This window comes from Ensifer sp. Root127 (assembly GCF_001425225.1).
In the GTDB taxonomy this organism is placed as follows: domain Bacteria; phylum Pseudomonadota; class Alphaproteobacteria; order Rhizobiales; family Rhizobiaceae; genus Ensifer; species Ensifer canadensis.
In genome coordinates, this window is the sequence record NZ_LMDX01000054.1 from 344,480 (window position 1) to 402,150 (window position 57,671).

General features: G+C 62.6%; 48 protein-coding genes, 1 pseudogene and 2 riboswitches (2 of these 51 running past the window's edge). Of the genes and pseudogenes, 28 read left to right on the forward strand and 21 right to left on the reverse strand.

Annotation, left to right across the window (positions count from 1 at the left end):
• From ASD03_RS36755 to ASD03_RS36770, 4 genes are all read right to left on the reverse strand, one after another.
• Window positions 1–126: the 5' portion of an ABC transporter permease gene (locus tag ASD03_RS36755; protein WP_057219151.1), read on the reverse strand. Its footprint begins 831 nt before the window's first position; the window shows 126 of its 957 coding nt (coding positions 1–126); its start codon is at window positions 124–126; its stop codon lies off the left edge, out of view.
• The gene (locus ASD03_RS36760) at window positions 123–1,115 is read right to left on the reverse strand and encodes an ABC transporter permease (RefSeq protein ID WP_057219153.1); all 993 of its coding nucleotides are present in this window, start codon (window positions 1,113–1,115) and stop codon (window positions 123–125) included. Before ASD03_RS36760 ends, ASD03_RS36755 begins: the two co-directional genes overlap by 4 nt.
• Entirely contained in the window at window positions 1,115–2,620 is a 1,506-nt protein-coding gene (locus ASD03_RS36765; protein ID WP_025429273.1) for a sugar ABC transporter ATP-binding protein, read from the reverse strand. Before ASD03_RS36765 ends, ASD03_RS36760 begins: the two co-directional genes overlap by 1 nt.
• Before the next feature lie 67 nt (window positions 2,621–2,687).
• Window positions 2,688–3,713, reverse strand: a complete 1,026-nt coding sequence (locus tag ASD03_RS36770; protein WP_025429274.1) for an ABC transporter substrate-binding protein — start codon at window positions 3,711–3,713, stop codon at window positions 2,688–2,690.
• 464 nt (window positions 3,714–4,177) lie between these two features.
• On the opposite strand from ASD03_RS36770, the gene ASD03_RS36775 reads away from it, so the two are divergent.
• The 5 genes from ASD03_RS36775 to ASD03_RS36795 all read left to right on the forward strand — a co-directional run bounded on the left by ASD03_RS36775 (window position 4,178) and on the right by ASD03_RS36795 (window position 8,159).
• Window positions 4,178–4,993, forward strand: coding sequence for a DUF3100 domain-containing protein (locus ASD03_RS36775; RefSeq protein ID WP_057219155.1), 816 nt, complete (start codon window positions 4,178–4,180; stop codon window positions 4,991–4,993).
• Window positions 4,994–5,010: 17 nt separating this feature from the next.
• Window positions 5,011–5,526 carry a hypothetical protein gene (locus ASD03_RS36780; protein ID WP_025429276.1) on the forward strand — a complete coding sequence of 172 codons (516 nt, stop codon included), beginning with the start codon at window positions 5,011–5,013 and terminating at the stop codon, window positions 5,524–5,526.
• A gap of 62 nt (window positions 5,527–5,588) precedes the next feature.
• Window positions 5,589–6,746: a M20 aminoacylase family protein gene (locus ASD03_RS36785; protein ID WP_057219287.1), complete on the forward strand. Its 1,158-nt coding sequence runs from the start codon at window positions 5,589–5,591 to the stop codon at window positions 6,744–6,746.
• A 22-nt stretch (window positions 6,747–6,768) separates the two neighbouring features.
• Window positions 6,769–7,686: a LysR family transcriptional regulator gene (locus ASD03_RS36790; protein WP_225906260.1), complete on the forward strand. Its 918-nt coding sequence runs from the start codon at window positions 6,769–6,771 to the stop codon at window positions 7,684–7,686.
• Window positions 7,687–7,793: 107 nt separating this feature from the next.
• Window positions 7,794–8,159 (forward strand): VOC family protein, encoded by a 366-nt coding sequence (locus tag ASD03_RS36795; RefSeq protein ID WP_057219157.1) that lies wholly within the window; start codon window positions 7,794–7,796, stop codon window positions 8,157–8,159.
• Window positions 8,160–8,318: 159 nt separating this feature from the next.
• Here the strand turns inward: ASD03_RS36795 and ASD03_RS36800 are convergent, their stop codons facing one another.
• Window positions 8,319–9,218 (reverse strand): LysR family transcriptional regulator, encoded by a 900-nt coding sequence (locus ASD03_RS36800; RefSeq protein ID WP_057219160.1) that lies wholly within the window; start codon window positions 9,216–9,218, stop codon window positions 8,319–8,321.
• Between the two features lie 104 nt (window positions 9,219–9,322).
• On the opposite strand from ASD03_RS36800, the gene ASD03_RS36805 reads away from it, so the two are divergent.
• The 3 genes from ASD03_RS36805 to ASD03_RS36815 all read left to right on the forward strand — a co-directional run bounded on the left by ASD03_RS36805 (window position 9,323) and on the right by ASD03_RS36815 (window position 13,003).
• A complete protein-coding gene (locus ASD03_RS36805) occupies window positions 9,323–10,312 on the forward strand; it encodes a zinc-dependent alcohol dehydrogenase family protein (protein WP_057219162.1) in 990 nt (329 codons plus the stop codon).
• 243 nt (window positions 10,313–10,555) lie between these two features.
• Window positions 10,556–11,440: an NAD(P)-dependent oxidoreductase gene (locus tag ASD03_RS36810; protein WP_057219165.1), complete on the forward strand. Its 885-nt coding sequence runs from the start codon at window positions 10,556–10,558 to the stop codon at window positions 11,438–11,440.
• 18 nt (window positions 11,441–11,458) lie between these two features.
• On the forward strand, window positions 11,459–13,003 hold the full coding sequence (locus ASD03_RS36815) for an aldehyde dehydrogenase family protein (RefSeq protein WP_057219167.1): 1,545 nt from the start codon (window positions 11,459–11,461) through the stop codon (window positions 13,001–13,003).
• Between the two features lie 71 nt (window positions 13,004–13,074).
• Here the strand turns inward: ASD03_RS36815 and ASD03_RS36820 are convergent, their stop codons facing one another.
• Both ASD03_RS36820 and ASD03_RS36825 read right to left on the reverse strand, forming a co-directional pair.
• Window positions 13,075–14,976, reverse strand: coding sequence for a methyl-accepting chemotaxis protein (locus ASD03_RS36820; protein ID WP_057219169.1), 1,902 nt, complete (start codon window positions 14,974–14,976; stop codon window positions 13,075–13,077).
• Window positions 14,977–15,259: 283 nt separating this feature from the next.
• Window positions 15,260–18,880, reverse strand: coding sequence for a hydantoinase B/oxoprolinase family protein (locus ASD03_RS36825; RefSeq protein ID WP_057219171.1), 3,621 nt, complete (start codon window positions 18,878–18,880; stop codon window positions 15,260–15,262).
• 121 nt (window positions 18,881–19,001) lie between these two features.
• On the opposite strand from ASD03_RS36825, the gene ASD03_RS36830 reads away from it, so the two are divergent.
• The 9 genes from ASD03_RS36830 (at window position 19,002) to ASD03_RS36870 (ending at window position 29,913) form a co-directional block, all read left to right on the forward strand.
• Entirely contained in the window at window positions 19,002–19,586 is a 585-nt protein-coding gene (locus ASD03_RS36830) for a winged helix DNA-binding protein (RefSeq protein WP_057219173.1), read from the forward strand.
• Between the two features lie 13 nt (window positions 19,587–19,599).
• A complete protein-coding gene (locus ASD03_RS36835; RefSeq protein WP_057219175.1) occupies window positions 19,600–21,432 on the forward strand; it encodes an ABC transporter ATP-binding protein in 1,833 nt (610 codons plus the stop codon).
• 51 nt (window positions 21,433–21,483) lie between these two features.
• On the forward strand, window positions 21,484–23,016 hold the full coding sequence (locus ASD03_RS36840; protein WP_057219177.1) for an ABC transporter substrate-binding protein: 1,533 nt from the start codon (window positions 21,484–21,486) through the stop codon (window positions 23,014–23,016).
• A gap of 61 nt (window positions 23,017–23,077) precedes the next feature.
• Window positions 23,078–24,001, forward strand: a complete 924-nt coding sequence (locus ASD03_RS36845) for an ABC transporter permease (RefSeq protein WP_025429288.1) — start codon at window positions 23,078–23,080, stop codon at window positions 23,999–24,001.
• Between the two features lie 4 nt (window positions 24,002–24,005).
• Window positions 24,006–24,860, forward strand: a complete 855-nt coding sequence (locus ASD03_RS36850; protein ID WP_057219179.1) for an ABC transporter permease — start codon at window positions 24,006–24,008, stop codon at window positions 24,858–24,860.
• Window positions 24,857–26,596, forward strand: coding sequence for a M14 family metallopeptidase (locus ASD03_RS36855; protein WP_057219181.1), 1,740 nt, complete (start codon window positions 24,857–24,859; stop codon window positions 26,594–26,596). Before ASD03_RS36850 ends, ASD03_RS36855 begins: the two co-directional genes overlap by 4 nt.
• Window positions 26,597–27,044: 448 nt before the next feature.
• Window positions 27,045–27,719: a response regulator transcription factor gene (locus tag ASD03_RS36860; protein WP_025429291.1), complete on the forward strand. Its 675-nt coding sequence runs from the start codon at window positions 27,045–27,047 to the stop codon at window positions 27,717–27,719.
• Window positions 27,716–29,053 (forward strand): HAMP domain-containing sensor histidine kinase, encoded by a 1,338-nt coding sequence (locus tag ASD03_RS36865; protein ID WP_057219183.1) that lies wholly within the window; start codon window positions 27,716–27,718, stop codon window positions 29,051–29,053. Before ASD03_RS36860 ends, ASD03_RS36865 begins: the two co-directional genes overlap by 4 nt.
• A gap of 221 nt (window positions 29,054–29,274) precedes the next feature.
• Complete coding sequence (locus ASD03_RS36870) at window positions 29,275–29,913, forward strand: outer membrane protein (RefSeq protein WP_025429293.1); 639 nt, start codon at window positions 29,275–29,277, stop codon at window positions 29,911–29,913.
• Window positions 29,914–30,141: 228 nt separating this feature from the next.
• Here ASD03_RS36870 and ASD03_RS36875 read toward each other — a convergent pair whose 3' ends face one another.
• From ASD03_RS36875 to ASD03_RS36910, 8 genes are all read right to left on the reverse strand, one after another.
• Entirely contained in the window at window positions 30,142–31,674 is a 1,533-nt protein-coding gene (locus tag ASD03_RS36875) for an FGGY-family carbohydrate kinase (protein WP_057219185.1), read from the reverse strand.
• Between the two features lie 34 nt (window positions 31,675–31,708).
• A complete protein-coding gene (locus ASD03_RS36880) occupies window positions 31,709–32,551 on the reverse strand; it encodes a class I fructose-bisphosphate aldolase (RefSeq protein WP_057219187.1) in 843 nt (280 codons plus the stop codon).
• A complete protein-coding gene (locus ASD03_RS36885; protein ID WP_057219190.1) occupies window positions 32,524–34,272 on the reverse strand; it encodes a glycerol-3-phosphate dehydrogenase/oxidase in 1,749 nt (582 codons plus the stop codon). The genes ASD03_RS36880 and ASD03_RS36885 overlap by 28 nt, the downstream gene beginning before the upstream one ends.
• Before the next feature lie 11 nt (window positions 34,273–34,283).
• Window positions 34,284–35,279 carry an aldo/keto reductase gene (locus tag ASD03_RS36890; protein WP_057219192.1) on the reverse strand — a complete coding sequence of 332 codons (996 nt, stop codon included), beginning with the start codon at window positions 35,277–35,279 and terminating at the stop codon, window positions 34,284–34,286.
• Complete coding sequence (locus ASD03_RS36895; RefSeq protein WP_057209872.1) at window positions 35,276–36,286, reverse strand: sugar-binding transcriptional regulator; 1,011 nt, start codon at window positions 36,284–36,286, stop codon at window positions 35,276–35,278. The genes ASD03_RS36890 and ASD03_RS36895 overlap by 4 nt, the downstream gene beginning before the upstream one ends.
• Window positions 36,287–36,288: 2 nt before the next feature.
• Window positions 36,289–37,278 (reverse strand): ABC transporter permease, encoded by a 990-nt coding sequence (locus tag ASD03_RS36900; protein ID WP_025429299.1) that lies wholly within the window; start codon window positions 37,276–37,278, stop codon window positions 36,289–36,291.
• A 28-nt stretch (window positions 37,279–37,306) separates the two neighbouring features.
• Window positions 37,307–38,854, reverse strand: coding sequence for a sugar ABC transporter ATP-binding protein (locus tag ASD03_RS36905; protein WP_057219194.1), 1,548 nt, complete (start codon window positions 38,852–38,854; stop codon window positions 37,307–37,309).
• 66 nt (window positions 38,855–38,920) lie between these two features.
• Entirely contained in the window at window positions 38,921–39,949 is a 1,029-nt protein-coding gene (locus ASD03_RS36910) for a substrate-binding domain-containing protein (RefSeq protein WP_057219195.1), read from the reverse strand.
• 233 nt (window positions 39,950–40,182) lie between these two features.
• Here ASD03_RS36910 and ASD03_RS36915 point away from each other — a divergent pair, with 233 nt between their 5' ends.
• Window positions 40,183–41,169, forward strand: a complete 987-nt coding sequence (locus tag ASD03_RS36915) for a substrate-binding domain-containing protein (protein WP_057219197.1) — start codon at window positions 40,183–40,185, stop codon at window positions 41,167–41,169.
• Between the two features lie 79 nt (window positions 41,170–41,248).
• On the opposite strand, the gene ASD03_RS36920 is transcribed toward ASD03_RS36915, so the two are convergent.
• Genes ASD03_RS36920 through ASD03_RS36940 form a run of 5 tightly spaced genes read right to left on the reverse strand, consistent with a single transcriptional unit; the run spans window position 41,249 to window position 46,273 of the window.
• On the reverse strand, window positions 41,249–42,514 hold the full coding sequence (locus ASD03_RS36920; protein ID WP_057219199.1) for an ABC transporter substrate-binding protein: 1,266 nt from the start codon (window positions 42,512–42,514) through the stop codon (window positions 41,249–41,251).
• Window positions 42,515–42,536: 22 nt separating this feature from the next.
• Window positions 42,537–43,373, reverse strand: a complete 837-nt coding sequence (locus ASD03_RS36925) for a carbohydrate ABC transporter permease (RefSeq protein WP_057219202.1) — start codon at window positions 43,371–43,373, stop codon at window positions 42,537–42,539.
• Window positions 43,370–44,284 carry a sugar ABC transporter permease gene (locus ASD03_RS36930; protein WP_057219204.1) on the reverse strand — a complete coding sequence of 305 codons (915 nt, stop codon included), beginning with the start codon at window positions 44,282–44,284 and terminating at the stop codon, window positions 43,370–43,372. Before ASD03_RS36930 ends, ASD03_RS36925 begins: the two co-directional genes overlap by 4 nt.
• Window positions 44,277–45,440, reverse strand: coding sequence for an ABC transporter ATP-binding protein (locus ASD03_RS36935; RefSeq protein WP_057219205.1), 1,164 nt, complete (start codon window positions 45,438–45,440; stop codon window positions 44,277–44,279). Before ASD03_RS36935 ends, ASD03_RS36930 begins: the two co-directional genes overlap by 8 nt.
• On the reverse strand, window positions 45,437–46,273 hold the full coding sequence (locus ASD03_RS36940) for a metallophosphoesterase (protein WP_057219289.1): 837 nt from the start codon (window positions 46,271–46,273) through the stop codon (window positions 45,437–45,439). The genes ASD03_RS36935 and ASD03_RS36940 overlap by 4 nt, the downstream gene beginning before the upstream one ends.
• Before the next feature lie 433 nt (window positions 46,274–46,706).
• Here ASD03_RS36940 and ASD03_RS36945 point away from each other — a divergent pair, with 433 nt between their 5' ends.
• From ASD03_RS36945 to ASD03_RS36965, 5 genes and pseudogenes are all read left to right on the forward strand, one after another.
• Window positions 46,707–47,795, forward strand: a complete 1,089-nt coding sequence (locus tag ASD03_RS36945) for an ABC transporter ATP-binding protein (RefSeq protein WP_057219207.1) — start codon at window positions 46,707–46,709, stop codon at window positions 47,793–47,795.
• 32 nt (window positions 47,796–47,827) lie between these two features.
• Window positions 47,828–49,126, forward strand: a complete 1,299-nt coding sequence (locus ASD03_RS36950) for a PotD/PotF family extracellular solute-binding protein (RefSeq protein ID WP_057219209.1) — start codon at window positions 47,828–47,830, stop codon at window positions 49,124–49,126.
• A gap of 173 nt (window positions 49,127–49,299) precedes the next feature.
• A pseudogene (locus ASD03_RS36955) lies at window positions 49,300–50,130 on the forward strand (ABC transporter permease); the annotation flags it as partial.
• Between the two features lies 1 nt (window position 50,131).
• Window positions 50,132–50,953, forward strand: coding sequence for an ABC transporter permease (locus tag ASD03_RS36960; protein ID WP_025429311.1), 822 nt, complete (start codon window positions 50,132–50,134; stop codon window positions 50,951–50,953).
• A 5-nt stretch (window positions 50,954–50,958) separates the two neighbouring features.
• Window positions 50,959–51,696 carry an aspartate/glutamate racemase family protein gene (locus ASD03_RS36965; RefSeq protein WP_057219212.1) on the forward strand — a complete coding sequence of 246 codons (738 nt, stop codon included), beginning with the start codon at window positions 50,959–50,961 and terminating at the stop codon, window positions 51,694–51,696.
• Here the strand turns inward: ASD03_RS36965 and ASD03_RS36970 are convergent.
• A complete protein-coding gene (locus ASD03_RS36970) occupies window positions 51,654–52,598 on the reverse strand; it encodes a LysR substrate-binding domain-containing protein (RefSeq protein WP_057219214.1) in 945 nt (314 codons plus the stop codon). The genes ASD03_RS36965 and ASD03_RS36970 overlap by 43 nt on opposite strands.
• A 130-nt stretch (window positions 52,599–52,728) precedes the next feature.
• On the opposite strand from ASD03_RS36970, the gene ASD03_RS36975 reads away from it, so the two are divergent.
• The 5 genes from ASD03_RS36975 to nrdI form a co-directional block, all read left to right on the forward strand.
• Window positions 52,729–53,022 carry a hypothetical protein gene (locus ASD03_RS36975; protein ID WP_057209887.1) on the forward strand — a complete coding sequence of 98 codons (294 nt, stop codon included), beginning with the start codon at window positions 52,729–52,731 and terminating at the stop codon, window positions 53,020–53,022.
• A gap of 38 nt (window positions 53,023–53,060) precedes the next feature.
• Window positions 53,061–53,281: riboswitch (cobalamin riboswitch) on the forward strand.
• 97 nt (window positions 53,282–53,378) lie between these two features.
• The gene (gene metE / locus ASD03_RS36980) at window positions 53,379–55,733 is read left to right on the forward strand and encodes a 5-methyltetrahydropteroyltriglutamate--homocysteine S-methyltransferase (RefSeq protein WP_057219216.1); all 2,355 of its coding nucleotides are present in this window, start codon (window positions 53,379–53,381) and stop codon (window positions 55,731–55,733) included.
• The gene (locus ASD03_RS36985) at window positions 55,730–56,530 is read left to right on the forward strand and encodes a hotdog domain-containing protein (RefSeq protein ID WP_057219218.1); all 801 of its coding nucleotides are present in this window, start codon (window positions 55,730–55,732) and stop codon (window positions 56,528–56,530) included. Before metE ends, ASD03_RS36985 begins: the two co-directional genes overlap by 4 nt.
• Window positions 56,531–56,681: 151 nt before the next feature.
• Window positions 56,682–56,908, forward strand: a riboswitch (cobalamin riboswitch).
• 301 nt (window positions 56,909–57,209) lie between these two features.
• Window positions 57,210–57,431 carry a glutaredoxin-like protein NrdH gene (nrdH, locus tag ASD03_RS36990; RefSeq protein ID WP_025429316.1) on the forward strand — a complete coding sequence of 74 codons (222 nt, stop codon included), beginning with the start codon at window positions 57,210–57,212 and terminating at the stop codon, window positions 57,429–57,431.
• Between the two features lie 17 nt (window positions 57,432–57,448).
• Window positions 57,449–57,671 carry the 5' portion of a class Ib ribonucleoside-diphosphate reductase assembly flavoprotein NrdI gene (gene nrdI, locus ASD03_RS36995; protein ID WP_057209889.1) on the forward strand. The gene runs 194 nt beyond the window's last position, so only the first 223 of its 417 coding nucleotides appear in the window; its start codon is at window positions 57,449–57,451; the stop codon falls past the right edge of the window.

Here is a 57,671-nt window from a genome sequence, read left to right on the forward strand (position 1 = left end):
CAGGCGCAGGATCTGGTCGGCCGAGGCAAAGCCCGGTGACAGGCTTTCGCCAAGATAGAGAAGTGCCACGATCAAAAGCAGCGCGATGACCAGCGGCTTCTTGAGGAAGGAAATAACGGCGTTCATGCGCGTGCCCTCCGGCCGGCAAGCACGCCTGCCATCAAGACGAGGAGGATGGCGAGACCTTGAACGAAGTTCTGCCACTCCGACGGCGTGCCCATGAAGAAGACGAGCGAGTTGACGAGACCGATCGTCAGCGCGCCGAGCAGAGAACCGACCACGGTCGTCCAGCCGCCGGCAAGCGCGCTGCCCCCGAGCACGACGGCCGCGACGCTATAGAGCGTCATCTTGCCACCGACGAGCGGATCGCCGCTGGCGGTGTCGCCGGTCAGGCAGAACGCTGCGAGCGCCGAAAACAGGCCGCAGAGCGCATAACCCTTGATGCGGACCAGGACCACGGGAAGACCGGTCTGGTAGGCCGCCTGCTGGTCGTCACCGACGGCCAGAAGCTGGGTGACGAGGCGGGTGCGCGACAAAAGGAAGAGCAGAACAGCGAGTGCTGCAAGCACATAGAAGACGAAGGGAAGACCGAGCAACCGCCCGCCATAGGTCCGCCAGAACAGCGCCGGCGCCGGCGTGCCGGCCACTGGCATGACATAGAGCGCAACGCCGGTGAAGAAGATACTGGTCGCAAAGGTAGCGACGATCGCCTGCAGCCTGAGCGCTGCAACGACGATGCCGTTGATAACCCCACAGACGAGCCCGAGCAGAACGCCACAGATCAAGGCACCGATGACGGCGCCGGCGCCACCACCCCATTTTTCCATCAAAACGACAATGGCGACATTGACGAGTGACAGCGTCGCACCGGCCGACAGGTCAATATCCCCTGCGGAAACGACATAGGTCTGGGCGATCGCCAGCATGATCAGCGCCATATAGGTGCTGAGCAGCCCCGTCAGCGAGCGGTAGCTCAAGCTGTTGGGCGAGAACACGCCGTTCAACGCCAGAAGCGCGACGACAATGACCAGCGCCGGCAGGAACGGATAGCGCTCGAGCCAGAGTTTTAGCCCACCCGCGCGGGAAGGTCGAATTTCTGTCGTGGTCGGTGTCATCACGCGGCCTCGTATGCAGCCTGGTAAAGATTGTAGCGGGTGCGATCCTCGCCGGTGAGCTCGCGCGTGACCGACCCGCCGTTGAAGACGAGGATGCGGTTGGCATTCCCGAGCAATTCGGCGTCCTCCGAGGAATAGAGCAGGATGCCGAGCCCCTCGCCTGCCAGTTGGCGAATGAGGGCAAAGAGATCGGCCTTGGCCGAGAGGTCGATGCCCTTGGTGGGGTCGTCCAGCAGCAGCACATCCGGCCGATCGATCAGCCAGCGGGCGATGATCACCTTTTGCTGGTTGCCGCCGGAAAGCGAGTTGATCGGATGCAGGAGACTCGCGAACTTCGTATGCATCGCCTCAAGCGCCGGCATCGCCTTTTCCTTGAGCGTTGACGGACGTGCAATCATCAGCCGATCACGCAGGTAATGGATGGGCGTCACATTCTCGATGATCGGTCTGCCGGCAATGACGCCGTCGCGACCGCGGTCACCCGAGACATAGGCGCAACCGCGCCGGATGGCGTCGCGCGGGCTTCTCGCATCGAGACGATCGCCGCCGATGCGGATTTCGCCCGCAGTTGTGGAGCCGGCGCCGAAAATCGCCCGCAACACCGCCGATTGCCCCTGGCCGTGAAGCCCGCCGAGACCGAGGATCTCACCCTTGGCGACCTCGAAGCTGACATTGCGGAAACCGGCACCCGACAGCTTGTCGACGGTCATGGCGTCGCCGGCCGAAAAGCTTGCCACGGCAGGCACTGAGGACTGCGAGGCCGGCATGTCGCCGGCGCCGCCGACCATCAGCCGGATGACCGCGGCAGGATCGGTCTCGTTCAGATTGAGCGTCTTGATCGTCTCACCGTCGCGAATGATCGTCACCCGATCACCGATCGCGGTGATCTCGTCCATGCGGTGCGAAATGAAGATGATGCCGCGGCCGTCGCGCTTTAGCCCGCGCAGGATATCGAAGAAGCGGTCGACCTGTGCCCTGTCGAGTGCCGAGGTTGGCTCGTCGAAGATCAGGATCGGGGCTTCACTTGCCAGTGCCTTCATGATCTCGACAAGCTGTCGCTGATCGGCGCGCAGATTGCCGACGAGCGTCTCGGCCGCAAAACCATCACCGGAAACGCCGGAGAAAAGATCGATGTAGCGCGCCGCGCGCGCCTTCAGGGCGGCACGGTCGATAAAGATTCCGGCTTTGACCGGCAGCATGGCAAGGCAGATATTCTCCTCGACCGAGCGGTTTCCGGCAAGGCTGAGCTCCTGGTAGAAGATGCCGATGCCCTGCGCCCTGGCCGATTGCGGCCCTGATATCGTGACCGGCCGACCGTCGATGAGGATCTCTCCGCCATCGGGGCGCACGCTGCCGGCAATGATCTTGCACAATGTGCTCTTGCCCGAGCCGTTCGAGCCCATGAGCACATGGACTTCGCCGGCGGCGATCTCAAGGTCGCCGCGGCGCAAAGCCAGGGTGGCGCCGTAAGCCTTGCTTACGCCGTTCATCTTAAGTTTCGACATGAGGATCGTCCGTATGATCGGGTCAGAAGCGCCGGGCGGACCACGAGATCCGCCCGGTCTTGAGCGCTTACTTGAAGAGCGCTTCAGCGTCTTCGATTGAAAGGGCGCTGGTGTAGGAGTAGTAGCCCGGCTTGCCGTCGACCTGCTTGGCGGCATCCGCCAGGTTCTTGGAGTCGATGAACGGGATCGGCAGGTACATGGCGTTCTTGTACTGGCCAGCCGTTGCCGGTTCCTTCAGTTCCTTGCCCTGCAGCATGAGGACGGCGACATTGAGCGCGCTTGCCATGACGCCGGGCGGGTTGACGGTCGCGCCGGAGTTCAGCTTATCCTTGCTCCACAGATCGATGAAGTCCTTGCGGATCTCGCCGGTGGCCGCGATCTGGCTTGCCTTGCCGGCGTCCATGATCGACTTCCAGGCGCCGGCAGCCATGCCGTCCTGCACGACGACGCCGTTGACGTCAGGATAGGTCGCCAGGATGTTCTGCATGGCCTGTTGGCCCTGCGCCTGATCCCAGTTGGCGTTGACCTCGTTGACGACTTGGATATCCGGGTAGTCCTTGAAGACGCTCTTATAGCCGGCGACGCGCATCTCGTTTGCCGGGTGGCCTGCGACGCCGTTGATCGCCACGACCTTGCCCTTACCACCGAGCGTTTCGGCCAGCCACTTGGCACCGGCCGCACCCCATGCCGTCTGGTCGATGCCGACATAGGTGGCATCCGGCGAAGAGACTTCGGCATCAGTGGCGATCACCAGAATGCCCGCTTCCTTCGCCTGCGCGAAGATCGGGTCGAAGGCCGTCGGGCTGTTGGGGTTGATGATGATGGCGTTGACGCCCTCGGCAATGAAATTGCGCACATGGGCGATCTGCCCGGGCACGTCGACATTGGCGCTCTGGACGCTGACTTCGACGTCGACGCCCTTTTCCTTCCATTTTTCCGCGGCCGCCTTGGCCTCGTCGATCATCTGCGTGCGCCACTCGCTGCCGACCCAACCATTGGACAGACCAATCTTGAAGGTCTCGGCATTGGCGAGCGAGGCGGAGATGGCAATGGATGCGACGGTGCCGAGTGCTACGGCGATAAGCTTCTTCATAAGATCCTCCCAAAATCTTGCGAGAACCATGAAGCCAGAAAATGTAATCGATTTCAATGGGGGTTTTCAGCGATTTTTGATGGGTTTTTCGAATTTCTGTCGTGAACCTGCGCAAGGTGTTGATCTGGCCGGGCCAATCGCCCGGATTGCTGGGGAAAGTTGGCGCTTTCCGTGCCGCTCGTCCCCACTTGGCCGTATGTGTCCTTGGCCATCGAGGCGGCACATGCAAAAGCAAGGCAAGGCGAAAGCTCGATTCGCATCCGCACTCGGCCAAAGCAGGACCGCGACCATGAAATGACAGAAGCGATGAGCGGTTTTGCAGAAGCCGCCTTCAACCCAGCGACCTGTTGCTGGAACTGCAACACTTCGTTGCTCGCCGACCGGCTAGCCGGCATTTGCCCTCAGCCAATAGTGTTAAGTTTGGGCAAAGAACAACAACTGGTCCCCAACCAGAGGAGAACATCATGACCGGAAAACCCGGAGCCGCCGCAGGCGGGCTCTATCTGCACATCCTTGTGCTCGCGATCGTCATCGTCTCCGAGCTGATCGGCATTCAACGCCTGTCGATCGGCCTCGGCACCGTGATCTTCCTGCCGATCCTTTATGCCTTCGCACTCGGCATCATGCTCAATCCCGCCATTTTCAAGGCGAGCGCCAAGTTCATTTCCAAGGATGCGGTCAAGCTGTCCGGCGCCATGATCACCGTTGCGATCATGCCTTTCATTGCCAAGTTCGGCACAACAGTCGGACCACAGATCTCCAAGATCATCGAGGCCGGACCGGCACTCGTGCTCCAGGAACTCGGCAATCTCGGCACGATCCTCATCGCCTTCCCGGTCGCCGTGTTCCTGCTGAAGATGGGCCGCGAAGCCGTCGGCGCCACCTATTCGATCGATCGCGAGCCCAACATCGCGCTGATCGCCGACAAATACGGCCTCAACTCGCCGGAAGGCGCCGGCGCCATGGGCGTCTATGCCACCGGCACACTCATCGGCACATTCGTCTTCGCGATCATGCCGCCGCTCGTCCACGGCCTCGGCATCTTCGACGTGCGCGCTCTTGCCATGTCCTGCGGCGTCGGCTCCGGCTCGATGCTTGCGGCCTGCACCGGCGGTCTCGTCGCCGTCGTTCCGGACCAGAAGGACATCATCCTGGCGCTGGCAGCGGCCAGCAACATCCTGACCTACGCGACCGGCCTTTATGTCGGCATGTTCGTCGCCCTGCCGCTGACGGAATGGCTTTACAACAAAGCCCGCCCGTCCGAACGCGCAACAGCCTGATCGGGGAGACAGGAACAATGGCCAACCAAACCAACACCACCGCCAATCTTGCCGACGACCTGCCGCTGAATGCGGAGGATGAGCGCAAGATCGATGTCGTCAAACACTCCGGGCTGCTGCTGATCGCCTGCGCCATCGGCCTGATCGCCAACTGGGTCGGAACGGGCACGTCGCCGCTCATCGCCCTGCCGGGCATGGCGGTGCTCTATGTCGCCTGCATCATCGGCCTCGGCTTTGCCCGCTTCGTACCCTTTTACCTGCCTGGTGTCGCCTGGGTATCGCTGATCGCGATCCTGATCACCATTCCCGGCGTCCCGGGGGCTGCCTGGGTCAGCGAACAGGTCGAGCATCTGAATTTCCTGGCGCTCGCCACGCCGGCGCTTGCCTATGGCGGCCTGGCGCTGACAGCGAGCGAATTCGCCATCGCCCGTCGTTCGGGCTGGAAGATCGTCATCGTGGCGATCTGCGTGATGATCGGAACCTATATGGGCTCCGTCGTCGTCGCCGATCTGTTCCTGAGATTGGGCCAGTAGGATAGAACTGTGGCCGGCCGCTTTGCGGCCGGCCTTCAATTTGCAGATACAGGATGAACGAGATGAGCCGCCACGACATCAGCCCTGACCGCATCGCGGAAACGATCGCGTGGCGCCATCACCTGCACGCCCACCCCGAACTTGCCTTCGAGGAACGGGAAACGTCGGCCTTCATTGCAAGCAAGCTCTCGGAGTGGGGCATTGCCGTCAAAGGCGGCTATGGCGGCACCGGCCTTGTCGGCACGCTGTCGCGCGGCACCTCGTCGCGCACCATCGCCATCCGCGCCGACATGGACGCGCTGCCGATCGTCGAAGCCAGCGGCGTTGCCTACGCGTCGAAAACATCCGGCAAGATGCATGCCTGCGGCCATGACGGTCACGTCTCGATGCTGCTCGCCGCGGCGCGACAAGCCTCCGAGATGGATTTCGACGGTACCGTACACTTCATTTTCCAGCCGGCGGAAGAAGCGGAAGGTGGCGCCCGCGCCATGGTCGCCGACGGCCTCTTCCGTGATTTTCCGGCTGACGCAGTCTATGCCCTGCACAATTGGCCGGCGCTTAACGTCGGCACCTGCGTTGCCCGCGACGACGCGATGATGGCCGCCTTCGGCGTGTTCGAAATCCGCATCACCGGCAGAGGCGCCCACGGGGCGATGCCGCATGAGGGCGCCGACCCGCTGGTTGCCGCAGCCCAGATCGTCTCCGCGCTGCAGACGATTGCCAGCCGCAACGTCTCGCCGCTCGACGCAGCCGTCGTCTCCGTGACCCAGATCCACGGCGGCGATGCCTGGAATGTCATCCCGCAGGAAGCTGTCATCCGCGGCACGACACGCTGGTTTGCGAAAGAAGTCGGAGAAATCCTCGAAAAGCGCATGCGGACGCTGACGGCGGCCATCGCCGAGGGCCTCGGCTGCAGCGCCGATCTCGACTATCAGTACCGCTATCCCGCCACGATCAACGATGCTGCATCGGCCGCCTTCGTGCGCTCGGTCGCAGCAAAGGACAGTGCCCTTTCGGTCGTCGATGCCGCCCCCAGCATGGCTGCGGAAGATTTCGCCTTCATGCTGGAGCAACGCCCCGGCTGTTACCTCTGGCTCGGCGCACGCCGCGAAGGCGCCAACCCCGGCCTGCATTCACCGCACTACGATTTCAACGATGCGATCGTTCCGCAGGGCGTCGACCTCTGGACAAGGCTGATCGCCACATCTCTTGGTCGTTGACCTCAAACCGTTTCCGTCGCACATGACCACCATGGACGTGCTCGACGCGAAAGCGCTCAAGATTTTTATGGCCGTTGCCCGCATCGGATCGATCCGGGGTGCGGCCGAACACATGGGGCTGGCGCCGTCGGTCGTCAGCCGCCAGATCGCCGACACCGAACGCGAGATCGGCCTTGCGCTGTTCGAACGAACAGCACGCGGCACAGTGCTGACGGATGCCGGCGAACTCGTTCTCGAACACGGCAAGCGTGTTCTTGAAGACAACGGCCTGCTCGCCGAACAGCTCGACCAGATCCGCGGCGTCCAGCAGACGCGCATCCGCATTCGCTGCGGCGAAGGTTTCATGGCGGACCTTGTCGAACACGGGCTGTCGTCATTCTCGAGGGCGCATTCATACGTCCGCTATATCGTCGAACTCGGCAGCACCGAGGACGTGGTCGATGCCATCGCCAACAGCGACGCGGATATCGGCATCGCCTACACACCGCTGACGGACCCGCGCATCCGGGCGCTGGCAATCGCCCGCCAGCCGCTTTGCGTCATTGCTCCGATCGGGCATGCCCTCGCCAGCCGCACCGGTCTAAAACTGGCGGACTGTCTGACCTCGCCCTGCGCCATGCTCGGCAAAGGCAACGGCGTCACCCAGATCGTTGCCCGCGTCGCCGCCGACGCCGGCATGGCACTGGCGCCGTTGCTCGAAACCCATTCGATCGAAGTGTTGCGCCGTTTCGTCGCCTCCGGTCTCGGCGTCACCTTCCTGCCGAGGACCGCCGTCTCCGGCGAAATCGACCGCGGCGTCATGCAGGCGGTCGACCTTGAAGATCCGCTGCTGCGCGAGGCGAGCGCTCACCTGATGGTGCGTGCGCATCGCCGCCTGCCGCTCTCGGTAGAAAAACTCGGCCAGCATCTCGCGCAGGAAATGCAGTCCTTCAAAGCCTGAGGCTTACCGAACCGGCATCCGGACGGCCCGTTCTGCACTCAGTTCCACCGACAGGAAACCTTTACGCGAGTTGACCGTTGTAGCTCCAGGACAGAGGAGAAGGTTGAATGGCATCCGTCCGATACATCGTCGCGGACGTCGACGAGGCGGTCGCGTTTTATCGAGACAATCTCGAATTCAAGATCGACAAGCACAACCCGGGCAAGTTCGCCGCGCTGCTGCGCGACGACCTGACGCTGTATCTCAGCGCCCCAGGTGCCGGGAGCGGTGGTCAGGCCGGCGGTGATCCGAAGCCGGGCGGGTGGAACCGATTTATGATCATTACAAACGAGGTCGATGTCCTCATTGAGCGGTTGCGCCGCGTTGATGCAAGATTCCGCGGTGAAATCAGCGACGGCGGTGCCGGCCGCGCCATCCTACTCGAAGATCCGTCGGGCAACGTCATCGAGCTATTCGAGTTCAAGAAGGACTGAACCTGACGTAAAGCTGATGGCGGCGGGCGGTTGCCTTCGATACGTCGTCTGCTCATGGTCATGGCGCGTTCCGCCACCGACGTCAGGTTCCCGTCTTTGACCAAACGGACGGGCCGGAATCCACGCCCATCTCAGTCGTCCGGTTGATGGGTTCACGGCTTAGATCATCGCCGTGGGCAAAGCGGCCACCAGCGCATCGACCGCAAGACGGACTTTCAGCGGCAAGTGCGGCGTGCGCAACCAAAGGGCATAGTTGTCGAACACATATCCCGGCTCGCCTTGCAACACTTCGACAAGGACGCCGGACTTGATGCGGTGGCGAACGAGCCACGACGGCAACCAGGCCAGCCCCATTCCGGCAGCCGCAGCATCGGCGATGGCCTCGAGATCGTCCAGCCGCAAGCGATTGGCGGGCGTCACTTCCAAAACCTGCTGCCCGTCGCGCGGGAAAAGCCAGGGATGCACCCATCCAGGTCGATTATATGTCACCGCATGATGGCGGCCCAGATCGTCGATCTGTCTCGGGGCGCCATGGCGCTCGACATAGGACGGCGATGCGCACACAACCATGCTGTGGCTGGCAAGCCGACGGGCGATCAGCCCGGACCTGTCCTCCAGAGTGCCGGTGCGGATGGCAAGATCGTAACCGTCCTCGGCGAGATCGGCGATGCGATCGCCGAAGGAGAGCTCAAGCTCGAGCCTTGGATATTTCCGGGCAAACTCCATGAGAATGGGCGCGACGCACCGCCGGCCGAGCAGCGCCGGCATGGTGACGCGCAACCGACCGCGCGGCTCGGAAAGCTGATCGGCCGCAAGTGCGTCCGCCGCTTCGGCCTCCGCAAGGATGACACGACAGCGATCATAGTAGGCGCGGCCGAATTCGGTCAGGCTCTGTCGACGCGTGGTGCGGTTGATCAGACGCACGCCGAGCCGCTCTTCGAGAAACCGAACATGCTTGCCGACCATCGGCCCGGAAAGGTCGAGCGCTTCCGAGGCGGCCGCAAACGAGCCGAGATCCACGGCTTTGACGAACACCGCCATGCTCGTAAGGCGATCCATATTCGAAACTCCTGGTTTCTACTGCTCTGCCAAATCCGACATTTATCGAATTCCAGCCGACGCGCATAGCTTATTCAGTTCAATCATTACGGAGTTTATGGCTGATGGCACGCGTCGTTCGTTTTCATGAGCATGGTGGTCCGGAGGTTCTGCGCATTGAGGATCACGATGTTGCCGGACCCGGTACCGGCGAGGTCCAGATTCGCGTCAAGGCCCTTGGCCTCAATCGCGCCGAGGCGCTGCTGCGCTCGGGCCGGTACATCGAGACGCCGACATTGCCGTCCGGTCTTGGCCTCGAGGCTGCGGGGGTGATCGAAACGATTGGCGGCGGGGTCGACGGTTTCGCGCCAGGCGACGCCGTCAGCATCATTCCGCCGATATCGATGGTCCGCTGGCCCGCCTATGGTGAGCTGGTCACCGTCCCTGCCGCGCAGGTGGTCAAGCATCCGCCGTCGCTCAACTGGGAAGCGGCAGCAGCCGTCTGGATGCAATATCTCACGGCCTATGGCGCCCTGATCGACATCGCCAAGCTCGGCAGGCAAGATTTGGTCGTGATCACCGCCGCCTCGAGCAGTGTCGGATTGGCGGCCATTCAAGTCGCCAACCTGGTCGGCGCAACCGCAATTGCCGTCACGCGAACCTCTGCCAAGAAGCAGGCCTTGCTCGATTTCGGCGCAGCCCATGTGATCGCCTCAGCGGAGGAAGACCTGGAAGCCCGACTGAAGGAGATTGCCGGTCCGCAGGGCATCCACGTGGTATTCGACCCGATCGGCGGGCCGATATTCGAACCGCTGACGGCGGCGATGTCACATGGCGGCATCCTGATCGAATATGGCGGCCTCAGCCCTGAGCCCACGCCTTTTCCGCTGTTTGCCGTCCTCAGCAAGACGCTGACGTTGCGTGGTTACCTCGTCCACGAGATCATCGGTAATCCCCAGCGGCTGGAGGCGGCCAAGGCCTTCATCCTCGACGGGCTGACCTCAGGTTCGTTGCAACCGGTCATCGCCAGGACCTTTCCGTTCGAGCAGATCGTCGAGGCGCATCGCTATCTCGAGACGAACGAACAGTTCGGCAAGATCGTCGTGACAATCTGACGATTGGAGCATTTCCAGGAAAAGAGCCAAGCGGTTTTCCGTCGGGAATGCCTAAAGCAAAGGGATCGGGCGTTTCTGCCACTCCGCCAAAACCGGAAACGCTCGATGCCTCGGGCCGGCATCCGCTGAACCACCGACGTTGCGGCGCCAGCAACGCAGTGTACCGGCCCCGCCGTCTACCCGCCCCGGATACCCCGTGCCACCTTCTCAGCACCAAAACAAACGCTGAGGGTGACACCGGATATGACGACGAAAGAGAGAGCGATAGGCGTGGTCGGGCTTGGAGCCATGGGGCTCGGCATGGCGACCACGCTCGCCAGCAACGGCTTTGCGGTGAAGGGCTTCGACCTTTCCGACGGCAGACGCAAGCTGGCGGCCGAAGGCGGTGTGACGCCTTGCGAAACGCTTGCCGACGTCTTCGTCGATACCGATTTCATCGTTTTCTCGCTGCCGACCGCCAAGGACGTCGCAGCCGTCGTCGAGGCCAATCTTGACGCCCTGAAGGCTGCCGACGACCGTGTCGTCATCATCGACACGTCGACGTCGGAACCCGACGTTTCGAGCGATCTCGCCGCCGGTCTCAACGCACTTGGCCACGGTTTCCTCGATGCGCCCGTCTCGGGCGGGCCGGCGGGTGCTGCAAGCGGCATGCTGACGATGATGATCGGCGGCAGTGACGCCGATGTTACCCGCGCGAAAATGGTGATCGATGCGATGGCGGCCAAGGCCCTGCATGTGGGCCCAAGCGGTGCCGGCAATGTCGCCAAGCTCGTCAACAACTTGCTTGCAGCCGCCCATATGGTGACGACGGGCGAGGGCCTGAAGCTGGCGCTTTCGGCAGGGCTAGAGCCCGAACAGGCGCTCAAGGTGCTGAACGCCGCCTCGGGCAAATCGATGATCAGCGAAGTGCATTTCCCGACCTGGGTGATGAACGACCGCTTCGACAGCGGCTTCACCATGGGCCTGATGCGCAAGGACGTGCGGCTTGCAAGTGAGCTTGCCGCCCGCACCGGCGCCGCACTGCCGCTTTCGGCGGCAGTCGCTCGGCTCTGGGCCGAAAGCCCGCTCGACAATGCCGACGACTTCACCCGCATGGGCGCCTTTCGCGCCGCGGCCAACGACAACTGAGACGACAAGGGGAAGACGATGAACGACATGACCATGCCGGCCGCGAAGGCCGAGCGCATCCGCGCGCTGTTTCATGGCTTCCTGCCCGGCAGCGAGATCGGAAGCTATGTCGACGGCGTGCTGGTGGCAGGCTCCGGGCCTGAGCAGAACCTGACCGACCCGGCGACCGGCGAGGTTTTTGCCACGTTCAAGGACGCCGGCAACGACGTCATCGATGCGGCCATGGAAGCGGCGACGCGGGCGCAGCGCGAGTGGATGGCCATGACGGCATCCGCCCGCGGCCGGGTGATGAACGAGATCGCCCGCAAGATCCGTGAGCGCGCACCGGAACTGGCCGAGCTCGAAAGCCGTTCCGCTGGCCGGCCGATCCGCGATATCCGCGGCGAAGCGCTGCGGGTCGCCGAGATGTTCGAATATTATGCCGGCTGGTGCGACAAGCTGCACGGCGAGGTCATTCCGGTCCCGACCTCACACCTGAACTACATCAGGCACGAACCGGTCGGCGTCGTTGCCCAGATCACGCCCTGGAACGCGCCGCTCTTTACCGGCGGCTGGCAGATCGCACCGGCGATCTGCGCCGGCAACGGCGTCGTGATCAAACCGTCGGAGCTGACGCCGCTCAGCACGCTTGTCCTCGGAGCACTTTGCGAGGCGGGCGGCGCACCGCGCGGACTCGTCAACGTCATCGCCGGCCAGGGCGTGACCGCAGGCGCCGCGATGGTTGCCCATCAGCAGACAGCGCTCGTCGTCTTCGTCGGCTCGGCCCAGGCCGGATCTGCGATTGCGGCAGCAGCTGCGAAGAACGTCGTGCCCTGCATTCTCGAACTCGGCGGCAAGTCCGGCAACATCGTCTTTGCCGATGCGGATGTCGACCGGGCGATCGTCGGCGCGCAGTCGGCCATCTTCTCGGGCGCCGGCCAGAGCTGCGTTGCCGGTTCCCGTCTGTTGATCCACCGCTCGGTGCATCAGCAATTCGTCGAGCGTTATGCCCGCGCCGCCGAACGCATCCCGGTCGGCGATCCCTATCTCGACGCCACCCAGATTGGCCCGATCAACAATGCCCGCCAATGGGCAAAGATCGACGAGATGGTGCGCCAGGGTGTTGCCGAAGGCGCAACGCTTGCAACCGGCGGCGCCAAGCCCGCAGCGCTTTCGTCCTCCGGCGGCTTCTTCTTTGCCCCGACCATCCTCGACAACGTCAAGCCCGACATGACCATCGCGCGCGAGGAAGTCTTCGGCCCGGTCGTCGGCGTCACGGTCTTTGACGACGAGGAAGAAGCGGTGGCGCTTGCCAACAACAACCCTTACGGTCTCGCGGGCGCTGTGTGGACACGGGACGTCGGGCGAGCCCACCGCATGGCCGCGCGCGTGCGCGCCGGCACGTTCTGGATCAATGGCTACAAGACGATCAGCGTGATGTCGCCCTTCGGCGGCTTCGGCCGCTCCGGATACGGCCGCTCCAGCGGCCGCGACGCGCTGCTCGCCTACACCCAGACAAAGAGCGTCTGGGTCGAAACCGCGGAAAATCCTGCCGTCGTCTTCGGCTATGCCCCGGAGGCGTAGGGCAGTCGAGCGAATGAAATGACAGAAGGGCCGGCGACGCCGACCCTTCTCTCTTGCTCGGGGCCGCTTCGTCAGGCAGCGCGGCTCCAGCTTTCGCGCGTTGCAACACCTTCCAGCTTGAACTTCGCCAGCATCGTGCGGAGCTGGCGACTTTCTTCGGCGAGCGTTCCGCTCGCAGCCGTCGTTTCTTCAACCATTGCCGCATTCTGCTGGGTCATCTGGTCCATGTGGTTGACCGAGGTATTGATCTCCTGCAGTGCGGTTGCCTGTTCGCGTGCGGCGGTCGCGATCGTATTGACGTGGCCGCTGACATTGTTGACCAGGGTCTCGATCTCCAACAGCGCCTCGCCGGTCGAGCGCACCAGCGACACGCCGTTTTCGACCTCGCTTGCGGAGCTGTGGATCAGCGTCTTGATCTCCTTGGCGGCGTTCGCCGAGCGCTGCGCCAACTCGCGGACTTCCTGGGCGACGACGGCAAAGCCGCGTCCGGCCTCGCCGGCCCGGGCGGCCTCGACGCCAGCGTTGAGCGCCAGTAGATTGGTCTGGAAGGCTATCTCGTCGATCACCGAGATGATCTGGTTGATCCGGTTCGACGAATCCTCGATGCGGCCCATGGCGTCGATTGCGCTGCGCACGATCGCACCCGAGCGTCCGGCGCTCTCCTTGGTGGTGCGCACCATCTCGTGCGCCTCATTGGCCCGCGCAGACGCGGTCCGGACCGTCGAGGTGATTTCGTCGAGGGCCGCCGCTGTCTCTTCGAGTGCTGCCGCCTGTTGCTCGGTGCGCTTCGACAAATCGTTAGCCGCCGAGCTCAACTCCACCGAATTGTCGTTGATCGTGCCCGCCGCAGTACGGACGTTCTGCATCGTCGAGCGCAGGGTCACCATCGTGGCGTTGACGTTGGTCTGAAGCTCGGCGAACGCGCCGTGGAATTCACCGCGCATGGATTGCGTCAGGTCGGCGTCTGCGAGTGCTGCCACGACGCGGCGGACCTCGTTGACCGTCAAATCGACGCTCGATACCAGCTCGTTGACGCTGGCGGCAAAGCGGTTGAGGTCCTCGTTATCGTAGTCCTTGGTGATACGGCCGGTGAAATCGCCGGCAACGGCAGCGGCAACGACGATGCTGATATTGGACTGGAGATCGCTGCTGCGTGCATGCAGCACCGCCTCCTGGGCCTTCATGTCGCGCATGCTGATGGCATTCTTGCGGAAGACTTCGACGGCGCGGCCCATCTCGCCGATCTCGTCGCGGCGTGAAGAGTCAGCGCCATCGCCATCAAGCTTGCCGTCGGCAAGTTCGCTCATGATCGACGTCAGCGTTTGCACCGGAAGCACGATGCCGCGGCGCGCGACGAGCAGGCTGACGGCCACGCCGAAGACGATACAGGCGCCGGCTGCAGCCAAGAGGATCGTCATCGCGACGGAGGAAGATTCGAGCGCCTCGGCGCGAGCAGCGGCAAGAGCATCGCCGGAATAGGTGCTGTAGGCCTTGACGGCGGACGTCACGGTCTTCTGGGCGTCGAGCGCCTTGTCGAGCGCGGCCTTGACGGCAGCGGCGTCGGCGCCATTCGATCCGGCGACGGCAATCATTGCGCGGATCTCGTCGAAGTAGCTGTTCAGCGTCGTGCGGATGTCGTTGAGAAGCTTGTCCTCGGCATCGTCGGCGACCAGCTCGATCTTGGTGACGCGAGCGAGCATTTCAGCGGCGCGCGTTTCCGTTTCCGCACCGAACTCCGAAGCCTTACCGGGCGTTGCCGCAAGTTGATAGGTCATGCGGCTGATGGCGATGATATCGACCCTGAGGTCCATCGCCTCGCGCGCGGCTTCTTCGCGGGCGCCGACTTCGACGATCGTCGTTCCGAGTGAAGAGAGCCCGCGCGCACCGGCAAGGGCGATCAGGGTTGACGAAATGCCCATGACCACGACCACGAGGCCGACCTTGGTCAATATCGATAAATTCTTGAACGTCACTGCCGTGACTCCTGTGATGTCGCGATCGCGCTGGTTTGCAGGACATGGTCGGCCAAACCGGTGGGAGGAGACCCGGAATGTTGCGCGCGCTCCGAGGGAGGAGGCGGAGATCTCAAGCGCACCGACCGAGAGATACTTAGTAATTGCGAATTTAAATTAGCGTTAAAACAGCAACATCAGGATCGGCCCGGCCAAGGCGGCGCCCATCCGAACGGCCTTTCAAACGCAAAGCGGGCGGGCGATTTCTCGCCCGCCCGCAGACCGCCGCAGCAGTCTTGGGAGATCATTTCTTGCCGTAGCCGCCGCCCGTGGGCGTGACGACGGTAAAGGCCTCGCCGGCTTCCAGAACCGTATGGGCGCAGCCAGACAGTTCCTCGGTTCGCCCGTCGTTGCGACGGACGAGGTTCTGGCCGAGATTGCCGGGCTCACCGCCCTTGATACCGAAGGGCGCAACACGGCGGTGACCGGAAAGGATCGCGAAATCGAGCTTTTCCCGGGCACGAATGGTGCGCTTCGTGCCGTCGCCGGCCGACCACTTACCCTTGCCGCCGGAGCCGCGGCGGATGTGGAAGTCCTCCAGCACCACCGGGAAGCGGGTCTCAAGAATTTCCGGATCGGTCAGACGCGAATTGGTCATATGGGTGTGGACCGCATCGGCGCCATTGTAACCCGGCCCCGCCGACGCGCCCGAGCAGATCGTCTCGTAATACTGGTAGTGCGCGTTGCCGAAGGTCAGATTGTTCATCGTGCCTTGAGCGCCTGCCTGGCTTTCGACGGCACCGAAGAGGCAGTTGGTGACAGCCTGGCTGACTTCGACATTGCCGGCAACGACCGCTGCGGGATAACGCGGGGTCAGCATCGTGCCTTCCGGGATGACGATGTGGATCGGCCTGAGGCAACCGGCGTTCATCGGGATATCGGCCTCGACGAGAACGCGGAAGACATAAAGCACCGCCGCCCGAGTGACCGGAGCGGGCGCATTGAAATTGTCCGAACGCTGTTCCGACGTGCCGGTGAAGTCGACCGTGGCCTCGCGCTTGTCACGATCGACGGTGATCTTCACCACGATCTTGCAGCCCTGATCCATCTCGTAGGAGAATTCGCCGTTAGGCAGTTGGTCGAGGACGCGGCGCACGCTTTCGGCGGCATTGTCCTGGACGTGGCCCATATAGGCCTCAACGACATCCTCGCCGAACTGCGCGATCATCTTCTTGAGTTCCGCCACGCCCTTTTCGTTGGCGGCAACCTGCGCCTTCAGGTCGTTGACGTTCTGCACGATGTTGCGAACCGGATAGCGCGCGCCATTGAGCAACGCCTCAAGTTCGGCCTCGCAGAAGCGGCCGGCATCAATGAGCTTGAAGTTGTCGATATAGACGCCTTCCTCCTCGATGTTGGTCGCAAGCGGCGACATCGAGCCGGGCGAGATACCGCCGATATCGGCATGATGGCCGCGGCTTGCAACCCAGAAACGGATCTCCCTACCCTGGTCGTCGAACACGGGCGTGCAGACGGTCAGGTCGGGCAGATGCGTGCCACCGTTGTAGGGCGCATTGATCAGGAAGACGTCGCCGGGGTGAATAACCGGGTTCTCGCGGATCGCAGTTGCGACAGAGGCATCCATGGAGCCCAGATGCACCGGCATGTGCGGCGCATTGGCGACGAGATTGCCCCTGTTGTCGAAGACCGCGCAGGAGAAGTCGAGACGCTCCTTGATGTTCACCGAATAGGCGGTGTTCTGCAGCGTCACGCCCATCTGCTCGGCGATCGACATGAAGAGATTGTTGAAGATCTCGAGCATGACCGGATCGGCCTTGGTGCCGATCGCGCTGCGCGCCGGCAGCGCCTTGACGCGGCGAAGCACGATATGGTCCTTGGCCGTCAGTTCCGCCTGCCAGCCGTCCTCGACGATCACGGTCTGGTTCGGCTCGATGATGATCGCCGGACCGTCGAGGCGCTGACCGGGCTTGATCTCGGAGCGAAGCGCCACCGGCGCATCGTGGAACTGGCCCTGGGAATAGAAGCGGGTGCTGCGGCTAAGCGCGGGGGCGCCTGCCGTCGTCACCAAGCCTTCACCTTCCATCTGGGCAGCGCCGCCGCCGACGGTTTCGACCTCGACAGCGTCGATCACCAGCGCCTTGTTGTCGGCGACGAAGCCGTAGCGGCGCTTGTGCAAGGTCTCGAATTCGGCGCGCAGGCGGGCGATATCGTCATGCCCGGGAAAGGTCGCATCGACAGCCAGGACCGTGTCGGTCCCGGCATAGCGGATATGGGCGCGAAGATGGGTGCGGATCTCGTCGCGGGCGATGCCCTGTGCTTCGAGTTCGCCGAGGCATTCGACCTGCAGTTCGGACCCAAGCTCGGCAAGCGCCGAAGGCGCCTTGTCGTCGAGCGCAACGCCGAGCGCCTTCTGACGGGTGGCGCGGATATCGGCAAGGCCCATGCCATAGGCCGACAGCAGGCCGGACATAGGATGCACCAGAATGCTCTTCATCCCGAGCTGGTCGGCGACAAGGCAGGCGTGCTGGCCGCCTGCGCCGCCGAAGCAGCTGAGCGCATAGCGCGTCACGTCATAGCCGCGCTGGACCGAGATCTTCTTGATCGCCTCGACCATGTTGGCGACCGCAATGCGGATGAAACCGTCGGCAACATCCTCAGGCGCCCGGCCATCGCCGATTTCGGCGGCCATCGCGGCGAAACGCTCACGCACCGTCTCGACATCGAGACGCTCGTTCTGCTCCGGCCCGAACAGCGCCGGGAAGAATTCCGGCATCAGCTTGCCAAGCATCACATTGGCGTCTGTGACCGCAAGCGGGCCGCCGTTGCGATAGCAGGAAGGGCCCGGATTGGCGCCGGCGGAATCCGGTCCGACGCGGAAGCGCTCGCCGTCGAAATGCAGGATCGAACCGCCGCCGGCGGCAACCGTGTGGATCAGCATCATCGGCGCGCGCACGCGCACGCCGGCGACTTCGGTTTCGAAGGCGCGCTCGTATTCGCCGTCGAAATGGGCAACGTCGGTAGAGGTGCCGCCCATGTCGAAGCCGATGACGCGGTCGAAACCGGCCGCTTCACCGGTTTTCGCCAACCCGACAACACCGCCAGCCGGACCGGAGAGGATCGCATCCTTGCCCTGGAACATGTCGGCGGCCGTCAGGCCACCCGACGACATCATGAACATGACGCGCGCGCCGGAGCGCTCGACGTCGAGTTCGCTCGACACCTGCGCCACATAGCGGCGCAGCACCGGCGAGAGATAGGCGTCGATGACGGTGGTATCGCCGCGACCGACATATTTGATCAGCGGCGAGACTTCGTGGCTGACCGACACCTGCTCGAAGCCCATTTCGCGGGCAAGCCGAGCAACCAGCGCCTCGTGCTCCGGATATTTATAGGCGTGCATGAAGACGATCGCGACGGTGTTGTAACCCTGGTCGCGAAGCGCCGTCAGCGCCTGGCGCGCCTCGGCCTCATCCAGTGCCTGCTCGACCGTGCCGTCAGCCAGGACCCGTTCGCCGAGCTCTACGATATCCTTGTAGAGCGCTTCCGGCTTGATGATTTCGGTGGCGAAGATGTTCTTGCGCTCCTGGTAACCGATCCTGAGCGCGTCACGGAAACCGCGCGTCGTCACCAGTGCGAGCGGTTCGCCCTTGCGCTCAAGCAGCGCATTGGTCGCGACCGTCGTGCCCATACGCACTTCGCTGATGAGCCCGGTCGGGATCGGCGTGCCGGTCGGCAGGCCAAGATGCAGGCGGATGCCGTGCACGGCCGCATCACGATAGGCTTCCGGATTCTCCGACAACACCTTGCGCGCATGCAGAACGCCTTGCGGGTCCCTGCCGATCACGTCGGTGAAGGTGCCGCCACGGTCGATCCAGAAGTCCCAGCTGCCGGTTTCGCGTGCGCTCATCGTCCATCCCTCTCACTCGTCTGCCGCCAGCTCGGGTCGGCTCCGAAATTCATCAAAGCAGTTCGTTGACAAAATGTCGATAAAATGATGACATAAAATCGTCAAGATGAGGAAGTGCTGAATGACAAAGAAGTCTGAGGAGAGCTATGAAGGGAGGGAGTGGGCGCAAGACGCTCTGCCCGACCACATGAAGCCGGTGTCTGCGATCGGACCGATCGTCTCCTCTGCACATCTGGCCGAAGGCGGATCCCCAGGGCTCTCGGAAGTGGAGTACGGCCTGATTCTCGCTTCTCACGCGTTTCATCGCTGGATGGTGCGCTGCATGGCTGCCGCCGGTGTGCCCGGCCTTTCCTCCACAGAAATTCTCATCCTGCATACGATCCGCCACCGCGACCGCGGCAAGAAGCTCGCCGATATCTGCCTCGTGCTCGACATCGAAGACACGCATGTGGCGACCTATGCCATCCGCAAGCTCGAGGCGGCCGGCCTTGTCACCACAGGCAAGGCGGGCAAGGAAAAGACCATCCAGATCACCGACAAGGGCGCGGAAGCCTGCACCCGTTATGCGCAAATCCGCGAGCGCCTGCTCGTGACCTCGACGGCCAATGCCCGCCCTTCCGAGGAGACACTCTCGGAAATCGCCGCTGTGCTGCGCTTCATGTCGGGGGCCTATGAACAGTCCGCGCGTGCCGCGACCACATTGTGACAAGGAAGATCGCGTGACCGCTGATACGACACCCCCGCTGCTGGCCGTAGAAAACCTGTCCGTCGCCTTCAATGGCAATGCCGTCGTCGAAGACCTGAGCTTTTCGGTCACGGCGGGACGGACGCTGGCAATCGTCGGCGAATCGGGCTCCGGCAAATCGGTGACCTCGCTTTCGATCATGCGGCTTGCCGACATGATGGGAGGTAAGTTCCCCACCGGTCGCATCCTGTTCCAGGGCAAGAACGGCGCGGTGAACCTGACGGCCGAACCGCAGAAAGCGATGCGCAGCATTCGCGGCAAGGAGATCGCCATGATCTTCCAGGAGCCGATGACGTCGCTCAATCCGGTGTTCACGATCGGCGACCAGATCGCCGAAGTGCTGATGCTGCACGAGAAGATGACGAAAGCCGAAGCACTCACTGAAACGTGCCGGCTGCTCGACATGGTGCGGCTGCCCGATTCCACCGAGCTCGTCGGCCGTTATCCGCACCAGCTCTCCGGCGGCATGCGCCAGCGCGTGATGATCGCCATGGCGCTTGCCTGTCGCCCCAAGCTTTTGATTGCCGACGAGCCGACGACGGCGCTCGACGTGACCATCCAGGCACAGATCCTCACCATCATCCGCGACCTCCAGAAGGAGCTCGGCATGGCGGTAATCTTCATCACCCACGACATGGGCGTCGTCGCCGAGATGGCCGACGATGTCGTCGTCATGTGGAAGGGCCGCAAGGTCGAGGAAGGCCCGGTCGCCGAGATCTTCTCCAATCCACAGCATCCCTATACCCAGACGCTTCTTTCCGCCGTGCCGAAGCTCGGCAGCATGACCGGCGAAGACTTCCCCAAGCGCATGCCGCTGACGATGATGATCGACGGCGCGCCGAAGCTTGTGGGCGAAGAGCATATCCAGCGCACCGCCCGCTACGACGCAGCACCGATCCTCTCCGTGCGCGATCTCGTTACACGCTTTGACGTCAAGAAGAACCTTTTCGGCAGGGCCACGCACCGCGTTCACGCAATTGAAAATGTCAGCTTCGACATTTTCCCGGGCGAGACCCTGGCACTTGTCGGCGAATCCGGTTCCGGCAAGTCGACGATCGGCCGTACAATCCAGCAGCTCCAGAGCGCCACCTCAGGTGAAATCCTCTTCGGCGGACGCCCGGTCTCCGCCATGAGCTTTGCCGAGCGCCAGCGGCTGAAACAGGAAATCCAGTACATCTTCCAGGATCCCTTCGCCTCACTCGACCCGCGCAAGACCGTCGGTTTCTCGATTGCCGAACCGATCCGCACCCATGGGCTGATCCTTGGCAACAAGGAAATCGAAAAGCGCGTTCACGAACTGCTCGAGCGGGTGGGGCTGACCTCCGCCCATGCCGAGCGTTACCCGCATGAGTTCTCCGGCGGTCAACGCCAGCGCGTCTGTATCGCCCGGGCGCTCGCATCCCGGCCCAAGCTCATCATCGCCGACGAGGCGCTATCGGCGCTCGACGTGTCGATCCAGGCCCAGATCATCAATCTGTTCATGGAGCTGCAGGAACAGGAAGGCCTCGCCTATCTCTTCATCAGCCATGACATGGCCGTGGTCGAGCGCATGAGCCACCGCGTCGCCGTGCTCTATCTCGGCCAGGTGATGGAATTCGGTAGCCGCCGCCAGGTGTTCGAAACCCCGACCCATCCCTATACCCGCCGGCTGCTATCGGCCGTTCCGGTCGCCGATCCCGGCAAGGGGCGCGACCGGGGGATGATCGAAGGCGAGATCCCGAGCCCGATCCGGCGTGTCGGAGAAGAACCCGCGGTGCTTCCGCGCAAGGAGATCGCGCCGGGCCATTTCGTGGCCCTGGACGCGTAAAGCCGCTTTCTCTTTTCAGGGGAAGGCAGTCGAAACAGGAGTGAGTAAAAAATGATCAACAAAAAGGGGATCCACGCCGCCTTCATCGCGCTTGCGCTGACTGGCAGCTTTCTGACGGCCGCGCCGGCCTTTGCCGCCGGCACATTGACGGTTTCGTCGCCACAGGATCCGGGCAGCTGGGATCCGGTCGACACCTTCCTCGTCAACTGGGCATCTGTCTCCACCAACATTTTCGACGGCCTGACCTATCGCGGCCCTGACCGCAAGCTGGTTCCAGGCCTTGCAACCGCCTGGGAAGAGCTCGACGGCGGCAAGCGCCTGCGCTTCACGCTGCGCGAAGGCGTCAAGTTCCACAATGGCGAGCCTTTCAACGCCGAAGCCGTGAAATACACCTTCGATCGCCTGCTCGGCGAAGAAGGCTCCAAGGGGCCACAGAAATCCAACTATGCGGTCATCGAGCGTGTCGAGATCGTCGACGAGAAGACTGTCGATCTCCACCTGAAGTCACCGGATCCTGTTCTACTGACCAAGCTCGCCGGCTACGGCGCGATGATCGTGCCGCCGAAATACATCCAGGAAAAGGGTGAGGACTATTTCAACACCCATCCTGTCGGTACCGGCCCATTCAAATTCGTCTCCTATGAGCCGAAGGTGGCGATCAAGCTCGAAGCCTTCGCCGATCATTGGGGCGGCGCACCGAAGCTTTCCAACCTCGACTTCCGCTTCATCGCCGAGCCGGCAACCGCCGTTGCCGAATTGCAGGCCGGCCGCGTCGATCTCGTCATCCCGCCGACCATCCCGATCGGCATGATCCCGACGATCGAGGGTGACGACAAGCTCGAACTCGTCTCGACCCCCGGCCCGACCGTCTATGCGCTGCGTTTCAACACCCGCGACGGCATCACCAAGGATCCGAAGGTCCGCAAGGCGCTGATCCTCGGCGTCGACCGCGACACCATCATCCAGTCGATCCTCGGCGGCCAGGCCGCTCCGATCGCCAGCTTCCAGGGCGAACTGTCGTTCGGCTTCGACCCAAGCATGAAGCCGTTGCCATACGATCCGGAGCAGGCGAAGGCGCTGTTGAAGGAAGCGGGCGTCGCGCCGGGTGCTTCCGTCCAGATCGACGTGCGCGGCAACGACGCAACCTTCAACGAAGTTGTTCAGGCCGTCGCCAGCTACCTGCAGCTCGTCGGCATCAACGCGACGATCAAGCCTTACGAAACCAACGTTCTGTTGAACGACATCATTCCGGCCGGCAAGACGGGCGCGATGTTCCAGCAGGCCTGGGGCGGCTGGACGCTCGATTACGACAACACGGCCTACTCGATGTACCACTCGGGTGAAAAGTGGAACCCGTACGACAGCGACGCCGAACTCGACAAGCTGCTCGAATCCCAGCGTTCAATCACCGATCAGCCCAAGCGCGAGGAAATCCTCAAGCAGATCGCCAACTACGCCGCCGACCGCGCGCTGGAAATGCCGCTCTACAACCTCAACGCCATCTTCGGCGTGAGCAAGCGCGTCAAGAACTTCACGCCTGTTCCCGACAGCCGCCTGCGGCTGACGGACGTCACGGTCGATTAACAATCAGATCCGCCGCTCCCCAATAGCGAGCGGCGGGTCGTTTTCATGAAGGGCGGGTAAGTTGGCCGGATTTTTGATCAAACGTGTTCTGCAGGCGGTGTTCGTTGTTTTCGTCGTAACGCTCATCGTCTCCTTTGCCATCCGCCTGACGGGCGACCCGGCACTGATGCTCGCCCAAGGTGCGGGTAGCGTCACCGAGGAAGACCTCTCGCGCATCCGCGAGGCGCTCGGCCTCAACCAACCCTTCATGACGCAGTATTTTGCCTTCATCAAAGGCCTGTTCACATTGGATTTCGGCCGCTCGTTCATGGGCGGCACCCCGGTCTCGCAGCTGATTGCCGCCGCCCTGCCGGCAACGATGATGCTGGCCTTCGCGTCACTCATCGTTTCGATCATCATTTCGATCCCGCTCGGCATCAAGGCGGCTGTCGCCCGCGGCAAATGGGCTGATCAGGCGATCCGCATCCTCTCGCTCGTTGGCCTGTCCTTCCCGAACTTCTGGCTGGCGATCATGCTGGTGCTGTTGTTTTCGATCACGCTCAAATGGCTGCCGCCGAGCGGCATGGACGGGTTTGCGAGCTTCATCATGCCGGCTGTCACCATGGGCATCATCCTGACGGCAACCAATGTCCGCCTGGTGCGCACGGCGATGCTCGAAACCCTGCAGTCGCAATACATCATGGTGGCCCGCGCCAAGGGCCTCAGCGAAAGCAAGGTGCTCTACAAGCATGCGCTGCGTAACTGTGCCATCCCGCTCATCACCTATTTCGGCCTCCAGTTCGGCGGTCTTCTCGGCGGCATCGTCGTCGTGGAGCGCGTGTTCAACTGGCCGGGCATGGGCACCCTCGCCTTCGACGCCGTCGGCGCCCGCGACTATCCCGTGCTGCAGGCCGTCATCACCGTGCTCTCGCTGATGATCGTCGGCGTTAACCTCATCGTCGACATCGCCTATGGCCTCGTCGACCCGCGCATCCGGACGGAGTGAGCCGATGACCACCAAGGCCGCAAACACCCGTTTCGCCCGTTTCCGCAACCTCGAATTCATCCTCGGCGCGCTGCTTGCCGGCGGCATGTGCCTCGCTGTTCTCTTGTCAGGTGTGCTCTTTCCGGGCGGCGCCGACAAAATCGATCTGATGGCGCGGCTGACGCCGCCCTTCGTCAACTGGGCACATCCGCTCGGCACCGACCCGCTCGGCCGTGACGTGCTTGCTCGCGTCGTTGCCGGCGGCAAGATTTCCCTGCTCGTCGGCTTCACCTCGGTAGCCGGTGCCGTCGTAATCGGCGTGGTGATGGGCCTCGTCTCCGGCTACTATCGCGGCTTCTGGGACATGGTCGTCATGCGATTTGCCGACGTGCAGCTGGCGCTGCCCTTCATCCTGCTCGCCATCACCTTCATCGCCATCGTCGGCGGCGGGCTGACCAACACGATCGTGCTACTGATCATCTCGCAATGGGTGCAATATGCCCGTCTCGTGCGCGGCTCGGTGCTGTCGCTGCGCGAACGGGAGTTCATCCAGTCGGCCCGCGCCATCGGCGTTCGCGATGTGAAGATCCTGTTCCAGCATCTGCTGCCGAACCTGATCGGCCCGGTCATCGTGTTGATGACGCTCAACGTTGCCAACAACATCCTGCTCGAGAGCAGCCTGACCTTCCTCGGCCTCGGCGTCGACCCGCTGATCCCGAGCTGGGGCGGCATGCTCGCCGACGGCCGCACCTACCTGCAGAACGCCTGGTGGGTCAGCGTCTTCCCAGGCCTTGCAATCCTTCTTACCGTCCTTGGCCTCAACCTTCTCGGCGACTGGCTGCGCGACAGTCTCGACCCAACAGGCAGAACTTCACGATGACCACAATTTTCGAAGGGACGTTCGAGCGCACGCTCGACACCATGCTCGCAACCTATGGCAAGGAGGTTGCTCGCGGCACCCGGCTGGAGGCATGGCTCTTCGATGATCGCGAAAGCCGCAGGGCGGCCGAGCAGAAGCTTGGTGCCTTCGGCGTCGAGGCAAAGCTCAGGAGCGCCTACAAGCCGCTCTTGCACTTCTTTCTCGAGGAGGTCGACCGCAAGGCACTGAAGCGCGTCGATATCCGCTATCCGCAGCCCGAAAACTGCCCGGCGAACCGCTTCCTGCTCGAAGCCTATCCGCTGGCAGCGCTCGTCGGCGACGCCGAGATCGTCTTTGTCGGCGGCAGCGATACGGCACTAACCTACGACGTCGCGCTGACCTTTGCCGACGGATGCACGGAAGCCCATACGGTGTTTGCGCCCAACCGCCAGCACACCGATTTCATCGGCGAAACACTCCTGTCTCCGACCGGCTGGGTCCGTCTCGACGACAGCAGCAGCAAGCGGCGGGAATGCCACCTCGAAACTGACTATGAGCGGCTGTTTGCAGGCGCCATGCGTGCAATCGCCGAGCACGGCTGGGGCGACAGCGAACCCTATTTCGACGAACTCAACATCCGTGCGACGTTGCCGATCAACGATCTGCAGCTGCCGGTCGGCGAAGAGGTCGTCAGCCTGCGCGAAGCGATGCATGAGGACTTCTATTTCTCGCTGCTCGAAGTCTTCCAGAAGAAGTCGGGCCGTCCGTTGGGCGACCGTGGCCTGAAACCCGGCCAGATCGTCCCCGAAATCGTCTTTGCCGATGGCAAACCCACGGTTCGCGTCGAAACCCGACCGCTCGCGACGACGGACGCCGACGGCGAAATCCAACCTCTCGACACGGCTCAGGCACCGCTCGCGGTTGCGCAGATCCATGCCGAACTGGAAAAGATCGAAGGCCAGCCCTTTGAAGCACATTCGCGGGCCGGTCGCCCGGTCAAGGCGCGCTATCACAAAGGCACCGATGCTGCCGTGATGATCAGCGGCGGCCAGCACCCCAACGAGACCACCGGCATCGTCGGCGCATTGCGCGCGGCTCAGACGCTGGCCACTCTCCCCAGCACGCACTTCACGATATCTCCGCTCGAAAACCCCGACGGTTATGCCGTTCACCAGCGGTTGCGTGCCGATAACCCGCTGCACATGCATCACGCCGCCCGCTACACTGCGCTTGGCGACGATCTTGAATATCGCGCCGGCGCCGCCCTCAACGAGCGGGCGATCCGCAACGAGGCCGAAGCCCTGTCGGGCGCCGAGCTTCATGTCAACCTGCACGGCTACCCCTCGCACGAATGGACACGGCCGCTGTCCGGCTATGTGCCGCGCGGCTTTGCCATGTGGACGCTGCCGAAGGGCTTCTTCCTGATCATGCGCCACCACGCCGATTGGGAAGCGCGTGCCGAACAGTTGATCGAAGCGGTGACGGCTCGACTCGCCACTGTGCCCGGTCTTCTCGCCTACAATGATCAGCAGATCGCGCTTTACGAAACCCATGCGGGCGAGACCGGCTTCCGCATCATCAACGGCTTCCCCTGCATGATCTCCGTCGACGATCGCCACAAGGCGCCGCTGACGCTGATCACGGAATATCCCGACGAAACCATCTATGGCGACGCCTTCGTTTCCGGCCATGACGCGCAACGGGAGACGGTTCTGGCCGCCTACGAGGCGTTCCAGTCGATGATGGCAGTCGCCTAGGCTTCGCCCGGCAAATCTTTCAAGGATGTGATGGGCTTTCGGGGCCGTCACATCTGCCCGTTTCACCGGCATGCGTATCGCCGCCGCCATGCCCGGTGAATGAGCTACTGCGCGGTTCATACGTGCGGTAGCGAACTGCGCAGCGCGCGTGCTGTTCGGTGCGGCCATACGGCAGGCTCTCGCGCATTCTCTGCTTCCTCAATGCGCCGATGACGATCGCCTCCGTGATAATCCCTGCATGAACGCCCTTTCGCCAAGACGCGCAATACTTGCCTCTCATATCACTTGGAGCCGCCGGATACCGTAAAGGCTGCCGGCGCAGCGTTGCGGCCGCATTGCGCGCCAGCCTGTAAATGATGCAGTCAGAGCGCGAACCAACCGCAACTTTGCGGCAATGGTGCTCAAGCAAATGTGCGCCTACCGCACAGACACGTTGGAGAATCGAGACATGCGCCTACTCCTTGTAGAGGACGAGCCTGAGATGGCTGCCGCGCTCGGCGTTGCCCTTGGCCGCTACGACATGATCCTCGACCATGCGCCGTCGCTCGATCACGCCATCGCCGCGATGGCCAACCGGGTCCATGACGCGATCATTCTCGACCGGCAATTGCCTGACGGAGACGGGTTGACGCTCATTCCCCGTGTTCGCGCGCTGAAGTCGGGCATCCCGGTGATCGTGCTGACGGCGCGTGGCGCCGTCGACGAGCGGATCAAGGGGCTGGACATGGGGGCCGACGATTATCTCGCCAAACCCTTCGCGGTCGAGGAATTGTTGGCAAGACTACGCGCGCTGATGCGCCGGGCACCCGATATCGCACCGATGACCGCACGCATCGGCAATCTTGTCTTCGATTTCGGCGCTCGGGAAGCGCGGATCGACGGCCGCGTGCTCGAGCTTCCCCGCCGGGAACTGCTTGTGCTCGAAGCGCTGGCGCGACGGCAGGGGCGCACCGTGCAACGCTCGACGCTGGAGGAATCCGTCTACGGGTACGACGACGAAATCCAGTCCAACTCGCTCGACGCCCATGTTTCGAGACTGCGCCGGAAATTGCTGGAGTCCGGCTCCGGCGTGGAGATCCACGGCATTCGTGGGGTCGGCTACCTGCTGAGACCGATGTCATGAGCGACAACCCCAACCACTCGCTGAAGAAGCGGCTCATCTGGCACATCCTCACATTTCAGGTGCTGCTGCTCGTTGCCGTCATTGCAGGCTTCATGGCGCTTTTGATCCGGGCCGATCTCGGCGGCATGATCCTTGATGCCAGTTCGGCGTCGATTGCCGCCAGTGCCGTCGAGGTGACCCCCGACCAGAAACTGAGGCTGAAAAACACGCCGCAGCTTCAGGCCCTGCTCGCCGAAACGCCGGGCTTCTGGTTCGTCGTGCGCAACGAGCGCGGCGAGACGATCCAAAGCGGGCCGGTCCCCGATGCCTATCGCGGCATCGGCGAGCATCTCGACCGCGTCGCCTTCGCCGACATCCGCGACGGACTGGAACCCTACCTGCTCTCGGCGATCGTTCGCGCGATCGAGACCGAGAACGGCACTTACACGGTTCTGACCGGCGGTGGGCGCCTGTGGAGCGCCTCGTTCGCGGTGTTCTTCCTGACGAACCTGCTGCTGCTGCCGATCGTGCTCATCCTCGTGCTCATTCCCGCCTTCGCCATTCCGATCATTGTGCGCCGTGCCTTTTCCAGCCTCGCCGAGGTCGCCGACCACGCCAAAAGCATCGATGTCGACCGCCGGGGCGCCCGTCTGCCCGATGGCCGCGTGCCGGGCGAGGTGCGCCCGCTGGTCGAAGCCGTCAACGGTGCGCTGCAGCGCTTGGATGAAGGTTACGAGCGCCGCCAGCGCTTCATTTTGGATGCAGCCCACGAGTTGAGGACCCCGGTCGCGATCCTGCAGACCCGGCTGGAGGGCATGGACATCGGGCCGTTGCGCGCCCGTCTTCTTGTTGATGCCGCCCGTATTGCCGGCCTTGCCGAACAGCTGCTCGACCTCGAGCGCATCGACCGCGACGGCGCGCATTTCGCACCCCTCGACCTGGTTTCGCTCTGCCGCGACGTCGCCGCCGACCTCGCCCCTCTCGCACTGTCGGCCGATTGCGACATCTCTTTTACCCATGGGCCCGCTCAGGTTAGCGCGCGGGGAGACGCTGGCGCGCTGGAGCGTGCCGTCACCAATCTGGTGCGCAACGCAATCGAGCATGCTGGCGGCCTGATCTCCATTCACGTCGAGCGTGGTGGTATCATCGAGGTCAGCGACGAGGGGCCCGGCATTCCCGAAAGCGAACGGGAGCGGATTTTCGAGCCGTTTCACCGGTTGCAACCGCGTGACCACGGTGCTGGCCTTGGGCTGCATCTCGTCAGCGAGATCGTCAACCGTCACAAGGGCCACATATCGGTGGTCTGTGCGCCGACCGGTGGCGCCTGTTTCCGCATGACCCTGCCGGTCGCGTGAAAGACTTTGGGCGATTGACTGCCGCATCTTCGCCATAGAGTCTAACAGGTTATTAATAACAAAATCAGCGATTTAGTCGATATTTGCAATGTTGATGCAATCCGTGCGGCGCACAAATGCGCACATCTTCCAGCGTCGATAATCGTGCCAGCCGGCGCGAAGCGAAGAGAGAAGATAAATGCGCCGCGACCGGCGCCTAGTCCAATCCACGGAGCAACGCCATGCGGCAACGTCACAAACTTCCCCTCTGGCTCGGCATCACCTTTTTGGCCACAGCCGGTGTGCAACAGGCACTGGCCGCCGACCCCTATTCGCCGGAACCGGCTTCGTCCTACCAGGACCCGCCTGCCTTCAATTGGAGCGGTGCCTATGTCGGCGCCCATGGCGGTCTCGGCTTTACCGGTAGTCCCAATCCGTTTTCCGACCGCAACGGCGTCGTCTTCGGCGCACAGGCCGGCTACAACATGCAGGTCGGTCCCGGCATCGTCGGTGCCGAAATCGAAGGCTCCTATCTCGGCGACACCGAACACAAGGTCAGCGGCGGCAAACTCAAGGAAAAATGGCGCGGCGCGATCAAGGCGAAGGCCGGCCTCTCGTTCGACCAGACACTCGTCTACGGCACGGCCGGTTATGCCATGACCAACTACAAGAAGGGCGGCGGCGTCCAGAACGATGTCGGCTTCAAGGGCGGTTATCTGGTGGGCGCCGGCGTCGAGCAGGCTTTCGCCGGCGGTCTCTCGGCGAAGATCGAATACAACTACATCACCACGCCCGACGTCCGCACCAACACGGCCTTTGGGTCGAGCGAGAAGGACATCAACAGCCACGTCATCAAGGCCGGCGTGAACATGCGGTTCTGATGGTTCCCACGCGATCGCAGCGCCGTTACCCGATCCTCCCCGGGTCAGCGGCGCTCGGATCGACGTGGAACGATCAAGCCGAAGGCCGGTCCCGGCCCTCGGCTTCACTCTTTCGCTGGCCCGCGTCTAGAGCGTTTCCGGTCTAAGTGGAGTCGCAGAAACGCTCTATCTCCTTGTTTTTACGCATTTCCTGACGGAAGACCGCTTCGCACTTTTCCTGGAAATACTCTAAGCCGCCGCCTCCGAAACCTCGGCTTCGGCGTTCGAAAGCCGTCGCCAGATCGGCGCCATTGCGTCGGCGATGTCCCGATAAAGCTCGTACCGTCGCGTGTAGTGGCGCGCTATCGCCGCGTTCGGGCGGTAGTGGCGTTCCGTCCTCACCATGGCTGCCGCACCTTCCGAGAAATCGGCAAAGATGCCTGCCCCCGTGCCGGCGGCTATTGCTGCCCCCAGCGCGCCGGTTTCGCGCGACCGGGCGACTGACACCGGAACCCCGAGCACGTCGGCAAAGATCTGCGGCCAGATCAGGCTGCGCGATCCGCCGCCTGAAAGCACCGCCTCATCGAAGGTCGCGCCCGCCGCCCGCATCGTGGCGATGTGCTGGCGGTGGCCGAAGGCGACACCTTCGAGAACCGCGCGCACCAGGTGACCCTTCGTGTGCCAGCCGGCGACGCCATAGAACCCGGCGCGGGCGTTTCCGTCCTGCTGCGCGCCGTAGAGAAACGGATGATAGATCGGGTCATCCGCGGCCGGTTCGATATCGGATGCAAACGAGCAGCAGACGTCAAACGGCGATCGGCCGTCTTCGATGCCGCTGTCAGCAAAGAACTCGCGCACCAGCCATTCGAGATTGGCCGCCGACGTCGCGCTCGATTCGATTGCCATGTAGCGGCCGCGATCGAAGGTGGAGGACATGAACACCGGGCCCGAAAGGTCAGGGCCATCGATAATCACCTGGTTGATGCTCCAGGTTCCGGCGATGATCGAGGCAGCGCCGGTGCGCGTGACGCCGGAGCCGATTGCCGAGGCGACGACATCGAAGAGACCGCCGACCACCGGCGTGCCCGCGGCAAGACCGGTTTGTGCTGCCGCCTCCGGCGTGACCGTGCCGACCACATCCGCACTTTCGGCGAGGTCAGGCAAGAGGCCGGTTGCCTCGCCGAGATCGAAGGCCGCCATCAGATCGCGGTCGTAGCAGCGGTTGACGACATTAAGGAGGCCGCAGCCGGTCATATCCGAGACGTCGCTGACCCGCTTGCCGGTCAGTCGGTTGACGATGAAATCCTTGCACAGAAACACCGTGCCGATCCTGGCATAGGTCTCGGGCTGGAAACGCTTGAGCCAGGCAAGCAAGGTCGGCGTCTGCGACGGCCAGGGCCGTTGCCGGCCGATGGCATAGGTGCGGTCGCCGACACCCTGTGCCTTCCATTCTTCCACCAGCCCGGCGGCACGCGTGTCGAGCGACTGGATGCCGAGAAGCGGCTCACCGCCCTGGTCGAGAGCATAAAGGCCGTTGCCGTGACCGGCGCAACCGATCGCCACGATCTCTTCGGCACGGATGCCGGCACGTTCGACGCATTGGCGGATGACTGCCCGGGCATGGGTCCACAGCTCTTCGAGCCCCCGCTCGACATGCCCGGGCCGCGGAACCCGGCTGTGCCCCTCCTGCGCAGCCGCCGCGATCTCGTTGCCCTCAAGGTCGAAAATCACCGCCTTGATGACGGTGTTTCCGGCGTCGAGTCCTAAAAGATAGTCTGCCATTGAAGAACCCCTCCCAAGGTTCGGATCGTCTTTCTCAGCCTTGCTGATACAGGGCGAAGGCGGCTGCGCCATCGGCGTCATCGTGCACGATGGCCATCAAACCGCGAACGACGGCGCTCGGGTTTGCATGCTGGTAGATATTGCGCCCATAGACCATGCCCACAGCGCCCTGCCGTATCAAGGCCGCAGACTTGTCGAATACGGCACGCAGGTCCTCTTTGCCGCCGCCGCGCACCAGAACCGGGCAGCGGGCTGCCTCGACCACGCGGTGGAAATCCTCGGCATTTGTCGTCGGGTCGGCCTTGACGATATCGGCGCCCATCTCACGGGCGAGCCGCGTCAACGTGACGATTTTTTCCGCATCGCCATCGACCATGTAGCCGCCGCGCTCGGTGACCGGCTGCATGACCAGTGGCTCGATCATCAGCGGCATGCCGTATTTTTCGCAATCGGCACGGACGCGGGAAATGTTTGTGACGCACTGGCGAAAGAGGTCCGGTTCGTCGGGCAGCATGAACAGATTGACGACCACGCAGGCGGCATCCATCTCCAAAGCGCCGACCAGCGGTTCGGCCTCGTTCTGCAGCACAGCCCACATGTCGCGGTGGCGGATGCGATTATACGGGTTGCCCATGTCGATACGCATGACCAGAGCCGGCTTGTCCTTGCCCGGAAGGTCCTGGAGCAGATCGGCCTGGCCATAGTTCATCTGGATCGCATCGGGCCTGGCGTCGACCAGGGCCCTCACCACGGATTCCATGTTCTCAAGACCGTCGAGGAACGACGGTTCGTTGCAGACGCCATGGTCGATGGCCACGTCCAGGCAGCGTCCTGCGCCAAAAAGACGGTTCATCCGGACCTTGCGGTTGTTTCGCATAGTGCACTCCTTTGTTCGTTCCGTGCGGAAAGCATGTCTTCATCGACGCCGTGGCGTTCGAGGAGAAGGGTGAGAAAACGGGCACGTTCAAGTGCCTGGCGGCCGGCAGGCCAATGTTTTTCGGCCGCGAGCAATGCGAGCACGGCGTCCGTCATTTCGAGCGAAAGCTCGCCGGTGATCGCCAGCGTCGTGCGGCGAAGCAAGAGGTCGTCGAGTTGCTCGACCTTCTCGCTGCGGATCAGGAACTGGACTTCGCGGGTCGAATAATCAGGATGCGGAAGCGGCGCGTCGGGCGCGGCGGCGACGAATTCGGCGATGCGCCCGGCATCCGTGCCATAGCGCTCGAAGAGCGTGGCAACGCGCGGCGGCGAAAGGGTTGTGGCTGCGGCAACCCGCGCAATCCAGGCTTCCCGGTCGGCGGGGAAATCCCGGCCGCCACCAATCGCCCGGTCGGCCGTGGCCACGCGGCGAGGTCTAACCAGCCGTTCGAGCACGAGATCGGCAGCCAGCTCTCCGAAGGAGCGGAAGGTCGTCCATTTGCCACCGATCATGCATAAGACCGGCGGCCCGGCATCGGTAGTCTCGACGAAGGTACAATAGTGATCGCGCGGGATGCGGCCGGTAAAACTGTCCTTGCTCGCCGGCAGCGGCCGGACCCCGGAAAACTGGAAGACGACCTCATCGGGACGAACCTTGATCGTCGGCAGGACGAAGGCCAACGACTGGAGGATGTAGTCCCGTTCCGCCGTCTCGCATCGTACCGTTTCCGGATCGTCGACGCGAATGTCGGTGGAGCCGACCAGAACCTTGCCGAGATAGGGAAACAGGATGCAGATGCGCCCGTCCTCATTCTCGTAATAGATCATGTGTCCATCGAGCGCGCGGGTCAGATCGTCGTTGTTGATGATCAGATGCGACCCTTTGGTGCCGCCCATCAACGGTGCCGGCCGGGCCGGTTCGGAAAACAGGCTCTGATTGGCGATGTCGATCCAGCCGCCGGTGGCGTTGATGATCAGTGTCGGCTCGATCGAAATCTCAGCACCGGACATATTGTCTCTGACAGCATAGCGCCCGGGAGCGGTCAGCTTCAGCTCGGCATAGTTGACAGCGCGCGCATGGGTGCCAGCCGAAAGCCCGTCCTGAAGCAGCTCGATGCCGAGGCGCTCGGGCTGACTGACCCAGGCGTCATAATAGGTCGCGGAATTCTTGATCGCCGGATTGAGCGCCGGCCATCGGCCAAGCGTCGCGCGCCGGCCGCGAAACTCATGGCGCGGCATCATGGCGCGCTTGCGCGTCAGGAAATCGTAGATCGCCAGCCCCGCCTTGATGACGACAGCGCCACGGCGGCTCGGCCGCCGGCTCAAGCCAAGGAACCGGACCGCGCCGTTGGCGATGCCGGAGAACACGTCGAACACGGGAACCGTCGTCGGTAGTGGACCGACATAGTGCGGCGCGTTGCGAAGGAGCCGGTCGCGCTCGACAAGCGATTCCCGCACCAGGCTGAATTCGCCGTTTTCGAGATAGCGCAATCCGCCATGAACCATGCGCGACAGCGCGGCGCTGGCGCCGGAACAGAAATCGTGTTTCTCGACGAGCACGACATTGACGCCCTGCAGCGCCAGCTCGCGAAACACGCTGAGGCCGTTGATGCCGCCGCCGAGGACGCAGACGTCCACCTTCGGGCTCTGGCGGAGCCCGTCAAAAATCTCTTCTCGGTTCATGATGGCGTCCGTTACCTATCCATGTGAGCGAGCTTCGCCGCTATCGCTTCATCGATCGCCGCGAGGTCCTGGCCGTCGAGCCGGATTGTGCCTGCACGGGCGTTGTCGAGCGCCTGCGCCGGATTGCGCGCGCCGCACAACGCAAAGGTCACGCCGGGCTGGGCAAGCGTCCATGCAATGACCGTCTGGGCGATGCTGGCCGCATGCTTTTCGGCGATGGGCCGTATCGCCTCGGCAAAGGCCGTCGCCTTCTCACGGTTACCGACGGAGAAGCGCGGGTTGTCGCGGCGCTGATCGTCTCCGGCAAACACCCGGTCCGGGCCTACGGTACCGGACAAGAGGCCCAGGGCCAGCGAGGAATAGCTGAGCGTGGCGACACCGTTAGCAGTCGTCAGCGGCAACAGTTCCGCCTCGATCTCGCGATCGATCATGCTGAAACGCTCCTGGATCGCGTCGAGGCGGCCGGTGGCGATATAGGCGTCCAGCTCGGACCGGTCGACGTTGCTGGCGCCTATCGCGCGGATCTTGCCGGCATTCTTCAGGTCTTCCAGCGCCCGCACCGTCTCCTCGATCGGCGTGGTCGGGTCCTGCCAATGGGTGATGTAGAGGTCGATATAGTCCGTCCTGAGCCGTTTCAGGCTCTCTTCGACCTCGTGAACGATGGCGTCGCGACCGAGGTAGCGATGAACAGGCTTTCCGTCCTGGTCGAAGAAATGACGCCCCTTCGTCGTATGCCAGACGAGGCCGCATTTGGTTGCGATCACCGCCTTGTCGCGGCGGCCGGCCAACGCCTTGCCGACGATTTCCTCCGAACGCCCGAGACCATAGGCGGGAGCCGTATCGATCAGGGTCACGCCGGCATCGAGCGAGGCCTGGATCGCGGCGATCGACGAGCCTTCGTCCGTTCCGCCCCACATCCAGCCGCCGATCGCCCAGGTGCCGAGCCCGACGGCGGATGCCTTGACACCGGTGCGGCCGATCTCGCGCGTCAACTGTTCATTGCTCATGCCGAAAGTCCCTTTTCGCTTGCCATGGCAAGGATGCGCTCGCCGGTCGCCTCGTCGGTCACGAGTGTATCGAGATGCCTGCCGCGCAGGACGCTGAGAATGGGGCCGGCCTTGTTCGGCCCGCTCGCCACCCCGATCTTGGTCGGGATCGACGCGAACTCGTCGAGCGTCAGCGAGACGAGCGAGCGGTTGAGGCTGTAGTCGCAGACCCGTCCCTGGTCGTCGAGCAGGTGCGCAAGCAGTTCGCAGCTTGCGCCGGAGCGTTTGATCGCGTCACGATCGGTGCTCGAAGACGGGTGCAGGTCGTAGTAGCTCGAATCGTCGGAAAGGATCGAGCCGATGCCGACGATCGCGACCTTGGCTTCCCTGGCGCGCTTGAACACGTCGGCCACCGAGCGCATGTTGATCAGCATGGCGCGCTCCGCGGCACTGTCGGCAAAGAGCGGCGCATGGATCTGATAGGACCTGCCGCCGAGCCGATCCGCCAGGAGGGTCGAGACGTGGTTGACGTCGGTGTAGTGCTTGCCCTGCACGCAGCCGGTCGCCGGGATCACCTCGACATCCAGGCGCCGTGACGGGTGCAGACCGGCAACGACGGCGCTGACGCCCTTGCCGCCGGTGATGCAGATGGTGTCGCCGTCGGCAATCTCTTCCATCAGCAGCCGGGCGGCAGCCTCGCCCACCGCCTGCAGCGCCGTCTGCTGGTTGTCCGACACGGTCGGAACGACGACGGCACGGCTGATGCCGCCAAGCGCCAGCAATTGCTCCTCCATGTCGACCAGCGGCTCGACGGGAGACTTGATCTTGATTTCGACCAGGCCGAGCTGGCGTCCGCGCTTGATCAGGCGGTTGACCGTCGGCTGCGAGATGCCGAGCCGGTCGGCAATCTGCGACTGCGTCAGGCCCTCGAGGAAGTGCAGCACCAGTGCCTGATGCATCTGCCGGGCAACGACGAGTTCCTCGCGTGCACTGGAAATGAGGTTCTGATTGGGCTTGGCGATCGGCATGTTCAGATGGCCTTCCGCTTGTGCAGGAAATGATCGATGGAGACGGCGGCAAGCAGAATGCAGCCCTTGATCATGTCCTGCCAATAGACCGAGACGTCGAGCAGGATCAGCGAACTGGTGACGACCGACAGTAGCGCGATGCCGAGGATGGCGCCGAGGATCGTTCCTGATCCACCGTTGAGCGAGGCCCCACCGATGACCGCGGCCGCAATGATGTTGAGTTCCATGCCGACGCCGAAGGTGGGCGTGGCGGCGCCAAAGCGCGACATGTAGATGACGCCGGCGACACCGGCGAGCGTCGAGCAGAGCACGGTTACCCAGAACTTCACCTGCTTGGTCTTGATGCCGGAATAGAGCGCCGCCTTCTCGTTGCTGCCGGTGTAGAACACCTTGCGAAATGCGGTCGCCCGGCGCAGCAGGAAGTCGAACAGGATTACGACGGCGACGAAGATCAGGATGACATAGGGCACGCCATGGAAGGTGCCTTGGCCGACGGCCTTGAACGATGCCGGCATGGTGAACAGCGACAGCGGTGTACCCTTGGTGATGACGAGGCAAAGTCCGCGCACGATCACCATTGCCGCAAGCGACGTGATGAAATGGTTGAGCCCGACCACGGTGACGAAGAAGCCCATTATGGCGCCGATGAGGCTGCTAGCGAGGATCCCGAAGAGCGAGGCCGTCCATGGATCGACCCCGGCGAGGAACAGCGACCCCGCGAGCACCATGGCGAAGCAGACGACCGAGCCGACTGCGAGATCGATACCGCCGACGATCAAGAGGATTGTCATGCCGACAACGACGATGCCTTCGACTGAGAAGCTCATCAGCATCGCGCGCATGTTGCCGAAGGTGAGAAAGTGTGGCGAGGCAAAGCTCATGACGATGCCGAGCGCAAGAATGATGGCGATCAGCCCAGCCTCGCGCATTGTGCCGATCCGTCGCCAGGCCGGAACCTGAACCTGCGTTGCAACCACCGTATCGACTGCCATTTCCGCCTCCCCATTCCGTCTGCTTGTTTCAGGCAACATGCTCGGCCGCCTTGATTTTCTGTGGTTCGCCGTGCTGCCCGACCCCGGAGGCAAGGCGGATCACCGCCTCCTCCGTCATCTCGGCCTCGCCGAGTTCGCCGGCAATGCCGCCCTCGCGCACAACCAGCACTCGGTCGCACAGCCCCAGAAGTTCGGGCAGTTCCGACGAGATGACGACGATGCCGATGCCCGAGCACGCGAGATCGCGCAACAGGCGGTGAATTTCCGATTTGGCGCCGACGTCGATGCCGCGCGTCGGTTCGTCCATGAGAATGACCTTCGGCCGCACCGCGAGCTGCTTGGCGATGGCCACCTTCTGCTGGTTGCCGCCCGAGAGCGACGATACCGGCATGGCGATACCGCCCATGCGCACGCCGAGCCGCCGGGTGAAATCGCGGGCGAGGTCCGCTTCCGCCTTCGTGTTCATCAAGCCGAGCGGCCCGGTCAGCGTCTTCAGATCCAGCACCGAAATGTTCTGAGCGATCGACATGTCGACGAACACGCCGGAGCCCTTGCGATCCTCCGAGAGGTAGACGATGCCGGCGTCGACCGCGTTTCTGTAGTTGCCGATCGTCTGCTTCTTGCCGTGCAGCAGCACGTCGCCGCGAACCTTCCGGCGCAACCCGCAGATCGCCTCGGCGATCTCTGTGCGGCCGGAGCCGATCAGCCCGCCGATCCCGAGAATTTCTCCCCTGCGCAGCTCGAAGGCGACATCATGAATGCGTTCGCCGTCGCTGAGACCCCGAACCGACAGGATGACCTCGCCGGACTGTTCGCCTTGTGCCTGCTTCGGCGGATAGAGCTGCGTGATCTCGCGGCCGACCATGCGGCGAACGACATCATCGGGCGTCACATCGGCAATGTACTCCGTCGAGACGTGGCGGCCGTCGCGAAAAACGGTGACCCGGTCGCACAGGCTGAAGATTTCGGCCATGCGATGGCTGATATAGATGATGGAAATGCCCGCAGCCTTCAGGTCGCGGATGATGCCGAAAAGCGCTTGCGCTTCGGCCTCCGTCAGCGCCGCCGTCGGCTCGTCGAGGATCAGCACCCGGCAATCGAGCGTCAGCGCCTTGGCGATCTCGACCAGCTGCTGGCTGGAAATGGTAAGGTCGGCGACCTTGCGGCACACGTCGATCGGCGCCAGCCGGTTCATCACGGCTTGCGCATCGCGGGCAAGCGACGCGTAGTTCATCAGCGGCGAGCGCCGCCGGTTTGTCGCGGCCATGAACATGTTTTCCGCCACCGTCGCGTCCGGGCAGAGCGCGATCTCCTGGTGGACAAGACCGATACCGAGCGACTGAGCTGCGGCCGGCGATAAGATCTTCGTCGGCGTGCCGTCGACGAGGATTTCGCCCTCGTTCGGCTGCAGCACGCCGGCGATGATGTTCATGAGCGTGGATTTGCCGGCGCCGTTCTCGCCGCAAAGTGCATGGATCTCGCCCTTTTCGAGGTTGAAATCCACATTGGTCAGCGCCTTCACAGCCCCGAAGTGCTTGGTGACGTTGCGGACCTGAAGGACCGGCTGCGATATCATCGCCTTCTCCACTCTCAATCGTTTGACCGGCTATCCGGACATCCGGATAGCCATGTCAAAAGCCCCTTACTCGTCAATGCCCTTGGTGCCGCGGCGCTTCAGGTACTTGTCCCAGTAAAAGTCATCCGCATTGGCGGCGGTGACGATGGAGAGACCGTTGTCGACGAAGGGAATGCTCATCGGGTTGAAGCCGGAACGCTTGGCGTCGTTCATCGGGTCGATGAGGTCGGGGTGCTTGGCCAGCCAGAGCAGCATGAAACCCATATAGCCCTGCATGCCCTGGTTCGGGTTGATCGAGCCGAACACTTCGCCGGCCTTGATCATGTCGAGGATGTTGGCGTTGACGTCGGCGCACATGACGAGAACCTTGCCGCCGCTTTCTTTGCTCGCCTGGGCGGCACCGATCGCCGAGTTGGCTTCGGGCATGAAGACCGCGCCAAGGTTCGGGTTGGCCTGGATCAGGCTCATCAGGCCCTGATAGGCCTTGTTCGGATCCTGGTTGGAGGCGGCGCGGCCGACGAGTTTCATGTCGGGCCACTTTTCAGCCATGCGGCCGACGAAAGCGGTAATGCGCTTGTCGTGGTTGTCCTGGCCGGGGTTCTCCAGAACGGCGTACTCGCCCTTGCCGCCCATCTTCTCGGCGATCGCATCGGCGGCATAAACGCCTTCGCGGGTATTGTCCGAGGTGATGAACGAAATGCGCTTGGAGAGCGGCGAATCGGCGGCGAAGGTGACGACCGCGGTGCCCTGGTCGATCGCCCGGTTGATCGGCTCGATGAACGGATCCGAGTTCATCGGATGAACAAGGATACCGGCCGGGTTCTGCGCCAGCGCCTGATCGAAAGTGGCGATCTGCTTGTTGACGTCATATTCCGGGGTGCCGGTATATTCGGTCTCGCAGCCGAACTGCTGGCCGGCCTGCTTGAACATTTCATAGACCGGGAACCAGTATTCGACGCCCGAAACCATGACGTTCATGACGTATTTTTCGCCGGGTTCGCAGCGAAACGGGTTGGCCGTCTCCGCGCTGGCAGGGCCAGCCAGAAACGTCGTTGCAATGACCGCCAGTGCGGTCGAGCTCAAAAAAGTGCGCAAGCGTCCTCCTCGAGGCCAAAGCCCCTCCCAAAAACCAATCGTGCAGTCAGAAATGACCGCTGATGTGTGAGTTTGTCGGAACTCCTCCTCGACCTCCGACTGTGGTGATTAAAACGACGACCAAGGCTTCTGTCAATATAATTCATGGCATGAATAATAATTCATGCCAGTTCTGCAGTGGGTGGCGCAATCGGTTCAATTTCCTGTCACGGATGTTCGCTAGACACCGGCAAATGGCAACCCTTCAGCAAATCGCCTTTCAGGCCGGCTGCTCGTTGGCAACCGTGTCACGCGTCCTCAACGGCGAAGGCCCGGCAAGCGACGAGATGGTCCGCCGGGTCCGTCGCGCCGCAGCCGAGCTTGGCTACCGACCGGCGACATCGACCGCTCGAGGGACGAGCCGCGGCAGTCCCGTGGTCGGCGTGCTCGTCCCAAGCGTGACCAACCCGGTGTTTGCCGCATCGCTCGCTGGCATCCAGCACCGCATGCATGCGGCCGGCCACGGAGTATTGATCGCCCAATCAAACTACGATCCGTCGCTGGAGGCAAAGGCAGTAAGCGCCTTGCTCGAACAAAGGCCGACCGGCCTCATTCTTACGCTGTGCAATGCACAGACGAGTGAGGTGCTATCAGCGGCCCTTCCGCCAACAGTGTTGCTCAACAATCTGCCGGTCCCGCGTTTTGCCGCTGCAGTCACAGTCGACAATCATCGTGCGGGCCGAGAGATCACACGGCATGTCCTGCAAAGTGGACACGCCCGAATCCTTTACGTCTCCGGCCATTTCGCCTCCTCTGATCGAGCGCGGCTGCGCTACGAGGGTTACAGCGCGGCAATGAAAGAGACAGGTCTCGCGCCGCTGGAAAGCGTGGAAATCCGGTTCGTTGACGGCTATGAGCACCTCGAACTCACCACCGCGATCGAACGGCATCGGCCAACAGCGATCATCGCCTCCAACGATCTGCTGGCGCTGGGCGTCATCAGCGCCCTCAGGCGCGAGGGCCTTTCGGTGCCGGGCGACGTTTCCGTGGCCGGCTTCGACGGCATCGCCATCGGCCGCCTGATGAGCCCATCGCTGACGACGATGACCATGCCCGACGGCGACATGGGGGTGGCCGCCGCAGCCATGTTGCTTGATATCGCCGAGAACGCCTCGCAGTCCCGCCATCTGCGCCTCGGCCATCGACTTTATGTCGGTGAGACGGTGCAGCAATTGCGCTAGGCGAAACTGAGATCACCACCCCGCAAAATCTCGCGGGATGGTCTCGGTTTCAACGACCAAGTGGGCCGATTGGCGCCGCTTAGCTGCGCGGCAGCAGCCCTTCCACTTCGGCCGCTGCATCCTCGAGCGCCTCCTGCGGCGTCGCAGTCTGCTCGACGACACGCGAGAGGTTCTCGACGATCGACTGCGTCACCTTCACGCTGTTGGTACCAGGAAAGGCATACCATGGCATCATCCGCGGCATCTGCTCGAGGCCTGCACGAAACAGCGAGTTCTCCTTGTAGAAGTTGGCGAGATATTCGGGCGACGTTGCGGCCAGTTCATTGTTCGGCACGTAACCGGTGCCGGGCACCACCACCGATGCGCCATAGGGGCCAGCGGCGAACTTCGCAAACTTCCAGGCCGCCGCCTGCTTCTCGGCGTCGCGGGTGAGGATGACCACCGCGTTGCCGCCCGTCGGCAGCGTGCCGTTTTCCGGATCGATCAGCGGGATGTGCGCGGTGCGCAGGTCGAACTTGCTACCGACATTCTTGATGGTGTTGCGAAGGGCGCCCGTGGTCTGGAAGGCAAAACCGACCTTGCCGGCAACGAACGCCTGTTCGCCGGCCTGTTTGGTCAAAACCGGAAGGCCACCTTCCTTGACCATACGATCAAGCACCGCGATCGCCTTCTCGCCCTCCGTGCCGTTGAATGCAACCTTGCTTTCGTCTTCGTTGAGCATGTGACCGCCGGCGCCGAAAAGAAGTGCGGAGAACATCCAGTCGTCGCCCTGCCAACGGAAGTCGATGCCTTCGTTGCCGTCGCCGAGCGCCTTGATCTTGCCCCCGAGCGCGATCACTTCGTCCCATGTCTTGGGCGGGCTGTCCGGGTTGCCGCCAGCTTTGCGAACGAGGTCGGCGTTGTAGTACATGATCGGATTGGAGGTCGCGAAAGCGAGACCGACCTGTTTGCCGCCGACCTGGGCGAGCTTCAGGATGTTGTCCGAAAAGCCCTGCTCGGCCATGTTGCCGTCCTTGGCGAGGAACGGGCCCAGGTCGACTGGAATGTCGCGCTCACTGACCATGCGAAGGCGATTCAGCCCGATGAACGTCAGGTCAGGCATCTCAGCCGTGCCGGCCTGGCGCATGATCGTCTGAATGCCTTCTTCATAGGTCGCCGACGGATTGGCGAAGGTAATCTTGACGTCGGGGTTTTCCTCCATGAACTTCTTCGAAATCGTGTCCATCACGTCCTTGAAGAAGCCTGGCATCGGATAGTGCACAGTCAGCACCGTTTCGGCATGAGCCGCAACGGTGAAGGTCATTGAGATCGCGGCGGCCGCGAAAAGCTGCTTGAACTGCTGCATGACGTACTCCTGGTTGGACCGGTCAGCCTTTAAGCCCGGTCATGGTGATGCCCTCGACAAAACGCTTCTGTGCAAGCAGGAAGGCGGTGATGAGAGGAAGGGTGATGATCAGAGTGGCCGCCATCAGCGCGCCGTAGTCGTCGCCTGCTTCGGCCGCTCGGAAGTAGAGAAGTCCGAGCGGCGGCGTAGCGTAATCCTGGTTGGTCACGACGATCAGCGGCCAGAACAGATCGTTCCAATGGGCAACGACCGAAAAGATCGCAAAGGCGGTAATCGCCGGCCAGGCATTGGGCACGACCACCCGAGCGACGATGCCGCCTTCCGACATGCCGTCGAGGCGTGCCGCCTGGATGAGATCGTCCGGGATGGCGCGGAAGAACTGCAGGAACAGGAAGATCGCGAACACCGATATAGAGAACGGAGCGACGAGCGCCAGATAGCTGTTGAGCACCGACAGCCGGTCGAAGGCGACATAGAGCGGCAGTGCCGTCGCGTGGATCGGCACCAACAGACCGATCATGACGAGCACCATCATCGTGCGCGCCGCCCGGAACTTCAGCTTGGCCATGGCATAGGCGCACGGAATGGCGACGACCACCTGCACGACGAAAATGAGAGCGCAGACGATGACCCCGTTCATGAGCAGCGTCCACATCGAGACCCGCGAAAGGGCCTTCGAGAAATTCTCGATGTAGGACCATTGCTGCGGAATAAGCGATAGCGACGACGAGAAGATCTCGCTCTGCGCCTTGCCGGCGGTTGAGATCATGAAAATGTAGGGAGCGAAAAAAATGAGCGCCCCGAGCGAAAGGACGGCGAGCCGCATGATGCGCCCCAGGGAAAGCGAGGTCGTGATCATGCGTAGTGCACCTTCCGGTCGAGGACGCGGTATTGCAAGAACATCAAGGCGACGAGGATGGCCAGGAACACGACCGTCATCGCCGAGGCGTAACCGACCCGGAGATAGACGAAGCCCTCCTGGTAGATGGTGAAGAGCAGCACTTCCGACGCCTTGTTCGGGCCGCCTTCGGTCAGGGTCTTCACCGTCTCGAACACCTTGACAGAATTGATGATGCTGATCGTGGTGACGAAGAGCGTCGTCGGTCCGAGCATCGGCCAGGTAACGAGGCGAACGCGATCGAACCATGACTTGGCACCATCGACCTCCGCTGCCGCATAAAGCTCGCGGGGGATCGCCGTAAGGCCGGCCAGAAACAAGACCATGTTGAAGCCGACCGATTGCCAGACGCCGATGATGGCAAGGCCATAGAGAACCGTTCCAGAGGCGCCGAGCCAGTTCGGGCCGGCGATACCGAAATAGGCGAGAAAGGCGTTCACCGGGCCGATCGTCGGATGAAACAGGAACTGCCAGACGGTGGCCATGGCGACGAGCAAGGAGGCCACTGGCAGGAAATAGACGGTGCGGAAGAATGCCCTGCCGCGGGTCTCGGCTTCGATCAGCATGGCGATCGCCAGCGCCAGCACGATCGATACCGGAGCGACAATGACCGTGTAGACGGCGGTATTCCAGAGCGACCGGCGGAAGGTACGATCACCGGCAAGCTCGGCATAGTTCTCAAAGCCGACAAACCGGAAGCCGGCATAGCCGAGCTCGAAATCGGTGAAGCCGAGGACGATAACTGCCAGCGTCGGCAGGAGGATGAACAGGAACAGGAGCACGATTGCCGGCAGTGCCAGCAGCCAGGCGATGCGCGCCTCGCGTGCGGCCGGCTCGACGGCAGTATGATCCACGGTCGCGACGCTAGACATTGGCCGTCTCCAGACTGGCGGCAACTTCGATCGGTCGTGCCGCCATGCGCTCGCCGCCTTGGCCGAAAAGCATCACGCGATCAGGCACGACATCGAGCCCCACCGGTCTTCCAGCCGACAGTGCCGCCGCCTCGGAAGGTGTCGATTTACTGGTGATCGTCTCGCCGATCGCGTCGAGACGGGCATGGACGATGACCTCCGAGCCCAAGAACTCCAGGCGTTCGACGCGAGCACGCAGCATGCCGCCTTCGTCGGTGCGGAGCCGGGCGAATTCCGGCCGGAACGCGACCATGACCGGCGTCTCTCCGGCGCGGCGTTCGCCGGCCAGGACCAGTCCGCCGAAACGGACGACACCAGAGGCATCCATGCGGGTCTCAAGCACGTTGATCTTCGGCTGGCCGAGAAAGCGCGCAACCTCGATATGAGCCGGGTTGTCGTAGATCTCCCTGGGGTCGGCCAGTTGTAAGAGGTGGCCACCGATCATCACCGCTACACGGTCGGCCATCGACAAGGCTTCCGACTGATCATGCGTGACGTAGAGCGTCGGCACGCCGGCGCGGCGATGCAGATCGACGATTTCGCCGCGCGCGTGAACGCGCAGGTTCGCGTCAAGATTGGAGAGCGGTTCGTCCATCAGGAACACACTCGGCCGCCGGACCATGGCCCGCGCCAGCGCCACGCGTTGCCGCTGACCACCCGACATCTGCCCGGGCTTGCGGGTCAGCAGGTGATCTATTTTCAGCGACGACGCCATCTCGTTGACCTGACGCGCTATGTCGGCGCGGATCTGCCGCTGACCCGGCAACAGGTTTCCAATGAAAGGCAGACGCTGCATCGCGGTCAGCCACCGCATGGCGAGCGGAACGGCAATGTTCTGACCCGCGGTCAAATGCGGGTAGAGCGCGTAGGATTGAAAGACCATGGCAATGTTGCGATCGGCGGCCCGCACCCGCGACACGTCGCGACCGGCAATGGCGATATTGCCATGATCGGCGTGATCCAATCCCGCCACAATCCGCAGAAGCGTGCTCTTGCCGCATCCGGATGGCCCGACAAGCGCAATAAACTCACCCGCTTCCGCCTCGAAGGCAATGTTCTTCAGGATGGTGTTTCCACCATAGGATTTGGCGATACCTCGAAGCGAAAGCACGCTCATCGAACCGCCTCCACGAGCGCCTTTGCGGCGCGCGGATAGACCTCTTCGATCACGTGATCGAGGATATGCGTCGTCAGCCCAGGCACGGCGACGATCTCGCTCGAAACCTGGCGGCCCTCGAAACGATGCACAACCGCGCCCACCAGCCGTTCACCGGGCATCTCGCGCTCAAGGGTATCGACGATAAAGGATGTCGGCGGAGCCCATACGAGGGATGTCCCGTCATGCTCGCCGGTCCAGGCCCAGTGAAGGTGGCCGCTGGCGTGAAGCGCGACATTGCGGCCGGCCATCAGGTCGAAGAGCCGCTGGCGTTGACGCGGCCGCACGCTCCAGTAGCCGGTGTCGCCCTCGCCCGGATCATCGACGAAAAGCGGTTTATGCGCGAAGATCGCGACCGGGCAATCCCCCGCGGTCTGCAATTGTTCTTCGAGCCAGCCGAACTGCCGTTCGTCCTCCTCGTCATCGAAGCCAAAGAGCTGACTGTTCAGGCCGATGAAACGCCAATCACCACGGTCGGAGGACCAATAGTCCGGGCCCGCGTGGGCTCTCCAGCGGGCAAGACGGACGGGATCGACCGGCTGGCCTGAGCCCGGCAGATGCCCGACGTCATGGTTGCCCGGCACCATCAGCACTGGTGCGGAAAGCTGCGCCATCAGTTCCACAGCAAAAGTGATGTCTTCGAGGTGATCGGCTCCGTCGATCGTCAGGTCGCCGGTATGGATCACCAGATCTGGCGCCGTCGCCTCGATCCATCGGAAGACAGGCTCCCAGTTGTCGGTGAAATGCGATTTCGACGGGCTGAGATGCGTATCGCTGATCTGGATGATCTTCACGGAATTCGGGCCTCCGACCATGGTCATTGCGCATGTCGTCCGGAAGCCGTGTCGCTCCCGTTCGGTGCTTAGGTCGCACTGTTTAGGGAGCTGTCTTGTCAGTTTGGTAACAGACGTTCTCAGCTGTTTTTCAGTTTCTCCATGAAAGCGTCACGTTCCGACGTCCATGCGCGACCGTGATGGCGGGTGGAGGAAAAACGGACTGGCTTCTCGCCAAAAGGCGCGTGGTGCCTGTGCTCAAAAATTCACATGATCGTATACAATAATTGGCGAATATTGACGACAAAAGCTCATTTCGTGAGCAGAAGGTTGTTGCGCCGGATACTGCGGATTCGGCGGTGACACTAGATTCCTAAACGAAAATATAGAGTTATCGTCGCCGCACGAGATTGGCACGTTTGATGCTTCTTCCCTGTCATCAGGAGAAGCCATCATGCCGAAAGCCGCCGAAATCGATATCATATCTGTTTCCAAGATCTACGGCGCGACAACCGCCGTGCACGCCATCAGCCTCAAGATCCCCGCAGGCAGCTACTGCTGTTTTCTGGGGCCGTCGGGCTGCGGGAAGACATCCACGTTGCGCATGATTGCCGGCCACGAGAGCATTTCGTCCGGCGACCTTCGTCTCGGCCATGTCGTCGTGACCGATTTCCCGCCGGCCCGCCGCAATACGGCGATGATGTTCCAGTCCTACGCCCTGTTTCCTCATCTCGACCTCGTCGACAATGTCGCCTTCAGCTTGAAGATGAAGGGCGTCGACAAGGAAACACGCCGGGCCAAGGCGCTGGCCATGTTGAGGCTGATGCAGATGGAGGCCTATGCCGGCCGTCGGCCGGCGCAGCTTTCGGGCGGACAGCAGCAGCGGGTGGCACTCGCACGCGCCTTGATCACCGAACCGGAAGCTCTGCTGCTCGATGAGCCATTGTCGGCGCTCGATCCATTCCTCAAGATCCGCATGCGGGCAGAGCTGAAGAAGCTGCAGAAAACGCTGGGCATCACCTTCGTCCATGTCACGCACAGCCAGGAAGAGGCCATGGCTTTGGCCGACCTGATCGTGGTGATGAACGATGGCCGCATCGAGCAGGCGGCAGCGCCACGTATCGTCTTCGAGCAGCCGGCAACCGCCTTCGTCGCCCGGTTCATGGGCGACCACAATGTGCTTTCGGGCCGAGTGAGCGCCATCCGTGACGGGATCGTCGAGATGGAGGCGGCCGGTGGCCCGAGGTTTGCCGTTCGCGACATCGCACAGGAAATCGGTGCGCCAATCGACATCGGCATCCGCACCGACCGCGTTCGCCTCGAGCCTGCCTCGGAAAAGACCCTCGGTTTTCAGGCGGTGGTCTCCAACATCGAATATCGCGGCGCTTCGGTGAAGTTGACCGTCAGTGGCGCCGGCAGCGACGACTTCACAGTGATCGTCAGCGATGCCGACTATTTCAACAAAACCGTGTCGGTCGGCGACGCGGTGTCCCTGAGCTGGGCCCTGGAGGATGTCGTCCCCCTCGGTCGCCTTTCAGCATGAGTGACCAACCATCAAAAAAAGGGGAACTGCGCATGACGAATGAAACTACACCGAAGACCTCGAAGGAGGGCCTGTCCCGACGCACGCTGCTCAAGACCGGTGCGGCGGCAATCGGCGCGATTGCCGGGTCCGGGGCGATCACCGGCTTTCCGACGATCTGGGCGCAAAACCCGATCACGCTGCGCCAGTTCGGCACCGGCGTTTCCAACATCAATGCCATTGCCGAGAAGTGCAAACAGGATCTCGGCATCACACTGGAAATGACTGCGACGGATTCGGACGCCGCGGCCCAGCGGGCAGTGACGCAGCCCGATTCCTACGACGTCGCCGACATCGAATACTGGATCGCCAAGAAGGTCTTCCCGGCCGGAGTGATGCAGCCGATGGATGTCTCGAAAATCAAGTACTACGACAAGATCGTCCCGCTGTTCATCGACGGCAAGCTGAAGCCCGAAAGCATTATCGCCCAGGGCACCGCCCCGCACACCGTCGGCTTTGTCGAGGCGCAGGCTTCCAGGACCTTCGCGAAGTCGCCGACCCAGTGGATGACGCTCATTCCGACGATCTACAATGCCGATACCCTCGGCATCCGCCCGGATCTCGTCGGCCGCGACATCACGAGCTGGGCCGACATCATGGATCCGGCCTTCAAGGGCAAGGCCGCGATCCTCAACATCCCGTCAATCGGCATCATGGATGCCGCCATGATCATGGAAGCCTTGGGCAACGTCAAATATGCCGACAAGGGCAACATGACGACGGATGAGATCGACCAGACGATCGACTTCCTCATTAAGGCCAAGCAGGACGGTCAGTTCCGCGCTTTCTGGAAATCCTTCGACGAGAGCGTCAACCTGATGGCCTCCGGTGAAGTGGTGATCCAGTCCATGTGGTCACCGGCCGTCGCCGCCGTCCGCTCGAAGGGGATCGCGTGCAAATACCAGCCGCTCAAGGAAGGCTATCGCGCCTGGGGTGGCGGCCTCGGCCTTGCCGCCCATCTCCAGGGCGCCCAGCTCGACGCGGCCTATGAATACATCAACTGGTACCTGTCGGGCTGGGTCGGCGCCTATCTCAACCGTCAGGGCTACTATTCGGCCGCCATGGACACGGCCAAGGGCTTCATGTCCGAGGACGAGTGGGGTTACTGGGTCGAGGGCAAGCCGGCAAAGGGCGATATCCTCTCGCCGGAGGGCAAGGTCATGGAGAAGGCCGGTGCCGTGCGCGATGGCGGCTCCTTCGAAGACCGCATGGGCAAGGTCGCCTGCTGGAACTCGGTCATGGATGAGGATCGCTACATGATCAAGCGCTGGAACGAGTTCATCGCGGCTTGAGGCAGACGAAACGCCCTCGCTGCGGCGCGCCCTCGAATGGGGCCGCCCGCAGCGAGCGGAACCTGACGAGCAACGCGAGAGGATGAACAATGGCGGTAGTGGCAATTTCGCAGCCATCGGAGGCCTTGGCCGGTAGACCCAGCAGTGTCCGTGCTTGGCTGCAAAGGCTGGGCGCCTATCTGCAGGCGCTGCCGCTCATCCTCATTCTCGGGTTCTTCTTCGTGCTGCCGATCCTGACGATTCTTGTCGTCAGCTTCTGGGACTACGACTTTGCCGGGCTTTATCCGGACTTCCTGACCATGAACTATGTCGACACGCTCGGTTCGTGGGTGACGTGGAAGACCTATCTCAACACGTTGAAATTCACCGCCCTCGTCTGGTGCCTCACACTCTTGATCGGCTTTTGGGTCGCCTATTTCCTCGCATTCCACGTGCGCACGACGACCATGCAGATGGTGCTCTTCCTCATCTGCACCGTGCCGTTTCTAACCTCCAACATCATCCGCATGATCTCCTGGATCCCGGTGCTTGGACGCAATGGCCTCGTCAATTCGACGCTGATCGACCTCGGCATCATTCCGCAACCGATCGAGTGGCTGCTCTATTCCGATTTTGCTGTCGTGCTTGCCATGGTTCACCTCAATACGCTCTTCATGGTGACGCCGATCTTCAACACGCTGATGCGCATTGACCGTTCGCTGATCGAAGCGGCGCGCGACTGCGGCGCCAGCGGCCGGCAAGTGCTCTGGAACGTCATCCTGCCACTCGCCAAGCCCGGCATCGCCATCGGCTCGATCTTCGTCGTCACCCTCGTCATGGCCGACTTCTCGACGGTTCAAGTTATGTCGGGCGGACAGAGCGCTTCGGTCGCGCTGATGATGAAGAACCAGATGTCACTGCTGCAATATCCGGCTGCGGCCGCCAATGCGGTAGTGCTGCTGATCGTCGTGCTCCTGATGGTCGCCGCGATCCTTCGGGTCGTTGATATCCGAAAGGAACTCTGAGATGAACCATGAGCGGCGCACCCTTGAATTCTACCTGCTCGCGGGCTTCTTCGCCCTGTTCGTGCTGTTTCTCTACGGGCCGTTGTCGGCGGTGCTGATCCTGTCCTTTCAGGGGCCGAATGGCGGTCTCACATTTCCGTTGAACGGACTTTCGCTGCACTGGTTCTACAATCTCTTCGAGAAACAGGCGGTCGGCGACTTCGGCGCGTCCTTCCGCCGCTCATTCACGCTGGGACTGATGGTGATGGTGGTCAACGTCGTCGTGGCGCTCCTCGCCGGCCTTGCCTTTCGCCACCGCTTCAAGGGGGCGACGGCCCTCTTCTACCTGACCGTTGCCAGCCTGGTCGTGCCCTCGATCATCATCTCGCTCGGGATCGGTGTCGTCTTCCAGCAGTTTGGCCTGAAGCCCGCCTGGTATTCCTCCGGCTTCGGCGCACATCTTACCTGGACCCTACCCTTTGGCGTCTTGATCATGTTTGCCGTCTTCAACCGCTTTTCGCCGGCCTATGAAGAGGCGGCCCGCGATCTCGGCGCCACCCCGTGGCAGACGTTTCGGCATGTGGTGCTGCCGATGATAGCGCCGAGCCTGATCGGGGTCGGCCTCTTCGGCTTCACCCTTTCCTACGACGAGTTCGCCCGTACACTGATGACCTCGGGCAGCTACAACACCCTGCCATTGGAAATCTACGGAATGACCACCAATGTGACGACGCCGGTGCTTTACGCGCTGGGCACGGTCACGACGCTCTTCTCCTTCACCACCATCCTCGTCGCGCTTGCCGTCATTCTGACGCTTCGTCGGCGGCAGGTAAAAATGAGCTAGGTTCGATGCGCATTCTGATCGTCAATCCGAACACCACCCTATCCATGACCGAGAAGGCGGCGGCCGCAGCCCGCGCCGTCGCGGGCCCGAACACGGAGATCATCGCGAGGACGTCCAAGTCCGGACCGGCTTCGATCGAAGGCCACTATGATGGCGCGATCGCGCTTCCGGGCGTGCTCACCGAAATCCGGGACGGCGAAGCGGCAGGCGCCGACGCCGCCGTCATCGCATGCTTCGACGATACTGGTCTGGAAGCAGCCCGCGCGCTTGCCCGCATCCCCGTGGTCGGGCTTTGCGAATCCGCTGTGGCGACGGCCGCCATGCTTGCTCAGCGTTTCACCGTCGTGACCACACTCGAGCGGTCGCGTGTGCTTATCGAGAACCTGGTCATACGCTATGGGATGAGTGCCCGGACGAAGGTTCGCGCTGCGGACATCCCGGTGCTGCAGCTTGAGGACAAGGCTTCGCCCGCGTTGGCGAAGCTGCGATGCGAAATCGAGCTGGCGCTCGTTGAGGACGGCGCCGAGGCGATCGTGCTTGGCTGCGCCGGGATGGCCGATCTTGCGCGCGCACTTCAAGCCGAATACGGCGTTCCGGTCATTGATGGCGTATCGGCAGCCGTCAAGCAGGCCGAGGCGTTGGTGTCGCAAGGACTGACGACCAGCAAGCGCGGCTCCTATGCTCCGCCGCTCAGCAAATCCTATTCAGGTCTTATGAGCGCGCTCGCACCGATCTCGGCTTGAGACCGTACCGAGGGAAGCTCTCCGGCCACGGCGGCCAGCTGCGCGTTCGATGTGGCGGCTTCGGTAATGATCCACTCGCGAAACACCTGGATCTTGTTCTGCCGCCGGTGGCTTTGCGGATAGACCAGCCAATAGGCACGGCCATCCCTGACCACATGGTTGAACGGCCGGACGAGTTTTCCGCTGCGAAGCTCCTCAATCACAAAGGTGGAGACGACCATGGCAATGCCATGATCGAGCAATGTGGTGGCCACATCCATTGCCTGGACGTCGAAGATCAGCTCAGTGCCATTGCTGGCCGGCGGTTCCACGCCCGCTTCGGTCATCCAGCGCCGCCACCAGCTGGCGTTGCCGAAGCGCCTCACCATGAGAACGTCGGCCGGAACCTTCAGCTGATGTTTTTCCAGGAACGTCGGCGTACAGACGGGCATGTATTCGATCGGGAAAAGAGGAAACACTTCATTGCCCGACCAGTCGCCGTTGCCGCTGCGCACCACGAGATCAATCGCATCGCGCTTGAAGTCGATCAGCTCCGTGGACATGTGCACGCGAATGCTGATGTTTGGATGGGCTGTCTGAAACGAGGCGAGCCTGGAACCAAGCCAACTTGAGACGACGGTTGGCAGTACCGAGATGTGCAGGTGATGCTCGGTCTTGTCGGCAATCTCGGAGAACGCCGTACCCAGTAGATCGAGCGCCTCGGTCACCTTCGGCGCAAGCTGCCGTCCGGCAGCCGTCAAGCGCACTTCCCGCGGCAGACGGACAAACAGCGGCGTGCCGGTGCGGTCCTCCAGCAGTCGGATTTGATAGCTGACAGCGGCTTGCGTCATGCCGAGCTCCTGCGCCGCGCGGGTGAAACTCAAGTGCCTGGCTGCGGCCTCGAACGCGCGCACCGCACTCATGGGGGGAATCTTGCTCATGAAGTGAGATAAGCATTCTTTATGGCAGCATGCGAGAAATCGCTTTGCGCGAAACCACCAAAATCCTCAATTTTCTCGCGAACACATCACCACAGAACTGAAGGGGTTAGCAATGCTTAGCGCACTGCGATCGATCATCCTCCACGTCTGGACTTCGGCCAAGAGAGCTGCCGACGCCACGACGACCATCGATACATTCAGCGAGTTCCAACTGAGGGACATCGGCCTGACGCGAGACAATGACAGCATCCGGGCGCGCGCGGGCGATGTTGCTGATCCGTGGCAGCACGTAGCGGGCTCTGATCCGGGCGGTGCCCTTTCGCCGCAGACGCCAAATGATGAAGTCGCGTCGCCGCCCTCGCGACAAGCTTTCGACCTCGGCCGAATGGAGAAAATAAAGACATAAACATTTCTTTATACGATTGACGCCGTCGACTTTGCGGGGCATTGTCGAACAATCGTGGTTCTGCGGCTCGTCTGACGACAGGCCGGAGCTAAGAGGGAATTCGGTGCGGCGCTGCAAGGCGCTCATGCCGGAGCTGCCCCCGCAACTGTAAGCGGCGAGCGGTCGTCCAATGATGTCACTGAGGGAGACGCCTCGGGAAGACGGGACGGTTCGTGTTGACCCGCAAGCCAGGAGACCTGCCGCGATAGATAACGTCCACGGGCGGGGTGTCCGATGTGTCGCCTTGACGAGCGAGCCAGTCTCGGTCGTGGATGCGTCGCATTCAAAGCCTTGCCCACAACCTTCGGGGTAAGGAAATGACAATCAAGACAGCCAATCTCGGCTTTCCACGTATCGGCAGCTACCGTGAACTGAAGTTCGCGCTGGAGCGTTATTGGGCCGGCAAGATCGAGAGACAGGACCTGCTCGACGTCGCCGCCAGGCTGCGGGCCGAAAACTGGGCCGCGCAAAAGGCACGTGGGATCCAGATCATTCCATCGAACGACTTCTCGCTTTACGACCAGGTTCTCGACACATCAGTGCTGGTTGGTGCGGTGCCACCGGCCTATGGCTGGAAGGGCGGCCCGGTCGACCTCGACGCCTATTTCGCCATGGCGCGCGGTTCGACGACTGCCGCCTGCGCGTCCGGTTGCACGCATGGCGGGCCCGACGGGGGCAACCAGGCGCTGGAGATGACCAAGTGGTTCGACACGAACTACCACTACATGGTTCCGGAATTCGCGGAGGATCAGCGCTTCGAGCTGACGAGCAATGCGCCGCTTGACGCCTTCCTCGAAGCCAAGGCGCTCGGGCATGTCACCCGCCCTGTCGTCCTCGGCCCCGTCACCTTCCTGAAACTGGGCAAGGCGCTTGCCGGCGGATTCGACACCATCAATCTGATCGAGCGGCTGCTGCCTGTTTATACGAAGCTTCTCACCGAGCTTGGGGAAGCCGGCGTCGAATGGGTGCAGATCGACGAGCCATGCCTGGTGCTCGATCTCACTGAGCGGGAACGCCAGGCGCTGGCGCTGACCTACCAGACGTTCGCCTCGGAACTTCCGCAGTTGAAAATCATGCTCGCGACCTATTTCGGCGCGGTCAGTGACAACATGCCGACAGCCCTTTCGCTGCCGGTTGCCGGGCTGCATGTCGACCTCGTGCGGGCGCCGCAACAGCTCGACTTGCTACTTCAGACGGTACCGGCACAGCTTGTGCTGTCGCTCGGCGTCGTCGATGGCCGCAATGTGTGGCGTACCGATCTTGCCGGCCTCTTCCGCCGGCTGCAGCCGTTGATCGAGGCGCATGGCCGCGATCGTATCGAGCTTGCACCATCGTGCTCGCTGCTGCATGTGCCAATCGACCTCGATCTCGAACGAGCGCTCGATCCGGAGCTCGTCTCCTGGCTTGCCTTCGCCCTGCAGAAGCTGGACGAACTCAGCCTGCTTGCCCGCGCATTCGAGCCGGGCCTGGCCAATCCCGAGCAGGTCTTTGCAAAATCGATTGCTGCGGTCGAGGCACGGCTGACCTCGCTCAAGGTCCACGATCCACTCGTTGCCGGACGCTTGAAGAACCTGACGGCAGCAGACAGCCGCCGTCAATCGAGTTTTGCAACGCGCCGGCGGCGGCAGGAAGACAGGCTGGCACTGCCGCTCTTCCCGACGACGACGATCGGCTCCTTCCCGCAGACGTCAGAGGTGCGCCAGGCACGATCGCTGCATGCCAAGGGCGAGCTCAGCTATGTCGACTACCTCGCCTACCTGCGCCAGGAGACGGAGAAGGCCGTGCGCTGGCAGGAGGAAATCGGCATCGAGGTGCTGGTGCACGGCGAATTCGAGCGCAACGACATGGTGCAGTATTTCGGCGAGCAGCTCTCCGGCTATGGGTTCACTCAGAGCGGTTGGGTGCAGAGCTACGGCTCGCGCTACGTACGCCCGCCGATCATCTTCGGCGATGTCTCGCGCCCGAACCCGATGACGGTCGATTGGGCAACCTATGCGCAGTCGCTGACGGACAAGCCGATGAAGGGCATGCTCACCGGCCCGGTGACGATGCTGCAATGGTCGTTCGTGCGCGACGACCTGCCCCGGTCGATCGTATGCCGGCAGATCGCACTGGCGCTGCGCGACGAAGTCACCGACCTGGAAACGGCCGGTATCGCCGTGATCCAGATCGACGAACCGGCGCTGCGCGAGGGACTGCCACTGAGACAGGCCGATCGAAAGGCCTATCTCGACTGGGCGGTCGAGTGCTTCCGCATCAGCGCCTCCGGCGTCGGTGACGAAACCCAGATCCACACCCACATGTGCTACTCGGAGTTCAACGACATCATGGCGGCGATTGCGGCAATGGATGCCGATGTCATCTCCATCGAAACCTCGCGCTCGAAGATGGAGCTGCTCGGCGCCTTTATCGATCAGGCCTATCCGAACGAGATCGGCCCCGGCGTCTACGACATCCACTCGCCGCGGGTACCCACTGTCAACGAGATGGTGCATCTGATCGAACAGGCGACCGACGGTCTGACGCCGGCGCAGATCTGGGTCAATCCGGATTGTGGGCTGAAAACAAGGCGGTGGGAGGAAGTTCGCCCGGCGCTCGTCAACATGGTCGCGGCGGCGCAAACGCTGCGCCAATCCTTCACTGCCGGCCGGCAAGAGGCCGCAAACGCATGACGGACGATAGCAATATCGAGAAGGCGCCGGGGGAAACCCCGGCGCCCGCCACCTTGATCGACATCGTCTTTCCCGGCGACACCAATCACCATGGCACGCTCTTCGGCGGTGCGGGCCTCGCACTCATGGACCGGACCGCCTTCATCGTCGCCACGCGCCACGGCCGCGTTCCCTTCGTCACCGCCTCCTGCGATCGCGTCGACTTCCGCGGCCCCGCCCACATCGGCCATATCGTCAGCTGCAGCGGCCGCCCGATCCGGGTCGGGCGGCGTTCGATGGTCGTCGAAGTCGATATGATCGCGGAAGATCTGACGGCCGGCACCCGCGATCTGTGCGCCCGCGGCCAGTTCACCATGGTCGCGATGCCGGAGGGCAAGGGCGCCGGCTGGTCGTTGCCTTCTCTCGACACCGATGCGATCGGAGCGCCAAAAGACGATGCCGTGCGCATGGTCGATATCGTCTTTCCGGATCAGGCCAGCAGCTTCGGCGCCATGTTTGGCGGCGACGCGCTGGCGCAGATGACCAAGGCCGCCTTCGTCGCGGCGACACGGGCGAGCCGCAAGACGACAGTGCTCGCCTCCTGCCAGCGCATCGATTTCAAGCACCGGATCACCGTTGGCTCGATCATCGAGCTTGTCGCCAGGATTGTGCGCACCGGACGGAGCTCGACGACGGTCGATGTCGAATTGTGGTCAGAGGATTTGACGGGAGCGAAACAGACCCTGACTGCCCATGGCGCCTTCATCATGGTGGCAGTCGACGGGGACAATCGTCCTGTTCCCGCCTTCGCGGCTTGAGGATTTCAGCAGAGCTGTCAATGACGGCTCTCCATCCACAGGCTTCGCCGACACTTGTCGTTTACTCCCCGCTATCCACACCCGAAAAAATATTGTCCGCCTCCCAGGTGGCTTCGACATGGAACCTATTGACGCAATTTTCCCGACATATACTATATCTAGTGTTCGAGGTTCTCCCGATTCGCAAGGATTGGGAGCGAAGATGGGAATACGGTGCCGTCGTAGCGATTTCGCTTGGCTAAGCCGTGGCTGCCCCCGCAACTGTAAACGGCGAGCAACTGTCCAGCATTCGGCCACTGAAGCATGATGCTTCGGGAAGGTCCGGACAGAAGCACCGACCCGTGAGCCAGGAGACCTGCCTCGATCGATAAACGTCCACGGGCGGGGTGTCCGGAGAGGTCAGAGGTGTGCATGGGGCAGGATGAAACCTGCCTGATCGTCTCGACGTCTCCCCGGAAGCGCCGTCTTCAACTTCGGGGTGAAGTCATGTCCGCGTCATCGAATTCCTATCATTCGCCAATGAAGAGGCGCGGGAAGCCGCGAATCTGACGAACAACCGCGCCCGGGTCCTCTCGACCCGAGCAAGCGGTCATCCTGCCAGTCCTGCATTTCGCCGGATCGCTTGTGCGTATCCGCATGCCTTTTCATGCCCAGATCCAGCCGACCAAACGAGGAAGAAATGAACGTCACCGTCTACAGCAAGCCCGCCTGCGTCCAGTGCACCGCAACCTATCGCGCGCTCGACCGCCAGGGCGTCAATTACGAGGTGATCGACATTTCGGTCGACCAGGACGCGTTCGAGACGGTCAAGGGCCTTGGCTACATGCAGGTTCCCGTCGTCATCGCCGGTCCGGAGCACTGGGCAGGCTTCCGCCCCGACAAGATCAGCGCACTGTCCTGAAGCCGAGGTACGGCGCGATGGGGCTGATCGTCTATTTTTCCACCCGCTCGGAAAACACCCATCGCTTCGTCGGCAAGCTCGGCCTGCGCGCCAGACGCATTCCCGTCAGCGCGGCCGACGCGCCGCTCGACGTGCACGAACCCTATGTGCTCGTCGTCCCGACCTATTGCGGCGACGACGGCCGGGGCGCCGTGCCCAAACAGGTGATCCGCTTTCTCAACGATGCGGACAACCGCTCCC

Excerpts from the sequence above, each read along its gene's own strand:
- ASD03_RS36760 (WP_057219153.1), bottom strand. The coding sequence starts at position 1,115 with ATGACACCGACCACGACAGAAATTCGACCTTCCCGCGCGGGTGGGCTA.
- ASD03_RS36765 (WP_025429273.1), bottom strand. The coding sequence starts at position 2,620 with ATGTCGAAACTTAAGATGAACGGCGTAAGCAAGGCTTACGGCGCCACC.
- ASD03_RS36770 (WP_025429274.1), bottom strand. The coding sequence starts at position 3,713 with ATGAAGAAGCTTATCGCCGTAGCACTCGGCACCGTCGCATCCATTGCC.
- ASD03_RS36775 (WP_057219155.1), top strand. The coding sequence starts at position 4,178 with ATGACCGGAAAACCCGGAGCCGCCGCAGGCGGGCTCTATCTGCACATC.
- ASD03_RS36780 (WP_025429276.1), top strand. The coding sequence starts at position 5,011 with ATGGCCAACCAAACCAACACCACCGCCAATCTTGCCGACGACCTGCCG.
- ASD03_RS36785 (WP_057219287.1), top strand. The coding sequence starts at position 5,589 with ATGAGCCGCCACGACATCAGCCCTGACCGCATCGCGGAAACGATCGCG.
- ASD03_RS36790 (WP_225906260.1), top strand. The coding sequence starts at position 6,769 with ATGACCACCATGGACGTGCTCGACGCGAAAGCGCTCAAGATTTTTATG.
- ASD03_RS36795 (WP_057219157.1), top strand. The coding sequence starts at position 7,794 with ATGGCATCCGTCCGATACATCGTCGCGGACGTCGACGAGGCGGTCGCG.
- ASD03_RS36800 (WP_057219160.1), bottom strand. The coding sequence starts at position 9,218 with ATGGATCGCCTTACGAGCATGGCGGTGTTCGTCAAAGCCGTGGATCTC.
- ASD03_RS36805 (WP_057219162.1), top strand. The coding sequence starts at position 9,323 with ATGGCACGCGTCGTTCGTTTTCATGAGCATGGTGGTCCGGAGGTTCTG.
- ASD03_RS36810 (WP_057219165.1), top strand. The coding sequence starts at position 10,556 with ATGACGACGAAAGAGAGAGCGATAGGCGTGGTCGGGCTTGGAGCCATG.
- ASD03_RS36815 (WP_057219167.1), top strand. The coding sequence starts at position 11,459 with ATGAACGACATGACCATGCCGGCCGCGAAGGCCGAGCGCATCCGCGCG.
- ASD03_RS36825 (WP_057219171.1), bottom strand. The coding sequence starts at position 18,880 with ATGAGCGCACGCGAAACCGGCAGCTGGGACTTCTGGATCGACCGTGGC.
- ASD03_RS36830 (WP_057219173.1), top strand. The coding sequence starts at position 19,002 with ATGACAAAGAAGTCTGAGGAGAGCTATGAAGGGAGGGAGTGGGCGCAA.
- ASD03_RS36840 (WP_057219177.1), top strand. The coding sequence starts at position 21,484 with ATGATCAACAAAAAGGGGATCCACGCCGCCTTCATCGCGCTTGCGCTG.
- ASD03_RS36850 (WP_057219179.1), top strand. The coding sequence starts at position 24,006 with ATGACCACCAAGGCCGCAAACACCCGTTTCGCCCGTTTCCGCAACCTC.
- ASD03_RS36855 (WP_057219181.1), top strand. The coding sequence starts at position 24,857 with ATGACCACAATTTTCGAAGGGACGTTCGAGCGCACGCTCGACACCATG.
- ASD03_RS36860 (WP_025429291.1), top strand. The coding sequence starts at position 27,045 with ATGCGCCTACTCCTTGTAGAGGACGAGCCTGAGATGGCTGCCGCGCTC.
- ASD03_RS36865 (WP_057219183.1), top strand. The coding sequence starts at position 27,716 with ATGAGCGACAACCCCAACCACTCGCTGAAGAAGCGGCTCATCTGGCAC.
- ASD03_RS36870 (WP_025429293.1), top strand. The coding sequence starts at position 29,275 with ATGCGGCAACGTCACAAACTTCCCCTCTGGCTCGGCATCACCTTTTTG.
- ASD03_RS36875 (WP_057219185.1), bottom strand. The coding sequence starts at position 31,674 with ATGGCAGACTATCTTTTAGGACTCGACGCCGGAAACACCGTCATCAAG.
- ASD03_RS36880 (WP_057219187.1), bottom strand. The coding sequence starts at position 32,551 with ATGCGAAACAACCGCAAGGTCCGGATGAACCGTCTTTTTGGCGCAGGA.
- ASD03_RS36885 (WP_057219190.1), bottom strand. The coding sequence starts at position 34,272 with ATGAACCGAGAAGAGATTTTTGACGGGCTCCGCCAGAGCCCGAAGGTG.
- ASD03_RS36890 (WP_057219192.1), bottom strand. The coding sequence starts at position 35,279 with ATGAGCAATGAACAGTTGACGCGCGAGATCGGCCGCACCGGTGTCAAG.
- ASD03_RS36895 (WP_057209872.1), bottom strand. The coding sequence starts at position 36,286 with ATGCCGATCGCCAAGCCCAATCAGAACCTCATTTCCAGTGCACGCGAG.
- ASD03_RS36900 (WP_025429299.1), bottom strand. The coding sequence starts at position 37,278 with ATGGCAGTCGATACGGTGGTTGCAACGCAGGTTCAGGTTCCGGCCTGG.
- ASD03_RS36905 (WP_057219194.1), bottom strand. The coding sequence starts at position 38,854 with ATGATATCGCAGCCGGTCCTTCAGGTCCGCAACGTCACCAAGCACTTC.
- ASD03_RS36915 (WP_057219197.1), top strand. The coding sequence starts at position 40,183 with ATGGCAACCCTTCAGCAAATCGCCTTTCAGGCCGGCTGCTCGTTGGCA.
- ASD03_RS36920 (WP_057219199.1), bottom strand. The coding sequence starts at position 42,514 with ATGCAGCAGTTCAAGCAGCTTTTCGCGGCCGCCGCGATCTCAATGACC.
- ASD03_RS36925 (WP_057219202.1), bottom strand. The coding sequence starts at position 43,373 with ATGATCACGACCTCGCTTTCCCTGGGGCGCATCATGCGGCTCGCCGTC.
- ASD03_RS36930 (WP_057219204.1), bottom strand. The coding sequence starts at position 44,284 with ATGTCTAGCGTCGCGACCGTGGATCATACTGCCGTCGAGCCGGCCGCA.
- ASD03_RS36935 (WP_057219205.1), bottom strand. The coding sequence starts at position 45,440 with ATGAGCGTGCTTTCGCTTCGAGGTATCGCCAAATCCTATGGTGGAAAC.
- ASD03_RS36945 (WP_057219207.1), top strand. The coding sequence starts at position 46,707 with ATGCCGAAAGCCGCCGAAATCGATATCATATCTGTTTCCAAGATCTAC.
- ASD03_RS36950 (WP_057219209.1), top strand. The coding sequence starts at position 47,828 with ATGACGAATGAAACTACACCGAAGACCTCGAAGGAGGGCCTGTCCCGA.
- ASD03_RS36960 (WP_025429311.1), top strand. The coding sequence starts at position 50,132 with ATGAACCATGAGCGGCGCACCCTTGAATTCTACCTGCTCGCGGGCTTC.
- ASD03_RS36965 (WP_057219212.1), top strand. The coding sequence starts at position 50,959 with ATGCGCATTCTGATCGTCAATCCGAACACCACCCTATCCATGACCGAG.
- ASD03_RS36970 (WP_057219214.1), bottom strand. The coding sequence starts at position 52,598 with ATGAGTGCGGTGCGCGCGTTCGAGGCCGCAGCCAGGCACTTGAGTTTC.
- ASD03_RS36975 (WP_057209887.1), top strand. The coding sequence starts at position 52,729 with ATGCTTAGCGCACTGCGATCGATCATCCTCCACGTCTGGACTTCGGCC.
- metE (WP_057219216.1), top strand. The coding sequence starts at position 53,379 with ATGACAATCAAGACAGCCAATCTCGGCTTTCCACGTATCGGCAGCTAC.
- ASD03_RS36985 (WP_057219218.1), top strand. The coding sequence starts at position 55,730 with ATGACGGACGATAGCAATATCGAGAAGGCGCCGGGGGAAACCCCGGCG.
- nrdH (WP_025429316.1), top strand. The coding sequence starts at position 57,210 with ATGAACGTCACCGTCTACAGCAAGCCCGCCTGCGTCCAGTGCACCGCA.